The organism is Ruegeria sp. C11 (genome assembly GCF_056537725.1).
The window spans coordinates 337,611-380,087 of sequence record NZ_JBQFSB010000004.1; the positions used below are offsets into that span (position 1 = coordinate 337,611).

At 56.2% G+C, this 42,477-nt stretch carries 45 protein-coding genes, 1 tRNA gene and 1 pseudogene (1 of these 47 cut by a window edge); 29 read left to right on the forward strand and 18 right to left on the reverse strand.

From position 1 onward, the window contains the following. Nucleotides 1–139: the end of an SDR family oxidoreductase gene (locus ACR0NA_RS10340; RefSeq protein WP_480728611.1), read on the forward strand. Its footprint begins 743 nt before the window's first position; the window shows 139 of its 882 coding nt (coding positions 744–882); its start codon lies off the left edge, out of view; its stop codon occupies nucleotides 137–139. On the opposite strand, the gene ACR0NA_RS10345 is transcribed toward ACR0NA_RS10340, so the two are convergent. After that, nucleotides 136–1,038, reverse strand: coding sequence for a LysR family transcriptional regulator (locus tag ACR0NA_RS10345; RefSeq protein ID WP_480728613.1), 903 nt, complete (start codon nucleotides 1,036–1,038; stop codon nucleotides 136–138). The two genes, ACR0NA_RS10340 and ACR0NA_RS10345, sit on opposite strands and share 4 nt — an antisense overlap. A 104-nt stretch (nucleotides 1,039–1,142) precedes the next feature. On the opposite strand from ACR0NA_RS10345, the gene ACR0NA_RS10350 reads away from it, so the two are divergent. Next, entirely contained in the window at nucleotides 1,143–1,568 is a 426-nt protein-coding gene (locus ACR0NA_RS10350) for a PACE efflux transporter (protein WP_480728615.1), read from the forward strand. A 177-nt stretch (nucleotides 1,569–1,745) separates the two neighbouring features. Here the strand turns inward: ACR0NA_RS10350 and ACR0NA_RS10355 are convergent, their stop codons facing one another. Beyond that, complete coding sequence (locus ACR0NA_RS10355) at nucleotides 1,746–2,195, reverse strand: MarR family winged helix-turn-helix transcriptional regulator (protein WP_480728616.1); 450 nt, start codon at nucleotides 2,193–2,195, stop codon at nucleotides 1,746–1,748. A 103-nt stretch (nucleotides 2,196–2,298) separates the two neighbouring features. Between ACR0NA_RS10355 and ACR0NA_RS10360 the strand changes: the two genes are divergently transcribed. Both ACR0NA_RS10360 and ACR0NA_RS10365 read left to right on the forward strand, forming a co-directional pair. After that, entirely contained in the window at nucleotides 2,299–2,667 is a 369-nt protein-coding gene (locus tag ACR0NA_RS10360) for an antibiotic biosynthesis monooxygenase family protein (protein WP_480728618.1), read from the forward strand. Nucleotides 2,668–2,704: 37 nt separating this feature from the next. Further along, complete coding sequence (locus tag ACR0NA_RS10365; protein WP_480728620.1) at nucleotides 2,705–3,148, forward strand: hypothetical protein; 444 nt, start codon at nucleotides 2,705–2,707, stop codon at nucleotides 3,146–3,148. A 366-nt stretch (nucleotides 3,149–3,514) separates the two neighbouring features. Here the strand turns inward: ACR0NA_RS10365 and ACR0NA_RS10370 are convergent, their stop codons facing one another. After that, nucleotides 3,515–3,922: a MerR family transcriptional regulator gene (locus ACR0NA_RS10370; protein WP_480728622.1), complete on the reverse strand. Its 408-nt coding sequence runs from the start codon at nucleotides 3,920–3,922 to the stop codon at nucleotides 3,515–3,517. A gap of 66 nt (nucleotides 3,923–3,988) precedes the next feature. Here ACR0NA_RS10370 and ACR0NA_RS10375 point away from each other — a divergent pair, with 66 nt between their 5' ends. Then, nucleotides 3,989–4,633, forward strand: a complete 645-nt coding sequence (locus ACR0NA_RS10375) for a cation efflux transmembrane domain-containing protein (protein WP_480728624.1) — start codon at nucleotides 3,989–3,991, stop codon at nucleotides 4,631–4,633. A gap of 212 nt (nucleotides 4,634–4,845) precedes the next feature. Here the strand turns inward: ACR0NA_RS10375 and ACR0NA_RS10380 are convergent, their stop codons facing one another. Together ACR0NA_RS10380 and ACR0NA_RS10385 are read right to left on the reverse strand one after the other, a co-directional pair. After that, on the reverse strand, nucleotides 4,846–6,144 hold the full coding sequence (locus ACR0NA_RS10380; RefSeq protein WP_480728626.1) for a serine hydrolase domain-containing protein: 1,299 nt from the start codon (nucleotides 6,142–6,144) through the stop codon (nucleotides 4,846–4,848). A gap of 170 nt (nucleotides 6,145–6,314) precedes the next feature. Further along, entirely contained in the window at nucleotides 6,315–7,214 is a 900-nt protein-coding gene (locus ACR0NA_RS10385) for a LysR family transcriptional regulator (protein ID WP_480728628.1), read from the reverse strand. 156 nt (nucleotides 7,215–7,370) lie between these two features. Between ACR0NA_RS10385 and ACR0NA_RS10390 the strand changes: the two genes are divergently transcribed. Beyond that, a complete protein-coding gene (locus tag ACR0NA_RS10390; protein WP_480728630.1) occupies nucleotides 7,371–8,945 on the forward strand; it encodes an arylsulfatase in 1,575 nt (524 codons plus the stop codon). A 150-nt stretch (nucleotides 8,946–9,095) separates the two neighbouring features. Here the strand turns inward: ACR0NA_RS10390 and ACR0NA_RS10395 are convergent, their stop codons facing one another. From ACR0NA_RS10395 to ACR0NA_RS10420, 6 genes are all read right to left on the reverse strand, one after another. Then, complete coding sequence (locus tag ACR0NA_RS10395; protein ID WP_480728632.1) at nucleotides 9,096–9,821, reverse strand: hypothetical protein; 726 nt, start codon at nucleotides 9,819–9,821, stop codon at nucleotides 9,096–9,098. Between the two features lie 31 nt (nucleotides 9,822–9,852). Continuing rightward, a complete protein-coding gene (locus ACR0NA_RS10400) occupies nucleotides 9,853–10,380 on the reverse strand; it encodes a helix-turn-helix domain-containing protein (RefSeq protein ID WP_480728634.1) in 528 nt (175 codons plus the stop codon). After that, complete coding sequence (locus ACR0NA_RS10405; protein ID WP_480728636.1) at nucleotides 10,373–10,714, reverse strand: hypothetical protein; 342 nt, start codon at nucleotides 10,712–10,714, stop codon at nucleotides 10,373–10,375. The genes ACR0NA_RS10400 and ACR0NA_RS10405 overlap by 8 nt, the downstream gene beginning before the upstream one ends. Before the next feature lie 183 nt (nucleotides 10,715–10,897). Next, the gene (locus ACR0NA_RS10410; protein ID WP_480728638.1) at nucleotides 10,898–11,107 is read right to left on the reverse strand and encodes a MerR family transcriptional regulator; all 210 of its coding nucleotides are present in this window, start codon (nucleotides 11,105–11,107) and stop codon (nucleotides 10,898–10,900) included. A 212-nt stretch (nucleotides 11,108–11,319) separates the two neighbouring features. Continuing rightward, on the reverse strand, nucleotides 11,320–12,183 hold the full coding sequence (locus ACR0NA_RS10415; RefSeq protein ID WP_480728640.1) for a hypothetical protein: 864 nt from the start codon (nucleotides 12,181–12,183) through the stop codon (nucleotides 11,320–11,322). A 76-nt stretch (nucleotides 12,184–12,259) separates the two neighbouring features. Continuing rightward, nucleotides 12,260–13,219 (reverse strand): tyrosine-type recombinase/integrase, encoded by a 960-nt coding sequence (locus tag ACR0NA_RS10420; protein WP_480728642.1) that lies wholly within the window; start codon nucleotides 13,217–13,219, stop codon nucleotides 12,260–12,262. A gap of 603 nt (nucleotides 13,220–13,822) precedes the next feature. Here ACR0NA_RS10420 and ACR0NA_RS10425 point away from each other — a divergent pair. The 6 genes from ACR0NA_RS10425 to ACR0NA_RS10450 all read left to right on the forward strand — a co-directional run bounded on the left by ACR0NA_RS10425 (nucleotide 13,823) and on the right by ACR0NA_RS10450 (nucleotide 19,429). Next, entirely contained in the window at nucleotides 13,823–14,083 is a 261-nt protein-coding gene (locus ACR0NA_RS10425) for a hypothetical protein (RefSeq protein ID WP_480728645.1), read from the forward strand. A gap of 26 nt (nucleotides 14,084–14,109) precedes the next feature. Beyond that, complete coding sequence (locus tag ACR0NA_RS10430) at nucleotides 14,110–15,396, forward strand: tyrosine-type recombinase/integrase (RefSeq protein WP_480728647.1); 1,287 nt, start codon at nucleotides 14,110–14,112, stop codon at nucleotides 15,394–15,396. Between the two features lie 215 nt (nucleotides 15,397–15,611). After that, complete coding sequence (locus ACR0NA_RS10435) at nucleotides 15,612–15,827, forward strand: helix-turn-helix transcriptional regulator (RefSeq protein ID WP_480728648.1); 216 nt, start codon at nucleotides 15,612–15,614, stop codon at nucleotides 15,825–15,827. Between the two features lie 67 nt (nucleotides 15,828–15,894). After that, a complete protein-coding gene (locus ACR0NA_RS10440; protein WP_480728649.1) occupies nucleotides 15,895–16,719 on the forward strand; it encodes a hypothetical protein in 825 nt (274 codons plus the stop codon). Then, nucleotides 16,716–18,476, forward strand: coding sequence for an AAA family ATPase (locus tag ACR0NA_RS10445; protein ID WP_480728651.1), 1,761 nt, complete (start codon nucleotides 16,716–16,718; stop codon nucleotides 18,474–18,476). The genes ACR0NA_RS10440 and ACR0NA_RS10445 overlap by 4 nt, the downstream gene beginning before the upstream one ends. Before the next feature lie 452 nt (nucleotides 18,477–18,928). Continuing rightward, the gene (locus tag ACR0NA_RS10450) at nucleotides 18,929–19,429 is read left to right on the forward strand and encodes a hypothetical protein (protein WP_480728653.1); all 501 of its coding nucleotides are present in this window, start codon (nucleotides 18,929–18,931) and stop codon (nucleotides 19,427–19,429) included. A 53-nt stretch (nucleotides 19,430–19,482) separates the two neighbouring features. Here ACR0NA_RS10450 and ACR0NA_RS10455 read toward each other — a convergent pair whose 3' ends face one another. Further along, nucleotides 19,483–19,668, reverse strand: coding sequence for a hypothetical protein (locus tag ACR0NA_RS10455; protein WP_480728655.1), 186 nt, complete (start codon nucleotides 19,666–19,668; stop codon nucleotides 19,483–19,485). 834 nt (nucleotides 19,669–20,502) lie between these two features. On the opposite strand from ACR0NA_RS10455, the gene ACR0NA_RS10460 reads away from it, so the two are divergent. The 3 genes from ACR0NA_RS10460 to tcmP all read left to right on the forward strand — a co-directional run bounded on the left by ACR0NA_RS10460 (nucleotide 20,503) and on the right by tcmP (nucleotide 23,885). Continuing rightward, nucleotides 20,503–21,822, forward strand: a complete 1,320-nt coding sequence (locus ACR0NA_RS10460; protein ID WP_480728657.1) for a hypothetical protein — start codon at nucleotides 20,503–20,505, stop codon at nucleotides 21,820–21,822. A gap of 130 nt (nucleotides 21,823–21,952) precedes the next feature. Continuing rightward, nucleotides 21,953–22,711, forward strand: coding sequence for a DUF5131 family protein (locus tag ACR0NA_RS10465; RefSeq protein ID WP_480728659.1), 759 nt, complete (start codon nucleotides 21,953–21,955; stop codon nucleotides 22,709–22,711). Between the two features lie 4 nt (nucleotides 22,712–22,715). Beyond that, entirely contained in the window at nucleotides 22,716–23,885 is a 1,170-nt protein-coding gene (gene tcmP / locus ACR0NA_RS10470; RefSeq protein ID WP_480728661.1) for a three-Cys-motif partner protein TcmP, read from the forward strand. A gap of 46 nt (nucleotides 23,886–23,931) precedes the next feature. Here the strand turns inward: tcmP and ACR0NA_RS10475 are convergent, their stop codons facing one another. Next, nucleotides 23,932–26,154: a hypothetical protein gene (locus ACR0NA_RS10475; RefSeq protein WP_480728663.1), complete on the reverse strand. Its 2,223-nt coding sequence runs from the start codon at nucleotides 26,152–26,154 to the stop codon at nucleotides 23,932–23,934. Nucleotides 26,155–26,300: 146 nt separating this feature from the next. Here ACR0NA_RS10475 and ACR0NA_RS10480 point away from each other — a divergent pair, with 146 nt between their 5' ends. Further along, the gene (locus ACR0NA_RS10480) at nucleotides 26,301–26,702 is read left to right on the forward strand and encodes a hypothetical protein (protein ID WP_480728665.1); all 402 of its coding nucleotides are present in this window, start codon (nucleotides 26,301–26,303) and stop codon (nucleotides 26,700–26,702) included. 246 nt (nucleotides 26,703–26,948) lie between these two features. On the opposite strand, the gene ACR0NA_RS10485 is transcribed toward ACR0NA_RS10480, so the two are convergent. The 4 genes from ACR0NA_RS10485 to ACR0NA_RS10500 all read right to left on the reverse strand — a co-directional run bounded on the left by ACR0NA_RS10485 (nucleotide 26,949) and on the right by ACR0NA_RS10500 (nucleotide 30,644). Further along, nucleotides 26,949–27,025, reverse strand: a tRNA-Arg gene (locus ACR0NA_RS10485). A 64-nt stretch (nucleotides 27,026–27,089) separates the two neighbouring features. Then, nucleotides 27,090–28,424 carry a sensor histidine kinase gene (locus ACR0NA_RS10490; RefSeq protein ID WP_480728708.1) on the reverse strand — a complete coding sequence of 445 codons (1,335 nt, stop codon included), beginning with the start codon at nucleotides 28,422–28,424 and terminating at the stop codon, nucleotides 27,090–27,092. 66 nt (nucleotides 28,425–28,490) lie between these two features. Next, complete coding sequence (locus ACR0NA_RS10495; RefSeq protein WP_480728667.1) at nucleotides 28,491–29,909, reverse strand: dihydrolipoyl dehydrogenase family protein; 1,419 nt, start codon at nucleotides 29,907–29,909, stop codon at nucleotides 28,491–28,493. Nucleotides 29,910–29,912: 3 nt separating this feature from the next. Further along, nucleotides 29,913–30,644 (reverse strand): TVP38/TMEM64 family protein, encoded by a 732-nt coding sequence (locus ACR0NA_RS10500; RefSeq protein WP_480728669.1) that lies wholly within the window; start codon nucleotides 30,642–30,644, stop codon nucleotides 29,913–29,915. Nucleotides 30,645–30,942: 298 nt separating this feature from the next. On the opposite strand from ACR0NA_RS10500, the gene rpmH reads away from it, so the two are divergent. From rpmH to ACR0NA_RS10565, 13 genes are all read left to right on the forward strand, one after another. After that, complete coding sequence (gene rpmH / locus ACR0NA_RS10505; RefSeq protein WP_005980833.1) at nucleotides 30,943–31,077, forward strand: 50S ribosomal protein L34; 135 nt, start codon at nucleotides 30,943–30,945, stop codon at nucleotides 31,075–31,077. A gap of 28 nt (nucleotides 31,078–31,105) precedes the next feature. Next, nucleotides 31,106–31,531: a ribonuclease P protein component gene (gene rnpA, locus ACR0NA_RS10510; RefSeq protein WP_480728671.1), complete on the forward strand. Its 426-nt coding sequence runs from the start codon at nucleotides 31,106–31,108 to the stop codon at nucleotides 31,529–31,531. Continuing rightward, a complete protein-coding gene (gene yidD / locus ACR0NA_RS10515; protein WP_480728672.1) occupies nucleotides 31,528–31,782 on the forward strand; it encodes a membrane protein insertion efficiency factor YidD in 255 nt (84 codons plus the stop codon). The genes rnpA and yidD overlap by 4 nt, the downstream gene beginning before the upstream one ends. A 79-nt stretch (nucleotides 31,783–31,861) precedes the next feature. Then, nucleotides 31,862–33,481 carry an acyl-CoA dehydrogenase family protein gene (locus ACR0NA_RS10520; protein ID WP_480728674.1) on the forward strand — a complete coding sequence of 540 codons (1,620 nt, stop codon included), beginning with the start codon at nucleotides 31,862–31,864 and terminating at the stop codon, nucleotides 33,479–33,481. Between the two features lie 55 nt (nucleotides 33,482–33,536). Continuing rightward, entirely contained in the window at nucleotides 33,537–34,406 is an 870-nt protein-coding gene (gene ttcA, locus ACR0NA_RS10525; protein ID WP_480728675.1) for a tRNA 2-thiocytidine(32) synthetase TtcA, read from the forward strand. A gap of 122 nt (nucleotides 34,407–34,528) precedes the next feature. Then, nucleotides 34,529–36,019: a putative bifunctional diguanylate cyclase/phosphodiesterase gene (locus ACR0NA_RS10530; protein WP_480728679.1), complete on the forward strand. Its 1,491-nt coding sequence runs from the start codon at nucleotides 34,529–34,531 to the stop codon at nucleotides 36,017–36,019. A gap of 125 nt (nucleotides 36,020–36,144) precedes the next feature. Then, on the forward strand, nucleotides 36,145–37,974 hold the full coding sequence (yidC, locus tag ACR0NA_RS10535; RefSeq protein ID WP_480728681.1) for a membrane protein insertase YidC: 1,830 nt from the start codon (nucleotides 36,145–36,147) through the stop codon (nucleotides 37,972–37,974). Then, complete coding sequence (locus ACR0NA_RS10540; RefSeq protein ID WP_480728683.1) at nucleotides 37,971–38,708, forward strand: MOSC domain-containing protein; 738 nt, start codon at nucleotides 37,971–37,973, stop codon at nucleotides 38,706–38,708. Before yidC ends, ACR0NA_RS10540 begins: the two co-directional genes overlap by 4 nt. Beyond that, nucleotides 38,705–39,358 (forward strand): ribosome biogenesis GTP-binding protein YihA/YsxC, encoded by a 654-nt coding sequence (gene yihA, locus ACR0NA_RS10545; RefSeq protein ID WP_480728685.1) that lies wholly within the window; start codon nucleotides 38,705–38,707, stop codon nucleotides 39,356–39,358. Before ACR0NA_RS10540 ends, yihA begins: the two co-directional genes overlap by 4 nt. Nucleotides 39,359–39,450: 92 nt before the next feature. After that, on the forward strand, nucleotides 39,451–40,314 hold the full coding sequence (gene argB, locus ACR0NA_RS10550) for an acetylglutamate kinase (protein WP_170657299.1): 864 nt from the start codon (nucleotides 39,451–39,453) through the stop codon (nucleotides 40,312–40,314). Nucleotides 40,315–40,370: 56 nt separating this feature from the next. Then, a complete protein-coding gene (locus tag ACR0NA_RS10555; protein WP_480728687.1) occupies nucleotides 40,371–41,165 on the forward strand; it encodes a sterol desaturase family protein in 795 nt (264 codons plus the stop codon). Continuing rightward, nucleotides 41,162–41,815, forward strand: coding sequence for a ferredoxin (locus ACR0NA_RS10560; RefSeq protein WP_480728688.1), 654 nt, complete (start codon nucleotides 41,162–41,164; stop codon nucleotides 41,813–41,815). The genes ACR0NA_RS10555 and ACR0NA_RS10560 overlap by 4 nt, the downstream gene beginning before the upstream one ends. Beyond that, entirely contained in the window at nucleotides 41,812–42,309 is a 498-nt protein-coding gene (locus ACR0NA_RS10565) for a SixA phosphatase family protein (RefSeq protein ID WP_480728690.1), read from the forward strand. Before ACR0NA_RS10560 ends, ACR0NA_RS10565 begins: the two co-directional genes overlap by 4 nt. 65 nt (nucleotides 42,310–42,374) lie before the next feature. Here the strand turns inward: ACR0NA_RS10565 and ACR0NA_RS10570 are convergent. After that, nucleotides 42,375–42,477: pseudogene (locus tag ACR0NA_RS10570) on the reverse strand (amino acid ABC transporter ATP-binding protein); the annotation flags it as partial.

Below are 42,477 nucleotides of genomic sequence, written 5' to 3' on the forward strand. Positions count from 1 at the left end.
GGCAGCTTTCATCGGGCACGTGCTAACATTCGTGCAGCAGTTGAAAGAAGAGCGAGTTGACAATCAAACCCGTGAGGTTCTTGGTGCGCCAAAATACACCATCGCTTCATTCGCCAAGGAACTTCGCGCCGAGGCTTAGATCACGGTGGAGTTTTGGATAACAGCGTTTTCGGCCAGCAGTTCCATCAGCTTGGCGGTTGCCTGCCCCATCGGCTTTTCAAAAGACCAAACCATATCCACCGAACGTTCGGCATAGGGTTTGGTCTCGAATTGCAGGGGCAGGATTTTCAACGAGCCGGTCTGAATATAGGCGTCCACCGCGTGCAATGGCAGCGCTGACCACCCCAGGTCGGACTGCACAAGATCGATGGCCTCTGCTGCGCTGCTGACCTGCCAAATCGAAGGTGAAGCCTTGAGAATGGCACTGCTGGGGCTGTCGGCTTCTTTCAATAAGATTTGCCGATGCAGGCGTAGCTCCTCCCACGAAACCGACGGCATTTGCGCAAGCGGGCTTTCTGGGTGGCTGACACAGACCAGCCTGAGTATGCCCAATGAGCGAAAATCGAGCGATTGAGGGATTCCCTCGGGTTCCAGAATAATGCCCAGATCCACTGAGCCCTCGACGATCAATCGCTGAATCTCCTCGGCGGTGAAAGACTGAATTTCCACATCAACGGATGGGAAGTCAGCACTAAAAGTGCGAATGAGCTCTCCCAAATTTGCCAGTTTGATGTGCGGTGCCAAGGCAAGTTTAACACAGGTCTCCGGAACCATAGCCAGAGCGTCCGCGATAGCCAGAAACCGGCTGCGTCGTTCCAACAGAAGTTCAGCCGAAGAGATCAACGCTTCCCCTGCCTTGGTGAGGGTCGGATATCTCCGGCTACGGTCGAAAAGCTCGACATCCAGATCGACCTCAAGATTGGCGACCAGAGTGCTGATCACCGATTGCGCCTTGTTGCACTTTCGGGCTGCCGCGGAGAAGGACCCTTCGCTGTGAGTGGTGACGAAGGCTTCCAATTGCTCAAATGATGCGCGCATCAGGGTTGACCCACCATCTATCTGTTTTCCGGATGGTATCTGCCTTTATCGATCTCATCAATGGAATAAATGTCCCGCGACGACTTGAATTCGGGAGAATACCCATGAGCTTTGCTGGGCGGATAGTGCACGCCGCACTGTATGAGATTTTCGCACTTTTGAGCATCGCCCTCTTGTTGCCGCTGATCTCGGATTCCGATGTGCAGAAATCGCTGATCATGGGGGTCTTCCTTTCCTTGGCGGCGCTGGTGTGGAACGTAGTCTTCAACATCTCATTTGATTGGTATTTGGTAAGCATCCGAAAAAACGCGCATAAATCTGCGGCGGTCAGGGTGGCGTATGCCCTGCTATTCGAAGGCAGCTTTGTCGTCCTGACCCTGCCTGTTCTCGCCTGGGCTATGGGCCTGACTTTGTGGGGTGCGATGAAATTGGAGGCGGTGCTGATTATCTTCATCACAGTCTATACGTTTGTGTTCAATATCGTCTTCGATTGGTCTCGTTTGAAACTCGCTAATCAGACAGTGTTGTGACAGGCACGCGTGAAAGTCCGCCTTCGGTCAACAGCTTAGTACGCACCGCCAGCTTTGGTTGCTACACGCCGCTTACGCGAGTTGCGGAGAATGCCAGTAGTGAGCCCGGACTGACCGACAGTGCAATCTGTATGAGCGTCAGCTTTGGTTTGGGCTCTGAACCTCTTGCATTAACGCTTATTCGAGACGTGCCTTGAGACGGCCAACAACATTTTGCGCTGTCGCAATATCATCTGGCGACAGACCTTCCGAGAGTTCATTCACCCATGGGATTTGCTTCGCAATCGCGGCTTCGTACAACTCCTGCCCCTTTCGAGTCATGACAACCAAGTGCGCCCGCTTGTGGTGTGGGTTCGGCTGAAACTCCACCATGCCTTCTTTGCTCAATTCATTGATGATCCGTTGTACGCCCTGCCGGTGAACGCCCATCGTCCGTGCATGCCAGGCAACGGATTCCGGTCGATCAGAATAGGCGATGGCACCAAGAATCTGCCATCGGGCACTTGTTAGACCGAGCTCTGATACGAGGCGATCACCAGCAAGCTGCAATCGACCATTCAGCCGAAACACATCCAGTATCAAGGCTGTCACGGCTTCTCCTTCTTCGGTCCTTCGCGCATCCGGCATGTCGATTCCTCATTTTATTTGACAACGTGTTGTCATTGTGTTTGATGCTTCCTAAATATGACAACATGACACCAAAATGAAGCTACTTTTAAGGAGCACCGAAATGGTAAGTTTCAAACCCCTCGACCCGGAGTTTCCCATCGAACGGCAATTGGGCATCGATGCTGGACCCGCCGTTCTTGTCAATCTCTTCACAGTCGATCCCGTTGACCAAGTCGCCTTGGTAGAAGCCTGGAAGTGCGATGCCCAATGGATGAAAAAGCAGCCGGGTTACATCAGCACCCAGCTGCATAAGGCTATTGGTGACGGTAGCATGTACCTGAACTACGCGGTCTGGGAGTCTGTTGCGGACTTCCGCGCCGCGTTTTCCAACCCCGAGTTTCAGCAGCAGCTCAGCCACTATCCCTCAAGCGCTGTGACCGCACCCCACCTGTTCGAGAAGGTTGCGGTGCCGAATTGCTGCACGGCCTGACGAAATCCTTTCCAAAAGCCAATTTGAGTGAACCGCTATGAAAACAAAGATTCACGCCATCGCGGGGGGCATCGGCTTTGTGATGATCCTCCTCTTCTGGACGTCAACGGCCACCAGCGAACTCTTTGCGAGCCATGAAACAGTCGCAACAGTCAAGGCATTGATCCTAAAAGGCATGTTCATCCTCATCCCGGCAATGGGGATTGCTGGCGGATCGGGCATGGCAATGGGTCGGAAACGCAAGGACGCGCTTACGAAAGCCAAGAAAAACCGAATGCCCGTCATCGCGCTGAACGGCTTGTTGATCCTCGTACCGGCCGCTTGGTTTCTGGCTGGCAAAGCCGCTGCTGGCGAATTCGACAGCACATTTTACACGGTACAGGTGATTGAACTAATCGCCGGGGCGGCCAACCTCATGATGATGGGACTGAACATTCGTGATGGCTTGCGAATGACCGGAAAAATTCGGAGGCGTCGCTGAAGATATGGTTCCATCCCAAGCATGGCCAATTTGCCAGCCTTCGAGCAAACGCAGCGGGTTTGTGTTAGGTCCCGCAATCGGCAGTTGCTTCGCTTGGAACTCAAGTCCGCTTAGGGCTGTCTGCGGTCCTCCGGTGAAAGCGGGCCAATGGCGGCAAAGTCCGCATTGCCGACGTTGGAAGACCTAATGAGCGAGCAGACAATTTGGATTACCGCTTTGAGCCCTGAGCTGCCGTCGATCACACTTCAGTCTTTTGCAACTGCGACACGTCGAGAGTCGCGTATTCCGGACGTTTGGAACCCAGTGACAATTGGCAGGTGAGCGGACAAGGCTTCCGGTAGAAAAAGACTAGCGTCTGGATTCGACTCAGTCTGATGACATTGCATCTAGGATGCGGCACTTCGAGATAGTCCCTCCGCCACTACAGGTTTCCGAGATTTGCCGTAATTCCGCAGCCAGTGCCTGAAGGTTCGTGATCTTGCGCTCTACTTCGGCCAGATGCTTTGCCGTGATGGCATCGACTTCCCCGCAGGGACGCGCAACGTCCGATGCCAAGTCCAGAAGTTCGCGAATTTGGTCGAGCGAGAAACCGAGATCTCGACAACGGCGTATGAATCTGAGGCGATTTAGTGCTGCCGTATTGTAAGACCGATAATTACCAGGGCTGCGGTCAGGTGCCGGAAACAACCCGATCTTCTCGTAGTAGCGGATCGTGACCACCTTTGTTCCGGTCACGCGTGAGAGGTCCCCAATCTTCAAATTCTCTCGGTCCATCTATTGACCCTATAGTTGCTATAGACTGTATGTATCGCAAAAAGGCGACCGAAGACGAGACCTGCGATGCCCTGCTGTTCCAACGATACTCGCTCCTCGAACGTGGTCGCGACTGACCGCTACCGCGCCGTCCTCTGGATTGTACTCGCGATAAACGCCGCAATGTTCGCGGTTGAAATCACCGCCGGTCTTGCCGCGGGTTCGGCGGCCCTGCAGGCTGACGCGCTCGATTTCTTCGCCGATGCAGCGAATTACTGCATTAGTTTATTCGTTCTGGGTAGGAGCTTAAGGTGGCGTGCTTGCGCTGCTCTTCTCAAGGGCGGTTCTATGGGGATTTTTGGGATTTGGGTCATCGGAAGCGTTTTCTGGCATGCCTTAAACGGTACCGTTCCTGGTTGGCATACTATGGGCGTGGTAGGTATTGCGGCCCTAGCGTCCAATGGGCTCTGCCTTGCGCTCCTTTATGCCTGGCGCGACGGCGACGCGAACATACGCTCCGTCTGGATCTGCTCCCGTAATGACGTCATCGCAAACCTTGCGGTGCTTGCTGCAGCTCTTGGTGTCTTCGGTACCGGAACCGGCTGGCCCGATCTCATCGTAGCTACCGTCATGGCCGTCCTGGCGCTTCAGGGGGCGACCACGATCATTCGGCACGCCCTTTCGGAACTGCTTGAGGATACCCAGGTTGAGCCAGTTCCGCACATTCGCTGAACCTAACGTTCTAATCTACTAGGTCTCAAGCCAATATCCTGAAAGGGCTAAGTGCCTTCGTACTCTGCGGGATGCATCGCGTAGTGCTATGAGCCCTTACCGGTCACTTAGGGAGTGCGCGGATGCTGCATGCGCATCGGGCAGCTCAAGCCCAGAGCGGACGTTAGAAGTGCCTTTTTTGCCTTCAAATGGGGAATGGCCGGGTTTCCCTACTACTCCTTAAATGAGCGTGAGATCGCGTCCATAGCAACCCAGCCCAACGCGATATTCTCCTTGTCTGCACTCACTGGAAGCGATGAGAACTTAACGATTGCCGTCCGGGTTGTGGGGTTAATCCAAATGTGCTGACCGTTGACTCCGACGGCGAAGAAGGAACCGTGGTCGTCCTTGGTCACATACCACTGATTTCGGTAGAAGCCGTCGGGCCAAGTCTTAGAGTAGCTTGTCGGCTGCCATGCCGCGTTGTCCCCGTTAAAGCGGATATCGTCGATCCACCCAGACGGTATGATCTGTCGATCATTGTAGAAACCATCGTCCAGGACCATTTGCGAGAACCTGGCAAGGTCGCGCAAAGTCAGAACGAATCCGCCGTTTGCGGCGGCGGCGCCCTTGTAGTCGACCGTGATTTGGCCATCGTGGTCGGCTCCGAGCTGCGACCAGATCGCGGCGCTCATGTAGTCTGCAAACCGCTGTCCCGAAGCTCTTTCGATTAACCAGCCAAGAACGTCAGTGTTGATCGATGCATATTGAAACTGCTGACCGTGCGGTCGCGACGTGTCTTTTTCAATTGTAGTGGCAAAGGCATAGACCCCTTCCTCGGCCATGGGTGCATTTTCACCGCGCCAAGCTGTTGAGGCCTCGTGTGCGACAACCTCTGCTTCAGGGTCGGCGTAGTCTTCGCTGAAGACTATAGAGGTCGTCATATCAAGAACTTGCCGAACAGTCGCATCACCAAAACCCGGTGCGCCATCCATCTCCGGGATATAGTCCGTGACCATCGCCGTCGGGTTCAGTCGTCCGTCATTCACGAGTATACCAGCCAGAGTGCCTGTAACGGACTTCGAAACGGACATCAGAAGGTGCCTCGTGTCCGGAGTCATTCCATTGAAGTACTTTTCAAAGACGATATCGCCGTTGTGCAGGACGATGAAGCCATCGGTATACGTCCGGACCAGCATGTCCGCGACTGTCATCGGTTGACCGTCTAAGCCGTCAAACTGAAGCCTTGAGAGGTCTTGGGGCGCGAGATTGAGAGGCGCGGCCGGGCCTGAACCACGGCTGATATTTGCAACGTGAAGGAACTCGCTGATATGCTGAAACGCCCAACGATTGTCCGGGCCTTTGTCCCAAGTAGAAATATCGATGGTACGTGTTGGAGGATTCCCTTGCATGATCCCCATCTCGGCCGCGGTCATCGGCCGTCCTTCGACAAAGTTTTCTTGCGCAAACGCCGCACTGGCAAATGCTAAGGCGCAGAAATAGCATAGTGTTTTCATTGTTCCCTCCCCCATTTTCTTCGAATTTATACCGAGAACCCAAAACCACCAAATTGTGCGAATGTGACGGTCTGCTTTGCGCAACTAAGCGGAACTTCGGCAAATCTAACGGGCCTAAGAAAACGACCTACATATTGGTCAGAAAATGTTTCAGTTACAGGCCTCCCTGTGCCTCCCGCCACCGATCACGCCCGATACTTGGCAAGTTCATTCCAAACCAATTCAACCCCGGCAGACGTGTTCTGTGACTTGCGCGCTGCGCAAATGTTCCATGTAAGGTTCTGTTTCATCGACACGGGTTTTGCGGTCTTTGCACGGATCAGCTCTGCGAATGTGTCCGGCATCCCTCCAACGATAAATTCAGGCTCTGCCAGCAGTCCAGTCAGGAGGTTGTAGTCGTCGCATTCGATATGCGGCTGCGCATTGACCTTTTCGACGGCCTCGGCACCGCCACCAAGTGCTGTTGTCAAAGCGGCTTTCCAATGTTTGTGGAGATGGGGTGATGCAAAAGGAAAATCGAAAATGCCTGCCATATTTTGCGGGCCGCGCTGGTGAATCTCATGATCTCGATGAGCAACGAACTGGATGGGTTGTTTCTCCATCACCATGATCTCGACATCTTCGGCTTCAGGTGTGTAGGTCAGATCACCGAGGAACACGTCGAATTCCCCTGCCTGCAATAAATCGAGCGGGCGCGCGTAGGCACTCACCAGAATTCGGAAGCGCAGGTCAGGCATTGTTCTTCGGACGGCCCGTAAGACGGGCAGGATCAAGGTCCTCGTGGTGAGCGGCCCGCAACCGATCAGCAAAGTGCCCGGCCCGGTTTCGCGCAATCCAGAAACACGGGTCGCATAGCGGTACAGGTCTTCACGCAGTGCCTGGGCGATTGGCAAAAACTCCTGCCCCGCGCGTGTCAACGTGCTGTTATTTCGGCTGCGATGGAACAAAACAAGTCCCGTGTGGTCCTCAGCCTGCCCGACATAGCGGGACAACGACGCGTTGGAGACACCCATCGCACGAGCGGCGTATTGGAAACTGCCGGTTTCAGCCAATGCGAGAAAGGCGGTCAAAGCGTTTTCGTTCATCATACGGTCTAATTGTTTCAGGTTTTGTGTTTTAGTTTTCACAATATGAAATCATGGTAAAGCTCTGTTGCGACAAGAAACTCTCAATCGCTATCCCTGATGGACCCTTCGGTATTTCCACCATCGATATCGTCTTACACGTCCACAGAGGTAACCATGTTCATTCTTCGATCTATTGCGGTTTCCGCCACGCTGGCCGCGGCGACGGTCTCTGCCATGCCGGTTTTGGCCGAAACCGACCAGCCCAATATCCTTGTCATCATGGCCGACGATGTCGGATGGGCCAGCCTTGGCAGCTATCATCAGGGTGTGAAAAGCATCAAAACACCCAACCTTGATCAGCTGGCCGCCGATGGTATGCGTCTGACGGATTACTATGCTCAACCAAGCTGTACCGCCGGGCGGTCGGCCTTTATCACAGGGCAATTGCCGGTTCGTACGGGGATGCACACGGTCGGCCTGCCCGGAGATCCCGAAAAGGGTCTGAGCGAGGATGATCCCACCTTGGCCAATATGCTGAAATCTCTAGGCTACACCACCGGTCAATTCGGCAAGAACCATCTGGGGGATATGAACAAATTCCTGCCGACGGTGAAGGGTTTTGATGAATATTGGGGTTGGCTCTATCATCTGAACGCGATGGAGTACACATCCGACCCGGACTGGCCGAAAGATCAGAAATTCAACGACACATTTGGCCCTCGGAACATCATTCACGCGTACGCCACGGATACAGTCGATGAAACTGTGGACCCACGCTGGGGTCTGGTTGGCAAGCAACGCATCATTGACGATGGTCCGGCTCCGCCCGAGCGGCAAAAGACGCTGGACAACGAGGTGACAGCCCACACGCTGGACTTCATCAACCGCGCAGTCGACAGCGATACGCCGTTCTTTGTATGGATGGCACCGGCACGCGCGCATGTCTGGACCCATCTGAGCCCCGAATACGAGGCCATGCTGGGCGACGGGCGCGGCTTGCAGGATGTCGTGATGAAAGAGCTGGACGACAATGTGGGTAAAGTCATGGCGCGGCTGGACGAACTGGGCATCTCGGACAACACGATTGTTGTCTTTACGTCCGATAATGGCCCCGAAACCATGACCTGGCCCGATGGTGGAACAACCCCGTTCCATGGCGAAAAGGGCACGACATGGGAAGGCGGCTTCCGCGTCCCTGCCATCATTCGCTGGCCCGGCAAAGTCCCCGCCGGAACCGTGAGCAACGGTATTTTTGCGGGTCTTGACTGGATGCCCACCCTTGTTGCCGCTGCTGGTGGGCCTGACGATCTGACCGGATCATTGCTGGAGGGCTACGAAGGCTATCAGGTGCATCTGGATGGGTACAATCAACTGTCGTTCCTGACTGGTGAGAGCGAGAGCAACCGGGACGAGATCATATACTACGAAGGCCCGGACTTGCAGGCAGTACGCCACGGAGACTGGAAAGCGCATTTCACGATCCAAACCGAAGGGTGGGCTGGCCCCAAAGAGGAACTGAACGCGCCCCTGCTGTTCAACCTGCGTCGCGATCCTTATGAAAAAGCGGCCGAGGAATCGGGGATGTATACCCGCTGGATGGGCAACAAGATGTGGGCATTTGGGCCAGCGGCCAAAATCGTTCAAAACCACCTGTCTACGTTCAAGGACTATCCTCCACGGGGTTCGGATGTCACCAACCAAGGTCATGTTGAAGAACAAATCTCGACCGAAGGCGGGATGTCACAGTAGAAATCCATTTACGGGAGGCACCAACCCTTGCCTCCCGATCCTTACAAGAACTTGTGGGAAACACCTGCTGACGAAGGTCCGCTTATGCACCAAGATTGTCATTCGGACCCAGCGCAGCATCGGTCAAAGGGGCTCGAAGCGGTCATCCGGCTAGTTTGGTCGAATGACTGTTTGTGTCGGTGACCAGTCCGTGACCAATCCATGGATCAGTTTTCGCAGTTCCTTGTCGGCTCGGATCAGTTCGCTGATGGTTTTGCGAAACTGTTCAGCATTTCGCGATCTTTCACCGTGCTTCCATGACGGATGGCTTGGCCCAGCGGCGTGTCCACCGCGCGCGCCGTGAACGCGGCACACAGTCCAACCTCTGACCGATGGAGCACGACAACGCTGGCCTGTGGACTTTGCCGTTGCTGTGCATCTGGGCGCATCATTGAGTCTTTTTACGTGGTTCAGGCGCCGTGCCATCATCATTGTGGCCTGATGGATCGCACCCATTTGAATGGCCAGCATGGCTTCGATCTCGCCCTTTGGCCGAACCCCGGCAACGACAGACATTACGAAGTTTGATGCCGTCTCGGAGACAGAGCTATCCTGTTGCCCGAGTACGGCTACTTGGTCCATGACACCTTCGAAGAACCGGTAATCTACGGTGCCGAGCTCATGCATCGCCAAGGCACAGGCTGCGTTCGGGTTTTTCCCTTTGTGCCCGACGGTGAGCCGTCGCGTTTCTTCTTCGAAGTCCAACTTGATTTCCGGTGCCCGAACGCGTGATCTCTTCCGTTCCTTCAAATCAGCAATCGCATTGGTCTCTGCCTCGGTAAGCTCGGAGCTCTTTGTTTGAAGACCGTTGCCGGTGTCTTTGCGTGTCTTGCTCATGTCAGCCTCGCGTAACAGGGAGTGGTTAGTATTAGTGTTCCGTTTCAGAACCGAAGGACCGGCGAGAAATCGGTCTGACGGGTTCTGATTTGGAACCATGGGAGGTCTTTGGGTTCTCAAACGGAACCACAGAGGATGCTGACGGGTCCGTCTCAGAACCGTGTTCTGTTATTTCGGGCTGCCAGAACCGCCAATCATTGGTGGCTACTTGCTTGCCGGACCGGGTCTGCGTCGCCTTGGTCGTCAACCGCCACTCATGAGCCTGGCGATGATACCAGTCACCTTCCTGCTCGAGTACTAGGAAGCCCTTGTCCTGCAGGTCTTCGAAAGCGCGCTGAACAGTGGCTTTTCCCAATCCCAAGATCTCCGCTGCCTCGTTCATCGACAGAAACATCTTGCCGTTATTGCCGCCGTTGTAGCGCGTGTGAAGCTCAAGCCAGAGCTTCACTGCCGGACCGGACAACGCTCGCCACGCCGGAGATTTGATCATGACATAGCGCAGAGGAACATATTGGCCCTCATCTGACCGTTTGCCGTTGGGAGATCGGCGTCTACTCATCGCGACACCTCCGTTTGAAGTGCTTGAGCAAAGCATTCAGTTCGGGAATGTCACAGCCGATATGCGCCCGGACGAGCCGGTTTAGGCCGGATTTGGACACACAGTACCCGAGTGTGTCCCAGGCGGCTCCCCCAGCCGGAAATTGGGGTCTCTGACGCTGAAACAGCCATTGGATACCGTCCCGGCACACGGCGGCGCGGTAGATACCATGGCGAAAGAGCTCGCCCTGGTAGTTCTCAGCGGTTACCCGATGATCGGTCCGGAAAAGGGGGGCGTCATCCAGCCCGCTTTCATAGCTTTGATTGCGCGATTTGGAAAAGGACATATCAGCCATGCTCGATCCGTCCTTTCCGTGTGATCACCCGTTCAACCGAGTGGCTCAGAGGCGACCAATAGTACCGGCGCTCGTTTTGTCTTGTCGGCGCGGGGCAGCCTGTGGCATCAACTGGACTTGCTGGGGTGGCAGTTGATGTCACTGGAAAAGCCCCATCTCCGCGCTTGGAGTTGGGGTTTTTCATTATGCAGCCTCGTTGTTGGGATCGGTGCGCCGTGCCGCCAGCCAGGCGTTCAGATCGGCGCCGTGATAGGCGGTCCGCCGACCGATGCGGATAAAAGCCGGACCACACATGCGGTGGCGCCATTGAGCCAGCTTCTCGCGGTTTCCCAGCAATTTCATCTCAGGGTCTTCTGGGAAATAGACCCGGTCGTCATTGAAGACGTTTGCCATCGTTGAAATCCTCTTGGATCAGTTGCGATGGCTCAAGGTTGTGCAATTCTACCCGTTTGAATACTGACCTAAGTTAGGAAAACGGGAGGTCGACTTGTAAATCAGTTGATGCGGCTTCGTCGTCCATCTGGCACCAGAAACTACAAAACCTTCGCTTTAATGTTTAAATTCAATACCTTAAAAACATACCCCAAGTAAACTCAACCTGCATCCTAAAATGGGACATCGTCATCTGAACCCCCATATGGATTTGTCGATCTGACGTTGGCAGACACTTTCTTGAAGTTCTGGATTTCTGATGAGTCTTCTTCGTCGTCGCTAGGAACTTCCAAATTTGTTGGATTTGCCCCGCCGGTAATTTGCCAATTTGCGATTTTGGCAACTTCTTCCGCAACAGTTTGAGAGACGACGCCATCTTCATTACCCAACCCGAAGCGGACACCGTTGCTCACAATCCATTCCGCCAGTGAACCCTTAACGCTATTGTTTTTAACTGGTTTGGTGGTGGCTTCCCATGCAGCTATCGCCGTTGCAAGTTTTGCGGAGTAGCGAGAGTGTTGGCGATCACGGAACCCGTCTGGCATTCCCTCTGGAAAGAAAAAAGATGGAGCAACGCCTCGCGCCTTGAACCATCGTTTTAGCTCATCAACCTCAATGGTTGTGTTGGACCAATCAGGCTCCTTCAATATGTAAAGCACCCTGTCCGCAGATTTCATTGACACGTCATGGATACTGTCGGCGTTACTAAAGAGGGTTGGCACACCTCGAGATAGCGCAAACCCGTAATTTCTAGTTTCCTCATCCTTGTCTTCTGGAACTTGAAATTGGTCGCCAGCATAATATTGATAGTCTGGCACCCGAGCCCGGCTGTTTATCTTGGCGCGCATCTTGTTCGAGAGTATTGCGTTCCTAATGGCTTTGAAGACTGCTCTGAACTGCGACGGGTCGATAACGAGATTTCCATCGTCTGCTACCATTCGGTCCAACTGATCATCGGACCAATTAGCGACTTGAAATATTCGACTATCTCCCGGGACTTCCAGACTCTCTAATTTAAAATGGCCGGGATCACTCATCAGAGTTAAGAAGGATGCGTCAATAACAGATAGTTCGTCGGCCAGTTTCCAGTAATCAAGGCCGGAAAACGTGTTCTTATATGCCTTTACCTAAATCACTTTCCATTGAAATTGGCGTCACAACATAAGAACACCAATGATTTGCCAGGTCTCGCCGCCGTTCCAACATATCCGACCGGGCGTACGCCCGCACCACATCGGACCCAACCTGATGGGCCAGTGCCGCCTCCGCCAGTTCACGCGGTGCGTTTGCGGCCTCCGCCGCCCAATCCCGAAACGAGCTGCGGAAACCATGCACGGTGACGCCATCCTGCCGCATCCGGCGCAAGAGCATCAGCATGGACATGTTCGACAGGGGCTGATGCCGCTTTTGCCCCTCGAACACATAATCAGAGGCCAGTGCACGCAGCGGCTCCAGAATGGCCAGCATTTCGTCGGTGAGAGGGACGCGATGGACCTGCCCGCCTTTCATACGCTCCGCTGGTATGGTCCACAGGCGCGCATCGACGTCGACTTCGGGCCATTTCATCTCCAACACCTCAGATGTCCGGCAAGCGGTCAGAATGGTGAACTGCAACGCCTTGGCGGCCATGGCTGAGCGGGTCTGCAACTCGGCATAAAACGCGGGCACCTCCTGCCACGGCATCGCGTCATGGTGCTGCACCTTGGCTTTGACGGTAGGCAGCACCTTACCTTCGCGGATCGCGGTCACCGGGTTCTCGCCAGATCGAAAACCCTTGGACTTTGCCACGTCGAGCACCGTCTTGATCCGCTGCGACAGTCGCTTTGCGGTTTCGTGTTTCTCGGTCCAGATGGGAGAAACGCACATCAGAACTTCGGGCTGATCAATGCTGTCGACTGGCATGCGTCCGATCTTGGGGAACGCATAGTCGCGCAAGGTGTTGAGCCATTGCTGGCCGTGCTTGGCATTCTTCCATGTGGGCAGGCGGTCGATGTGGACCTGACGGCTGAGTTCTTCGAAGGTCGGGATTTCGCGTTGGGCATTGAAGCGCGGGTTCAAACCGGCCTTCGCCATTCGCCTGTATTCGAGCGCTCTTTCTCGGGCATGGTTCAGAGTGACGACATCAGCGCCGCCCAAACCGAAGTCTGTTCTCAGCGGCGCGCCCTTGCGGTTCTTCTGTCCTTTGACCGTTACGCGTACGATTCAACGCCGTGCGCCCGACGGATCGACAACAAGGTACAGGCCAGAGCCGTCGCCATGGCGACCCGGACCGAGGTTCTCTACCAGCTTCTTTGTCAGCTTTCCGCTGAGCGCAGCCATGAAAATACCCCAAAAAATACCACTCAACGAAAGTGTACTTGTGTGATCAAATAAAATCCAATGAAACCCACAAACGCGACAACAACCATAAAACGCAAAGGTTTAAACGGCCTAGTGTTGTTCAGCAAAATTCAGGGAAATCACCAAGTGGCGGACCGAGGAGCCGCCATCGTATGTCCGAGCGCGTCCGAGAGCATCCAATCTACAATATATTTTTCAATTATTTATAAGCTACACGCCTTTCTACGTCCGAGCACGTCCGAGGATTTCCGTTGACTGCCCCTAAAATTTAGGGGCACACAAGGGGCGCGAAATAGGGGCCGCAGTCAATGCCCCGGATTAGTAGAAAGAAAAGACATGCAAACTATCGAACACGCAGGCATCAACACTCACCCGGCAATGGCAGGTATGACGGACAAGCGGCTTTCAAACGCACTCGTCAACATGCACGGCTTGCCAGACCAACACTATTTCGCGTGCCCGCAGCCATGGCGCGACCTTGCGGCATCGCTGCATACGTTGATTGAGGATGAACGGATGGGCACAGAGCAAACCGCGCAGACGGTAGGTGTGCCTGCCAGTGTCGTCGCGGATTACCGAGCAGCAGTTAGCATTTAAAGGGGAGTGTAGACATGGCGCGGGGTATGCACAGACTCACAGTTAAGCAGGTTGAAAACGCCGCGCCCGGCACCGCCCTCAATGATGGGGGCGGTTTGTCTTTGCGCTGTACAGCCAACGGGACAAAACGCTGGGTGTTTCGCTTCACCCTCAAGGGACAGAAACAGCGGGAAATGGGTTTGGGTGGTTTCCCGGGCACCACGCTCGCGCAGGCACGTCAGAAGGCCACTGCCGCCCGCGATATGTTGGCAAGTGGTATTGACCCAATTGCCGAAGCTGTAAGAGAAGCCGAGGCATTGCGTGTCGCTGCAAAAGAAGCCGAAGCCGCAACGGTTACTTTCTCCGATTACGTTGAGGTTTTTTTGCCGTGGAAAACAAAGGAATTTTCCAACCCCAAGCACGTTGCTCAATGGGGCATGTCGCTGCGCAAGTATGCGGAACCGCTGGCGAACAAACCTCTGGTCGAGACAACGCGGCAAGACATATGGGATGTGCTGACACAGCCCGTCGCTGTTAAGCAAGCGGACGGAACCGAAACGCACGAACCAATGTGGGACGCTCTACACGTTTCCGCTACACGTCTGCGGGCACGGCTTGAAGCCTTGTTCTATCATGCGATCCAAAATGGTGCTTACCATCAGGACAACCCTGCCCGCTGGGAACTATTCAACGCTACCCTGTCAGCGCCCCGGAAGCTGACCGGCGGGCATCGCCCATCAATGCCGCGGAAAGACGTGGCGTCCTTCGTTCATCGACTTCGAGCCAGCAAGTCCGTCAGCGCGCTTGCGTTAGAGTTCCTAATCCTCACTGCGTCGCGCTCTGGTGAAGTTCGCTTGGCGCTGTGGAATGAAATTGACGAAGCAAACGCACTTTGGTCCATTCCGGCGGAGCGCATGAAAGCGCGCAGAAACCACGTGGTGCCGCTTTGTCCTAGGGCTATTGAAATTCTTGTGGAAGTCAAAGCGCTGCGAAACGCGGAAGTTAAATCAGACGACTATGTATTTGAAGGGGCTAAGCCCGGCAGGCCAATGTCCGACATGACCATTCGCGCTGTGATGCGCCGAATGAACTTGGGTCAGTATGTCCCGCATGGCTTTCGCAGCGCATTCAAGGATTGGGCCGCTAATGACACGGAGTTCCCGCGTGAGTTGGCCGAAGAAGCCTTGGCGCACCAATTGAACGACGTGGAAAGAGCCTACCGGCGCGAACAAGCGGTTGAGCGTCGCCGCGCCCTAATGTTGGCTTGGCAAGACTTCGTGGACGGCAAAGACCACGACGAAACGCACGTCATTCCGTTTCGTGATCGTGCGTAGCTGAGTCGAATTGCTGAACTATTGTGGCTGCCCTTTAGTGGGGCCGCCTTCGCCCAGCCCGAAGATTTGACTTGCTAGTCAACTGCGGCGACGAGTCCTGACAGGACAGTCAGAAAACCAATACTTTTCAGAGTTTTAGGTAAATTTCATCGTTGCGCACACAGGGTGCATTTGTGACTTTCCGACCATCACCGACAACAACCGAGGAAGTCCGAATGAACAATACTCCCGAAAAAGACGACCGCTTGCTTCGGCTTGGCGAAGTGGAACAGCGGACCGGACTGAAACGCTCGACTATCTACGAAAAGATGGCACGGCCCTTCGAACAAGGTGGCGGCTTTCCCCGGCCAATCAAGCTGGGCCGTATCTCTGCTTGGAGCGAAAGCGAAGTCCGGACATGGGTAAATCGCGTTATCGCGGACGCAGCCTAGCGGCCTCGAAAAGAAGAACCCCGCGCCACACAGATGCGCGACAACGGGGCTGAATAAGGAAAAAATCTTGCAGTCAAAAACTACCAAACGCGCCAGCGGCGGGCAACAATTGCATTCACCGGAAGAAACCTTGGAAGTCCTGTCTTGCGCTAAGAAGCTGGGCCTTTTGAATAGTGGCGAACCCACGCTTGAACAGTTGGCCGCGCAGTTCGCTTTCGGGTCTCTCACCTTTGAAGATGCACTTGCAGCGACACGAGACGCATTGCTGGCAAACGGAGTTGCGCAGCGCGCACTTGATGTAGTCGCCTCGCTTTTCTTGCCCGGTGATGTGATCGAACTTTGTGCCATCGGCACCGACGGCAGCGTTGTTGCCATCTGTGAAAAGCTGGATGGTGCTGACAGCCAAGCGGCTTTGCTCAAGTTCATCGAAGCTCAGTTCGGTCTTCGTAATCTTTATTTGGGTGTCTGCCCGCGCAAAGAACACATGGCCGGGCAACTGCGCAGGGCCAAGGCGCAGGACACAGCTTGCCGCCGCCATTTAGTCGCGGACTTGGATCACAAGGACGCCTCGGACGCGGACCCGGACTGGACGCAAACCGTAGAAGCGCTGAGTGCACTAAATGCCTCTTTGACAGTCCAAAGCGGCAACGGCTTCCAAGTTTGGATGCAGGTTCAAGAGCAACGGGACGAGGCATTGCAAACGTCGTCTGTGGGTCCGCTGGCTGACGCGCTTGCCGCCCTTGGTTCGGACCCCGTTTCGGACCCGGCTCGGATTATGCGGCTGCCCTACACACTCAACATTCCAAACGAGCGCAAACGGCAGAGGGGGGCCGTGCTTCGCCTTGCACTGCCGGTAGAACAACCCGCTAACCAACAGGAACTTGCCGCATGATGCACGCACCGGCACCCACCCCAGAAGAACTCCGAAACAACCTCATAGCAATTGCCGCCCGGCTTGGATTGCCCGGACGCAACCGCGCGTCCACGTCCGCAGGCGCACCGCCCAGCGCAGACGCTGTAGCGGACAAGGTGGCTTTTCTTGAGCCGTTCAAGATGCTGATGGAAGGGCTACCCCACCCTGAGCGCATCAGCCGAGAAGAACAAGTCGCTGTGGCGCACGCTGTGCGCGGAGCAGTTGATGGAACCGGCTTTGAAGCCGAAGGGCGCGCTTTGTTCCTTGATTGGTCTGCGAAGTGGCCGCTGGGCGGGGACGCCTCGCACGATGCACAGCTTTACGACACGATCCGCGAAACACGCACTGGCTGGACGTGGTTGCGTGGATTTACCGTGCGATTGGACCCGGCGCTGGGCGAACGCGTGGCCCATGCCGACGCACAAGCCGTTTTCGGTGCAAGCCCTGTCAACACGGCGGACGTGGACGCTCTTTCGGCGCAAGTCGCCACAGGCAGCGCGATAGCACGGGCCTTGGCAGCGTTTTCGCTGACGCCTGTAAAGGCACCAGTGCCGGGAAAAATCCCGCCCCGTCGTTGGCTTTATGGACGTAACATCATCGCTGGCTTTCCCTCGGTTCTTGTTGCGCCGGGCGGCACTGGCAAAAGCGCCCTCACTGCCGCTGAGACGTTGGCAATGGCGACTGGCAAAACGTTGTTCAGTGGCGACGAACCCAACCGTCCACTGAATGTGTGGAGCCACAACGCAGAAGATCCGCAGGACGAACAGTTGCGCCGTCTGGCGGCGGCACAAGCGCACTACGGTATCACGGACGCAGATATTGGCGGACGGCTGTTCATGACCTCTGGGCGCGACTTGCACCTGTGTTTGGCGCGGATGGGGCGCGACGGACCGGAAGCCGTCCCGGGGGTGGTAGATGCGTTGGTAAATATGATGCTGGGCGCGAAATTAGACGTACTGGTATTGGACCCGCTGGGCGCTATCCACAGTCTGCCAGAGAACGACAACACGGCCATCAACGTCCTAATGGGCGCACTGCGCCAAGTCGCGGACCGCACTGGCGCGGCAATTGTTCTGGTTCACCATGTCGGCAAGGCAGCGGGCGCGGACATGGGCGCGTCGGGCGCGAGTGCAGCGCGGGGGGCATCTGCCATTGTGGACGGTGCACGGGTTGTTCGTCAGTTGGTCCGCATGACAGATAAAGAAGCCCGGCAGTTTGGTATCGCTGACGATGAACGGAATCAATTCGTGCGCGTAGAAAACGGAAAGGCCAACCTCGCGCCTGCCGCGAAAGCGCGCTGGCGGCGTCTGGTGTCGGTCAAGCTGCACAATGGAACGCCAGAATATCCGGCAGGCGACACAGTTGCAGTTGTCGAGGATTGGACACCGCCCGGCCCGACAGTCGGGACACCTAGCGACCTTCATCATGTCCAAGCCGCCATTCAGTCCGCCAAAGCCAAACCTCGCGCGGACAAGCGGTCGCAATCTTGGGTGGGCTACCTGATTGCGGACGCGCTGGGCATGGACGTTGGGGCACCCGGCACCAAAACCGCTGACCGCACGCCGGAACAGGCACGGGCTTTCAGTGCGGTATCAGACATGTTGAACGGTTGGCTTGCGGACGGCGGGTTGCGCACCGTTTTGGAATTCGATCAGCGGGCAAAACGTGAAGTTGAGTGCATTGCAGCGGGTGAACCCGCAGCGGTTCGTGAAGAAACGGAAGGGGTCGGGCAATGACCGCCCGCGCCTTGACTTTGACTGTTCAGAAAGGGTCGTGCGCAGTTGCGCAGTTCAACTGCGCACAACTGCGCAGTCGGGGTGTAAAACTGCAAGACGCGCAGGGGGCGCGCTTTCAAAAGCGCCCCTGCGCAGTAGTTGTTTTACTTAAGGGCGCAACTACTGCGCGCGGAAAAATGACCCCTTCCTGCTTGCCGCCGCAGTTGCCGTGTCGGACTGCGCAAATCTGGCTGAATTAGCGCCTCACCCCGACGTACTGAGAGGAAGGAAACACAAAGGCGTCATTCATTCTGACTGCGCGCACCGCAAACAGTCAGAACGAAAATCCCAGCGATAAGCGTGCGGGTAACGCTGGCCCGCAGGAGCGACAAAACAGAAAGTGCGCGCATAGCGCACCCTCAGACGACGTTCCGGTCTGTGGACGAGGAAATGAGATATGAAAAGGAAATGCTATGTCTCAGACCCCCGCAGTGCCAAGCGCACAAAACAACGAACTGAAACCGCACGTCTTTGCCGGGCGCGTGCCGAACATGGCAAATGTATATGGCCTGAAATACCCCGGCAAAGCCCGCGTGTGCCTGTCAGACATCCGCGAATATCTGATCGCCCACCCAGAACGGCTTGCGGAACTCTTTTGCCTTGAGGACGATTTGCCAAACGGAAAGACGGCAGTTCGGTTCGTTATCGCCTACCGCGCCTTCGACACACGGTTCCCCGACCAATGGCGTCCCACCGCCTACGAACTCACACCCACAGCAAACTTGTTTGAGGACGTCACGTATGGGTGGGCGCAGGCCGAGGGCATAGCGAAACGGGAAAACACCTACTTGCTCAAGCTGCTGCGTGAAGAAGCAGAGCGCCGCCCCGAAGCCGCAAACGCGCTGCGGTCAATTTTGCTGTCCGATGTGTCGGAGTTGCCGACCAAAGCGAAACTGGAATTTATGCCGCTGTAGCGGCCTAGAATACGTCTCCAAGCCAGCGGCGCGCATCCTGCGCCGCTGGCCATTCAACGCACTTGAGTAGCTTCAACTAAGGCCAGCCAACGTCCACAAGCCGCAGTGTCTCCCGGTTGCGCAAGATAATCCTTCAACGTGCGCAGCACCGCCAGTTGCTTCGCTTCGTCCGAAATTGTCGCCATGATCGGTTCCAGCACCCCAACATTTTCACGGTATACACGCGACAGGTCTGCCAACTCGTCGGCACCGGCGGGTTGCGTCCGAGGACGTCCGGGGCGTCCATATCCCTTTCCACGTTGAACGTTGGGCGCTTTTGGTCTGTCCGGCAGTGTGCGTTTTGAAGCACACTTCGTTTGCGCTGCGTCCACAGCCCACGTCCGGGGCGCTGTATCAGGCTTTGAGTCACGTCCGGGCATTTCAACCGGACGTGGCCCCGCGTCTGTGACTCGCCCGGGTAAATCCTGCGTTAACGCATTGTGCCACGCCGTGTCGTTCCGCCGGTCGATTTGTGTTCGCCGGTACCGCCACCGAAGCCAATCCGCGACCGCAGGCGGCAGCACTTCAATATTCAATCCACCTAGCGCGTCGCGAAATGCGCTCTCATGTGCGCCCAAATCTATCGTGCTGCCCGGCAACCACGGGTTTTTCTTCCACTGGTCCCCAAGCCGATTGGCAGCGCGCCGCGCTTCGGCCCGGTTCCATTCTTCGGCGGACACTCTGCCAGTTTCGAACCGACGTTTCTGGCGCTCGCGGTAAGCGCGTGCTGCGTGCGGCCCACAATGGCTAAGACACCGGCCCTGTTTGCTTTCCTTTATTGGCGGGTTGGGACAGGCAGCGCCTGTTCGTATCCGCGCACCGCAGGTCCGTGCATCGGGATCACCTCGTTTGTGAAGCGCGCCTCGTTCGTGAAACAGATGCTCGTGTTCTGGTGAAGTGAATTTCATTACGGATGACTATTGATACCTTGGGGTTCATGGGTTGCGTTATATTATAACTTAATTCACTCATCTCACACGCCTTGTTCTAGTTGAATTGCGTTGCAACATTCGGAAACAACTTATAGCTGAAAGGTGATCTTTGTTGAGGGACGGATAGTGATTGCGAATTTGGAAGAGCTTGCTCTGCGGTGCGGTGATGAAAGTGCCCGAACCAATATCGGTGAAGCGATAAAATGTTATCAAAGCGGCGCGTACCGCGCTGCAATCGTAAACGCGTATGTAGCTGTTTGTTTTGACTTAATCGAAAAGCTGAAAATTCTTGCCGCCAACGGCGATGGCGCTGCCAAAGGTGAAGAAAAAACCTTGCAGAAATTACAAAAGCAGAATGACGAAGGAGACCCCACCGCGATTAAAGGTTTGCTGGAATTTGAACGTGGCCTTCTGGAGCTTTTCAAGAATAAGTTCGACTTCTTTGGTAAGCATGAGTTCGACGAACTGAGCAGGCTCCGAGAGGATCGAAACCGATGCGCCCACCCAACTTTTGCAAAATCGTCTGTCCCCTTTGCACCTTCGGCTGAACTGGCAAGGCTGCACATTAGGAACGCGCTTGTTCACGTACTCTTGCAGTATCCACGGCAAGGAAAGGCGGCTGTTGATAGCTTGGAAAAAGTGGTTCTATCGACCTACTTCCCCAAAAACGTATCTGATGCAGTTAAGAGGCTGCAAGGTTCCGAGTTAAAAAACGCGCGTCCAGCATTGGTCCGTGCATTTTTGGATCGCCTATGTTTCGGCGCAGCAGACAAAACTAGCCCACTATTCATGAAGCGTCCGGGGCAGGTGGCAGTGGAGGCAGCCTTGGAAATGGATCGCACAGAGGGGTTGCCTAGACTGGCCACGAACATCAACAAGCTGCTTAAGAGTACGAATGCTGATGAAGTGTACGTTGGTTGTGTATTGACCCTACGCACACCTGAAGCCGCTGAACTTGTCGATGATGCAGGAAAAACAGTTGTAAAAGAATGGGTAAAATCACCGCCGACCGGCGTTGATAAAGGGAATATGGTGTGTAGAGGCATTTCCATAGACTGGCTGCGTGATAGTGTCTTGAAAGCCCTTCCGGGCCTTGAAGCGTCTGACTTCGGAAAGATATCGTTGGAGCCGATACCAAAAGAGGTCATTTCCCAAGCTGCACAATTGTATTGCTCCGCAAGAAGTTGGACGCAAGCGAACACACTCGCAAGTGATTTCGTTATCGGCTTTGCCTCAAAATTTTCCAATGAAGACCTAGACGATATTATACAAGCCGCTGCCGAAGGAGAGGCCGACTTGCTAGGCAGTCACGGTTTCAGTCAGTTCCTAGACGTTTTATTTGAAGAAAGCGCCAGCAAGAAAGCCAAGACTTGCGACCTGTTAAAGAAACACGGGCTGGATCGCTATTTACCGAAAGATTGATGCTGCAACCACTGATCCAATGAGGCGGCAAAGTGCCCCCCCCTTGCAAAGTTTTGTTTGTTTACGAGGTGAAAAGAGTTCCCTGTTTGTACACGTTCCACTAGAGTTATCCACAAAAGGAATTTGAGGCATGGCACAGAAGTCTGAGATTGAGTGGACTGACGCAACATGGAATCCGGTAACAGGTTGCACCAAGATCGGTCCTGGATGCGACAACTGTTATGCCGAACGATTTGCAGAACGTTGGCGCGGCATTGAAGGACACCCTTACGAGCAAGGCTTTGATTTAAAGCTGTGGCCTGCGCGTCTTGAGCAACCTTCACTTTGGCGAAAGCCTCGCATGATTTTCGTCAATTCAATGAGCGATCTTTTTCACAAGGATGTGCCCAAAGAGTACATTGATCGGGTATTTGACGCGATGGAAGCGGCTAATTGGCACGTGTTTCAAGTGCTAACCAAACGTTCGTCACTGATGCGCAACTACGTCAGGAAACGTTATGGCGGCGGCAAAGTGCCGTCTCACATTTGGCTTGGCGTTTCGGTTGAAGATGCCGCACACGCCAGCCGGATAGAACACCTGAAACAGATCAATTCAGATGCCCGTTTCATTTCTTTTGAACCACTGTTGGGGCCAGTTGGCGAGGTGGATTTAGTGGGGATTGCGTGGGCGATTGTCGGTGGAGAAAGCGGACCCCGTGCCCGCCCAATGAACGGCGAGTGGGCAACGGCAATCCGACATATCTGCGAGCGAGATGGCGTAGCGTTTTTCTTCAAGCAATGGGGCGGCGCACGACCCAAATCAGGTGGCCGACTGCTGGACGGTGAAGAATGGAATGGGTTTCCTTGGCAAATTGTGCCGACAGAAATTATGGCTCAACTAAGCAGGTAATTTAATGGAAGAACTACTGGCCTACGAAGGCCGCGAACAAACATTTATCAAACATCAATTTCTTACAAAGTACCTTCAAAGCGCAGCCTATAAAACCCTGCAACGCAGGTCGCCAATCTTCAACTTTGTCGATGCTTTCGCTGGCCCTTGGCGTGTCGAGGATCGGGACGACTACTCGGATGCGTCGTTTGATCAGGCTCTTAGGACACTAGAGGCGGTTAGGGGAGACCTAGCAGGCAAAGGCTTTAACGGTTTGCGTGTTAGATTTTGTTTTTGCGAAAAGAACCCTGAGCGCGCGGCCCTATTGCGCAACTATGCGCAAAGAAAAACAGCGTTTGATATTCACGTCTTTCAGGGTGCCTTTGAAGATAACTTGGGGCCAATCTCACGTGCACTGCCAGACGGCTTTACGTTTACGTTCATAGACCCGACGGGTTGGGATATACGCCACAGCGACGTGTTTCGTTTCCTGCGGCACCAAGGCGGCGAGTTCATGCTGAATTTCATGTCGGATCATATCAACCGGCATTCAGGGTATGAGGCTGTTGCAAAGTCCTTCGGACGGTTTCTTGCGGACCCCGATTGGGCGGGAGATTTTGCCAAACTTCCGCATGATTGGAGCAATGAACGCAAGATGCTCTACCTGCTGAAAAAGAACATGAAGAACGCGGACATAGCCAAGTACCTCCCTGACTTTTCAATCATGCTACCCCGGCAGGAACGCGTTAAGATGCGTTTGCTTCTTGGCACGTTTTCCCAAGAAGGTCTGAGCTTGTTCCGCGACGTACAGGCAAATGTCGAACAGCAAGAAATGGCTATCAGGCACGATTTGAAGGAAGAAAAAACACAACAGGTCAGTCTCTTTTCAACAGCGGACCATGTTGAGTTTGAAAAAGAGCGAAAGGGTGTGGGTTGCCGTCGCTACAAACAAGAAGCCGAGAAGATGATAGCTGAAGTATTGGAGCGCCGAACGGACGCACGATACAGTAAACTTCGTGCTCATGTCATGGAGCAAATCCCCATCAAAAAATCACAGGTTAACACGCTGGCCTGCGAAATGAAAAAACGCGGACTGGTTTCGTTCGAACTTCCCAAGGGCAAAAGGGTTCCTCAACCCGAAACCCGTATCTCTATCGCTGGAGGCGCTGAACTTATTGAAGAATGGCCCGGATAATACCGGGCGATGCTTTTTGGGTTTTGAATGTTTCAGTCCCGGCAGCCTAGTGTCCGGCGCGCCCTAATTCTCTGGCGGCTCGCTTCTCGTGTCTTTCCAATGCGCTAACAATCCGCAACTCGCGGGCAATTTCGGCCTTCTGTTCGGGGCTTCCGAATGCTGGATTGATCATCCGGGCTTCAAACAACCGTCGTTGCGCCGCCAGAACGTCGAGACGAGCGGCATGCTTTTCAGCAGGGTTCGTCGCCGTAAACATTCTGTCGCTCGCGAGGTTCATTTCCAAAAGGTTTATGCGATCTTCGATCCACATGGACCAAGGTTTAATGTTTCTTAGAGATGCTTCCACCTCGTCCAAGACGCCCATTAGCCATTTTGTGCTGGTTCCTCGCTCGATGCGTTCAAACTCAGGGTGAGACGAACGCTCATTTAGGTCAGCGCGAATATCGGCGCTCCATTGGCGCAGTAGATTGCCCCGCTTGTTTTCATTGTTTGTAGCGTTGATCTGGTCACGCAAGGACAATCGTCCTTCGTACCCAAGACGTTCTGTAGTTGGCGCTGGAAGGTCAAACCCTTGCGCAACTCCATACCCAGTCATAGGTTCAGCGTGCCGGGTGGCGTCAGGAACTTCCGTTGACGCTGTAAGAGGCTGCACGTCAGACGTCCGCAGTTGCCCGGCACTTACCCGCCCTTGAACGGACAGACCTTGCCCGGTAGCCTGCACGCGCCGGGTTGTGTCAGGAATTGCCGGTGGCACACTTGCAGGCTGCACGTCCGCAGTCCCAGCCTGCCCGGCGCGATCAACGTCCAGCGTGTACCCGTGCGGTAAAGACGGAATGTTTCCGTTTTCGTAGGCTACGCCAGTTGTTTCGTGCACCGGCAGGGCTTCGGTGGGTTGGTTCCACCACTCGGAACTCGCGTGCTTGTTCAGTGGCATGAACGGGTTGCGGGAAGAACCGGGACGCATTCGCTCATTCAATTCCCGTGCAAAGGATACGCTTTTGCGCCGCGCGCTTGCTCGCTCAAGCAGTCCCGGGCCGCTATCCGATGAATTGGGGGCTGCATTCCGGCGCGACTGATAAACGGCGGGCGCAACCTCAACCGGCGCAGCCACACCTTCTGCCAGTGCTTCGGTGATAATTTCCTTGGCGGACAATTCTTGGCCGGTGGCGGCACGGGCTGTAGCTTCGCCCCCTGCGCCCGTAGCGGCTTGCACGGTGACGTTCTTGACGGCCTCTTTCGTCGGACCCTTGAATAGCTGCGTAACTGCTGCGCCTTGTCCCGCCATTTCGGCGAGGGCGATGATTACACCGCGTCCAAGACCGCGCCGGGACGCCGCTGCCATCAGTTCAGGGTCGCGGATCAGGGCCGCCGCTTCCTCGGGCGTCCGTGGCGAAACACCCTGATCCTGAAAGAACTCATTCACGCCAGAGCCGAATTCCTGCACGGCAGAACCGCCACCAAGAACTGCTGCACCTACCGCCGGGCTGCGCGTTAAAAGCGTAGTTGCCGCTGCCGTGCCCATTTGCGGCAGGCTTTCGGCTGCGGTTTCTCCAAGGAAGGCAAGGGCCGTGCCGGGGTTTGCCGCATAGGCTTTCAGCACGTCCAGCGTCGTGTCTGGCGCTGCAGCCAAGACCTGCTTGAACTGTTCTGCGGACGCGGACCCCGGAAGGGCCGCAGCCTGATCGTTCAGACTTTGCGCAGCCAGCGCGTTGCCGACGGCGCGATGCGCAACAGCCGGTTCGTTGCCCACGGCTGCTGCGGCGTCGCGGGCGCGAATGTCATATGCCTGCCGAAAGGTGTTTGCGAACTGCGCAGGGTAGCCGAGTTTTGAAATAGCGGTGGACGCCAGTTCGGGTGTGGAAATGTCCAATCCTTCGGGCACGTTCGGCAAGCGGGTCGTTTCAAGAAACGCGTGCCGGATCAGGTCTGGTTCGGAAAGCGCTGCGTCAGCAAGAACAGTCGCGCCTTTTTGCGCGGCAAACGCGGGCAGGGCCGACTTTGTGCGCAACGCCCCCCGTTTGAGCGCCCGGCCCAACGCCGTGCCTTCCGGGTTTGAGAAAGACGGGTCACTGTCCAGCGTGAAGCCATCGGGCAGCCCGGGCATCGTTGTCGGGTCGAATGCGGCAGAAGCGCTTGGTGCCGCGTTGGTTGGCTTTTGACCGGCATTGAATTCGGGTGTCGCATCCAGCGTAAACCCTTCCGGCAGGGGCGGGAGCGCCGACGGTGGATTGTTTGGTGCACCGAGTACAAGAGCGGGGAAATTTGCCAACAGATAGTTCCTTCGTGCCTGTGGCGAACTGCGCCGCCGTTGGCCCAATTTTATTTCCGGCGACTTCACCCGACAACGATTGTCTATTGGTTTCCTTGAAAGATTTTGGGTGTAGTGTGCCAACATAAAACAACTTTGAGGAAAGCATGTTTAAGGAAATTGGTTGCTATCTCACCGGGTTTGTATTGGTCGTTTTCTGCTTCGTCGGTGGGAACATAATATCCACAGTTATGTGGGGCGCTACTGCGGACTATGCAGGTTGGTTTGGCCCGCTGCGCGCTGTTATTGCTACGTTAGCAATGATCATCTTCTATTTTTCTGTCGCCCCACAAATGCGCTTTATGCAACATCGCCATGTCGCTTTGCCGCCCATACTCGCAGGGGTGGGAGGGTTGTGTCTCATTGGTGCCATCGTTGGTCTGTCTTACGTTCAAGGCTCACAAGCAGAGGCAATCTCACTCGAAATGATTTCAAGCCTTGTCCCGTTTGTTGGTTGGGCTGGGTTTGGTTTTTGGCTGATGGCGCAGCCTGCACAGAGCCAAACTTAAAGCCGTAAGGAATGCTGCGGCCCTTATCTCGTCTGACACCTTAGTCAAAAAGCCCAGAAACCCTGCGCGTGATATGCGTGGGGTATAAACTACAACGCGCCGCGCCCGGGTTAGGCCGGGGGGTGGGGTGCGACATTCAGACTCAACGGGGAGCGGACAGATAATCCGGCAAGCATTTAGATTTTAGTGGCAGATCAGGGGCAGAAAAACACTGAGTGAATTTTATCCAATGTTTTCAGTACCAAGTGGCGGACCGAGGAGGATTCGAACCCCCGACCCCTTGATTCGTAGTCAAGTACTCTATCCAGCTGAGCTATCGGTCCGCGTTGGTGAGGCGCTGTTTAGACTCAGCGTCAGTGGGGCGCAAGCCGATTCTTCAAATTTCTCTCAAAAAGTCATGTCACCCTGCGGGAGCCTTATTTCAAAGGTCGTTCCCTCGGGTCCGGTGTTCTTGAGAACCAGTTCCCCGCCGTGGCCGCGCACCAGTTCCGAGGAAATTGCCAGCCCCAGACCCGAGCCGCCCTTGCGCACGCCGCCCTGAAACGGAGTGAACAGATTCTCTTGCGCTTTGGGGGGCAGGCCGGGCCCGGTGTCACGCACCTCGATGCACCAGTCTGTCCCGTGCTCACATGCAGCAACGGTGATCTGGCCCGGCTTGCCCGCCGCCACCAGGGCCTGTCGGGCGTTTCGGACGAGGTTCATGATGATCCGGAACATCTGCTCGGGATCGGCCCGGATGATCAAGTCCTCTGGCACTTCGTTATCAATCGTCACACAGCCATCGGCCAGTGCCAGCCTCTCGCTTGCTGCGACATCTTCTGCAATAGGCCGCAACGGTACCATCGACAGGGTAGGTGCCGGTTCCTCGGCGCGACCAAATGCCAGCGTGCTTTCGCAGAGTGAGACCGCGCGGGTGATGGAGTTCACAAGTTTGGGCGCCATGCGGCGCACTAACGGGTCTTCGCTGGCTTCGATCCGGTCGGTGAAAAGCTGCGCGGATGTCAGGATGTTGCGCAGATCATGACTGACCTTGGCGACTGCGCCGCCAAGCTGAGCCAGCCGCTCGCGTTGTTTTAGGGCATGGGTGATCTGGGTCTGCAACATCTGCAGGGCTTCCTCGGCCTCGCGCAGCTCGGTCACTCCTGCCTGCGGCTGGATGATGCCGCGGACATCCTCAGGTGCACGCGCATAACGTTGCATGTACCCGACCACGCCCTTGATCGGCCGAACCAAAAAGGCCCGGACCGCAAGAAACAGGAAAAAGGCAGTGATGATCGAGATGACAAGCGACAAAAGCAAAATTCTCAGCCCGTAATCGATCATTGCCATTCGCAATGGATCGGTATCCATCGTCACTTCGATCAGCAGACCAGCGTCCCGCACGGGTTCACCGATTACGCGAATGATCTCATTCTCGGGCTTGAAGAACCGGTTGAGTGCGTCGCGGATCAGCACCCATGCACTGGCCATTCTCAGATCGTAGGTTTGTGTAATTTGATCCGGAATGGGCGAGGACAACATCAATTGGCGCACCTCGTCACGGCGCAGCACGACGTTGTAGACCCCGGCATTTTCCAGCAATTCAGCCTCAAGCTCTTCGGCGAGCATGTCGTCGGCCAGCAGCGCAAGAGACGCGATTTGCGCCCGTTCCAGACGGTTCAACAGGAAATCTTCGCGGAATCGCGCAATCGACGGGACAAAGATCAGAACTTCGGCCAACATCACGAAGACCGTTGTCAGGATCAGAAATCGTCCCGAAAGCGAGTTCAATTTACGCTCCTTTTCTGGTCAGGGAATCCAGCGCTGAACGAACCTGACCACTCGTTTAACCGTCTGATTCTCAAACAGCCTTGGCGAGAAATAAGCACCCGCCACGCGTTTGTTAAGCTCTCCGATCGTCGGGTAGGGCGAGACCATCGCCGCGATCTGGCCCATCTTCAGGTTATTGGCCAGCGCCAGCGACCACAAGTTGATCAATTCACCCGCCTGATGCCCCACGATTGTGGCACCCACCGGGCGCCCCTTGACCACCATGACCTTGATGAAGCCGGTGGTTTTACGCTCGGCCACGGCGCGATCATTGTGGTGATAGTCGAAACGGGCAACCTCAAGCTTGTCACCGTATTGCCCCTGTGCCTGATCTTCGCTCAATCCGACCTGCGCCAGTTCGGGGTCGGTATATGTAGCCCAGGGAATATGCGCCGTCTTTGCCTTTGCCGGCAGCCCGAACAGAGCAGAGCGAATTATCACCCCGGCCTGATACCCCGCGACATGCGTGAATTGCAGACCACCTGCGACGTCACCAATGGCATAGATTTTGCGGTTCGAAGTGCGCAGCGCCTCATCCGTTTTGATCCCGGTTTTTGTTCTGTCGATACCGGCCGCTTCCAGATTCAGGCGTTCGATATTTGCCTTTCGGCCTGCTGCCAGCAAAAGATGCGTACCTGCAAAGATGTCTCCGTTTTGAGTCACAACCTCGATTGCACCGGCCTCACCGCGAATCTGCGCCACCATCGACTGCTCGTGAATATCGACGCCTTCCTCGCGCAGAGCAGACAGGACGACAGAGGCAGCTTCGGGGTCATCCTTGCCCAGAGCTCGCAGCCCCTCGATAACCGTCACTTTGCATCCCAGACGAATGTGGGCCTGAGCCATCTCCATCCCGATCGGCCCGCCGCCGATGATCAGAAGATGTTCAGGCTTTTCACGCAGGCCAAAAATGGTCTCGTTTGTGAAATAGGGGACCTTGTCCAGACCGGGGATCGGCGGGACCAGCGGCGAGGAACCGGTGGCGATCACGATGCGGCGCGCCGATATTGTGTGATCTCCGGCCTGTACCTCGGTCGGAGACAGGAACGAGCCGTATTCGCGGACCACCCGAACACCGAATCCTTCAAACCTTTCCGGGCTGTCCATTGGAGCGATTTGCGCGATCACATCCTGCACATGATCCTTGGTCGCAGCATAATCGACTTTTGGCTCCGCATCCGCGATTCCGTATCTGGCTGAATGACTTTGCGCATATGCAGCCTTGCCGCTTGCGATCAGTGCCTTGGACGGAACGCAGCCAAAATTCAGGCAATCGCCACCCATTTTATGGCCTTCCAGCAGGGTCACATTCGCACCCATCTGGCTTGCACCTGCAGCCACTGACAGCCCACCGGACCCGGCCCCGATCACCAGGATGTCGGTTTTAATCTTTTTCATGGGTCAGGTTTCCTTCCGGCCGCGCAAGGTCTTGATAAGGATAGGCAGGGCGGCCAGCGCACACAGCCCCAGGATCGGCCCGATGATAAACGGTTCCCACAAAAGCGAAACATCTGGTGTCTCACCGCGATCGAAAACACCGCCAAGCCCGACGCCGATCCAAGTATAGACGATGCCTCCGGGGATGATGCCCAGCGCAGTCGTCAGCAGGAAATTGCGGAACTTCACGCCAACCAGCGCCGGAACCAGATTGGCGACAAAGAAGGGCACCACCGGAACAAGCCTCAGCAGGAACAGGACGGAGATTTCGTTCTCTCTTAGTCCATCCTTAAGCTTCTTTACCGTGCCTTCGGATGCTTCCAACCTTGCAGTCAAAGCCTCGCCCAGCCCCCAGCGCGCCGCCAGAAATATGGCAGACGCCCCGACCGTTGCGGCAAAGACGTTGAACACGGTGCCTGCGAATAATCCAAACAGAAACCCGCCGGTCATGGACGCAACCGCTGCCCCCGGCAACGAGAACGCGACGATCACGATATATACGGCAATGAAGGCGGCGGCCATCGACCAATAATTAGCGTCACGCCATGCCAGAAGCGCCTCGCGATTATCGCGCAGGGTTTCGAATGTCAGATAATCGCCAAGCGTAAAGAAGCCGATCAGGGCGGCAGCAAAAATTGCCAACAGCGGTACGTGACGGGCCAGCCTGCGGCGGGGCATGTGAGTCGTATTGCTCATCTGATCATTCGGCTTTTGTCGATTCATTCTGTTCACCAACATGCGCCCATGCTGCAGCAAGCAACAGATACTTCACGTCGCCTTGAAGTGTCCGGTCAAAAATGTGAGTGTTTGCAGCCACAAAACACGGTTTTGAAACCTTTGCCGGGCAAGCAGGTGGTTTTTGTTGCAAAAGACACCGAAAAGCGGGCTCAGAGGGTTTGACTTACTGCGCGCTTGCCAGTAGAGGACGGGCTTCGAACACCACGGGCAGGCGAATCCGCGCCGAACCCGACCGCAAGAGATTGGAGACGGAGCGATGAAACGCACCTATCAGCCTTCGAACCTGGTTCGCAAACGCCGCCACGGTTTCCGCGCGCGCATGGCCACCAAGGCTGGCCGCAAGATTCTGAACGCACGTCGCGCACGCGGCCGCAAGTCGCTGAGCGCGTAAGCCGCCACCGACTGACGTTCTGACGAAAATGACGCCGCCGGAGGCCCCTGTGGATGGTACTGACCAACCCGGGGATACGCCCCCGGCGGCGTCCATTTGCGCGCCCGAAACTCTGACCGTTCTAAAAAACCGGTCCGATTTCCTGAAGGCCGCGCGAGCACGTCGGCAGGGGACGGCCTCGATGATGGTGCAGGCCCGCAGGCGCGCGCCCGACGAGGCATCTGGCATTCGGGTTGGGTTCACCTGTTCAAAGAAGGTGGGCAATGCGGTGGCGCGCAATCGCGCCAAACGCAGGCTGCGTGAGGCTGCCCGTGCAGTCCTGCCGGTTCTGGGGCATGACGACTGGGATTACGTATTGATCGGAAAAGCCGAAGCAACCGCATCCCGACCCTATGACCAATTGCTGGACGATCTGCGATATGCGCTGCGCAAATTGCACGACAAGCGAAAATGACCCTGCTGGCACATATCCTAGCTGTTCCCGTGCGGGCCTACCGGTTACTTTTCAGCCCGTGGGTTGGATTTAATTGCCGATACCAGCCGACCTGTTCGGCCTATGCGCTGGAGGCGCTGGAAAAGCACGGCGCGTTCAAAGGGTCCTGGCTTGCGGCCAGACGCATCGGTCGCTGCCATCCTTGGGGCGGCGACGGTTATGACCCGGTACCGGGGCCAGACAACACCGACGATCTCCAAGACCGGCACTGATGCGGCGCGTGACGGACCGTCAAACTTGACCAGCGCGGCGGCCCTCTGAGAACCTGAGGCAACAATTCCCGAGGTCTCAATGAAATCAGCCGCCCGTCACAGCCTGCCAACCCATGACGTTCACAACCAGCCGCCGGAGCGAGGCAACGGTAACCTCTGGGCGTCGGACCCCGTTCTTCGAGAGAGCGTCGCGCGTACTGGGGGGCGTATCGAACCTCTGGCAAGCTACGGTCAGACACTGGGCCAGACAGAATTGCGCGAGGCTGGTCGGGACGCCAACCGGCACCCGCCGGAACTCCGGCTGTTTGACGCTGGGGGCCGCCGTCTGGATGAGGTGCGGTTTCACCCGTCGTATCACAAGGTCATGCAGACCAGCCAATCTGCCGGATATGCCTCTGTCGCATGGGACGGTCAGCCGGGCGGGCACGTGACCCATGCCGCCATGGTTTACATGGCCAGTCAGGTCGAGCCCGGACATTGCTGCCCGCTGACGATGACATACGCGTCAGTACCCGCTCTTGCCGCCAGCGATAAGGTTTCTGCGATCTGGCGACCCAAACTTACCGCACGATCTTATGACCCAGCGGTCAGACCTATAGCCGACAAATCCAGCGCCACGCTGGGCATGGCGATGACGGAAAAGCAGGGCGGCTCGGATGTGCGGGCCAACACGACCGTGGCTGCACGGGACGGTGAGCACTGGCGGCTGAAAGGGCATAAATGGTTCTGCTCGGCCCCGATGTCCGACGGGTTTCTGACACTGGCGCAGGCACCCGGCGGGTTGACCTGTTTTCTTTTGCCCCGCTGGCTGGACGGTGAACGCAACGCCATTCATCTCATGCGGCTGAAAGACAAGCTTGGGAACAAATCGAACGCCTCGTCCGAGGTTGAGTTCCACGACGCACTGGCCTTCCAGCTGGGCGATGAAGGAGCGGGCGTGCGCACCATCATCGAAATGGTGCATCATACTCGTCTCGATACAGCGATGGCCCCCGCCGGCCTGATGCGCGCCGCACTGGTCGAGGCGCATCACTGGGTCAGCCACCGCAGCGCCTTTCAACGGCGTTTGATCGATCAGCCGCTGATGCGCTCGGTCCTGGCCGACCTGGCGCTGGACTGGGAAGGTGCGTTGACTCTGGGGCTGCGTATCGCGCAGGCGTTTGACGCAAATACAGCTGAGGAAAATGCCTTTGCACGTATCGGCGTCGCGCTGGCCAAGTTCCTCGCAAACAAGCGATGTCCCGTTGTCACCGTCGAAGCGATGGAGGTGCTAGGCGGCATGGGTTACGTCGAGGATACGCCGATGCCCCTGCTTTATCGCGAGGCCCCGCTTAACGGTATCTGGGAGGGGTCGGGAAACGTGATCTGTCTGGACATACTGCGCAGCCTTGCACGCGAGCCTTTGGCCGCAGATGTGTTGCGTGCAGAACTGGCTGCCGGATTGGGCGTCGACCACCGGTTCGACGAGGCGCTGAAGGCACATCAGGCGCGCTGGCCCACCCTGCCGCCTGAAGCCGAAGCGCGGTGGTTTGCCGAACGCACGGCCCTGTTGTTGACAGGTTCGCTGCTGCTGCGCCATGCGCCCGGTGCGATAGCCGACGGCTTTATTGCAACCCGCATCGCGGGCGATAGCGGGCGGGTGCCCGGCGCAGTCTCTGGTCTGGACTCGCAGGCAATTCTTGCCCGGCTGGTGGCCTAGAAACCCCCGGCGCGGCACACTTGCCCGTTAAAGGCAACTCCTGTAGAGGCGGGCCATGTTCGACGAAGCCGACGATATCCATCCGCTCTTTGCAGGCGCGCCCTCGACAACCGAGTTCAAGAAGCTGCGCAAACGCATCGTGCGTCAGACCCGCGAAGCGATTGACCAGTATGGCATGGTTGAACGCGGTGCCAGATGGCTTGTTTGCCTGTCCGGCGGCAAGGACAGTTATACTTTGCTGGCGGTCCTACACGAGTTGCAGTGGCGTGGCCTACTGCCGGTCGAACTGCTGGCCTGTAATCTGGATCAGGGTCAGCCGGGGTTTCCCGCGACGGTTTTGCCCGAGTTTCTGAAGCGAATGAGTGTGCCGCACCGGATTGAATATCAGGATACTTATTCGGTCGTTATGGATAAGGTTCCGCAGGGGCGCACTTATTGCGCCCTGTGTTCACGGCTGCGCCGCGGCAACCTGTATCGGATCGCCCGAGAAGAAGGCTGTTCGGCAGTGGTTCTGGGACATCACCGCGACGACATCCTTGAGACGTTTTTTATGAACCTTTTCCACGGTGGCCGTCTGGCGACCATGCCGCCCAAACTGGTGAATGAAGAAGGCGACCTGTTCGTCTATCGCCCGCTGGCCCATGTTGCCGAGGCCGATTGCGAGAAATTCGCCACCTCGATGAACTACCCCATCATTCCCTGCGACTTATGCGGCAGTCAGGATGGTCTGCAGCGGCAACAGGTCAAACAGATTTTGGATCAGTGGGAAAAGAACTCTCCGGGCCGCCGCCAGGTCATGTTCCGCGCATTGACCAATGCTCGTCCGTCGCACCTGCTGGATGAGAAACTGTTCGACTTTCAGGGCCTGGCACTCAGTCCCGAAAAAATAAGCGAAAATTCGGACGAAATTCCCCGGTTGCGTTAACGACCGACTCATATTGGTTTCCTAAGGTTGACCAGTGCGTGCGATGCGCTGGCTGAGGGCCGTAGAAACCGATGTGGAAAAACTCACCGATTACCCAGATCAAGGCCCGAATTCTTTCACTTATGACCGGTCCACAAATTCTGGCATTTGTTCCCGCCTTAGCTCTGGCTTCGTTCTGGCTGGGTGGCGAACCCGTTCTTGTGATTGTTTCGCTGGGGCTGCCTTTGCTGTTTGCAGGTTCGGGCGCATTCAGAGACTGGGGCAGGCAACCACCCTCGCGGCCGGTTTCCCCGAATGGCCTTGTGCAAGCCGACGCATTTTGTTCCGCCATAGACAGCCTCAGGAAAGAGGCTGCCGGAGCAGGGGAAAGTTCCGCCTGTTTCCTTCTGGAGCTCGAAGACCTTCGAAAGATCGAAGGTCGACACGGTTTGGCGGCCGCGGACCTTGTGGCCGAACAGTGTGGTCAAAGACTTTTGTCAGTTCTGCGCAATCAGGATTTGGTCACCCGGCTTGACCGAAACAGGATCGCAATTTGCCCTGCAGCGTCGCCGAAGTTTGATCTGGAGGCTTGTATCCAACTGGCAGGCCGCATGCAAAGCGCTGTGGAAGAACCCACAAATCTGAATGGCCTGAAACTCCATGCCTCGTGTTCGGTTGGATTTTGCCTGAGCAGTGATGCCCCCGATCACACGGGAAAGGAGTGGCTGGAGGCAGCGAGACTGGCGCTGTCGGAGGCCCGCAGTCACGGACCTTCTACAATCCGGGCCTTTTCGAAGGAAACGCGCCGCCGCACTATTGTTCAGGGTGACTTGTGTAACGAAATTCAGATCGCTCTTGCCGCCGGGCAGATCCGGCCATGGTTTCAGCCGCAGGTGTCGACAGATACTGGCAAAATTACGGGTTTCGAGGCATTGGCGCGTTGGGAACACCCGACAAAAGGCGTATTGGGCCCGCAGACGTTTCTGCCGCTCATTGAGCAGGCGGGTTTGATGGGGCAACTCGGGCAGACGATGCGCCATCAGGTTTATTCGGCGCTGATATCATGGGATCAGACTGGTTTGTGCATACCTCAGGTTGGTGTGAATTTCTCAGCGGACGAATTGCGTGATCCGGGGCTGGTCGAACGTTTACAATGGGAGCTTGACCGGTTCGACTTGACGCCGGACCGACTGGCTGTCGAAATCCTTGAGACTGTGTTCTCCAATGGGCCTGACGACGTTATCTCGCGCATTGTGACAGGGCTTGCTAAAATCGGCTGCTATATCGATCTGGATGATTTTGGCACAGGACACGCTTCGATCGCATCCCTCAAGCGTTTTGATGTGTCGCGGATCAAGATCGATCGGTCCTTTGTCACCAAAGCGGATCAGGACCCCACGCAGCAACAGTTGATCAGCGCCATATTGACGATGGCCGAACAGCTGAAGCTTGAAACACTGGCGGAAGGAGTCGAAACGCCGGGCGAACACGCGTTGATGGGTCAGCTTGGGTGTCGGCACGTTCAGGGCTTTGGAATCGGCAAACCGATGCCGTTCGACCAGACAAGTGGCTGGATCGTGGCATATCAGGCAAAACTGGCCAAAACCCCTGAAATTGGGCGCAAAATGGGCTGACACATTCAAAGAAGAAACAACTGAACGCTCAGTCCGTACATTTTGGGGGCGATTCTGCTTGACCTTTGGGCCTGCACTCTGTTGAACCCACCGGTGTCTTTCAATGCTCAAGGTGGCTGTCCCAGATGGACGATCAGAACAAGAATCTCATCCTTGCAACCGTGCTCAGCTTTCTCGTGATCCTTGTTTGGTTCGTGCTGTTCCCACCGCCGGAGCAAACGACGACCCCTGAAGATAGCGTGATCAGCGCCTCGGAAGGCAACGAGGTTCAGACACCCAGTGCCACCGGCACAGACACGTTGGGCGAGGCATCCTCGGTCACGGCCGAGACGGAACCGGACGCGCAAGCGCCGCGCGTCCAGATCGACACCCCCCGCCTGACTGGCAGTCTGTCTCTGTCTGGCGGTCGGATCGATGAACTGTCGCTGAAAGACTACAAGGTCTCCTTAGCCGAGGATTCCCCGATTGTAGAGCTTCTTTCGCCGGTTGGTTCAGAATCCGCCTATTATGCCCTTTACGGCTGGGCCCCCGGAGCGGGTGTAACCGGATCGGAAGTACCCGGACCGAACACATTGTGGTCTGTGGAACAGGGCGAGACATTGGGCGTAGACAGCCCCGTGACGCTGAGCTGGGACAATGGCAAGGGTCAGCTGTTCCGCCGCACCATCTCGGTCGACGAAGATTACATGTTCACCGTCACACAGTCGGTCGAAAACACGTCTCAGGCCGAGGTTGGCATGGCCCCGTACGGCATTCTGGCCCGCCACGGCATTGGCGAAGATGCTGATCTGCCCGAGCTGAAGAACTTCTTCATTCTGCATGAGGGCGTGATCGGCATGGCTGACGGGACACTGACCGAAATCGATTATGGCGATGTGCGCGATTTCGACATTGATCCGAATGAACGGGCTCAGGCCGAAGTATTCCAGGTCAAGGAAAACGGTTGGATCGGGTTTACCGACCACTACTGGATGACCACGCTGATCCCGGAATCCGGTTCGGCATTTAAGGCGGCTGCGAAATTCGACGACCGCCGCAAGATTTATCAGACCGAAACCGTTCTGCCGACACTGACGGTAGCGCCGGGTGAGACGGCCGAGGTTACGACCCGTCTGTTTGCCGGTGCCAAGGAATGGGAAGCCATTCGCGAATATCAGGCAGACGGAGTGCAGAAATTCATCGACAGCATCGACTGGGGCTGGTTCTTTTTCCTGACCAAGCCGATCTTCTGGCTGCTGCACAACCTGAACCAGCTGATTGGCAACATGGGCTGGTCGATCATCGGCCTGACCCTGATCATCAAGGCGATCCTGTTCCCGCTGGCGTTCAAATCCTATGTCTCGATGGCCAAGATGAAGGAGTTGCAGCCGCAGATGGAGGCCCTGAAAGAGGCCGCGGGTGACGACCGCCAGAAGATGCAGCAGGGCATGATGGAGCTGTATAAAAAGGAAAAGGTGAACCCGGCCGCAGGCTGTTTGCCGATCTTGATGCAGATCCCGATCTTCTTCTCGCTGTATAAGGTGATCTTTGTCACGATCGAACTGCGTCAGGCGCCTTGGTTCGGGCCGTTCCAGGACCTCAGCGCACCGGACCCGACTTCGATCATGAACCTGTTTGGTTTGCTGCCATGGGCCGGACCACAACCGGACTCGCTGATGGCGCTGATCTTCATTGGTATCCTGCCGCTGCTGCTGGGGATTTCGATGTGGCTGCAGCAAAAGCTGAATCCGGCACCAACTGATGCAACCCAGGCGATGATCTTTGCCTGGATGCCGTGGGTGTTCATGTTCATGCTGGGCGGTTTCGCCAGCGGGCTGGTTGTCTACTGGATCGCGAACAACACCATCACGTTCACACAGCAGTATCTGATCATGCGTAGCCAGGGCTATACTCCGGACGTGTTCGGTAATATCAAGTCCGGCTTCAAGCGAACGCCCAAGACGGACGACAAATGAGCGGCACGGTCACCAGCCTCTGGCGGCACCCCATCAAAAGCCATGGCCGCGAGGCTCTGGAGGAGGTGATTGTGAACCCCGGGCAAACCATGCCCGGGGATCGCGTTTGGGCCGTGGCGCATGAGATGTCGCGGGCAGACGGAACCGAGTGGGCGAACTGCGGAAATTTCAGCCGGGTTTCCAAAGCTCCGGAACTGATGGCGGTGACCGCGCAGCTGAACGGCGGGCAAGTCACGCTGAGCCATCCAAAACGTCCCGACCTGACCTTTGATCCGGACAGGGATGTTCAGGTTTTTCTGGACTGGGTCGACCCGTTGATGCCCGCTGACAGGTCCGCATCGGCCCGGATCATTCGCGTGCCCGGGCGCGGTATGACAGACAGCGATTTTCCGTCGATTACGCTTTGCAACATGGCTTCGCACCGCGCGGTCGAGCAGAAACTGGGCCGTGATCTTTCCATTCACAGATGGCGGGGAAACATCTGGTTTGATGGTCTGCCGGTCTGGGAAGAGTTCGACTGGCTGGGCGGCGATGTGCAGATCGGCGAGGCGGTTTTTCATGTCCGCGAGCGGACGGATCGCTGTGCCGCAACTACTGCTAACCCTAATACCGGCGTGCGGGATGCTGATACGCTGGGCGCTCTGGGCACCTGGGGGCATCAGGATTTCACGGTTCGCGCCGAGGTTAAACAAGGCGGTGCAATCCGCGTTGGCGACAAGGTTACACCGCTATGACGTCATTGCCGTTTTCACTTGCTGAGGACCCTGACCAGATAGCGCTTGAAGCGGGGCGCAAGCTGTTTGCCGGGGAATCCGAATTCGTCAAAGGTGTGGTTGCGATGTCCGGTCTGCCCGCTCCTGATCGGCTGGAGGTCTGTTTTGCCGGACGATCCAATGTCGGCAAGTCCAGCCTGATCAATGCCCTGACCGGCACAAAGGGGTTGGCGCGGGCGTCGAACACGCCGGGCCGGACGCAAGAGATCAACTTTTTCACCCAAGGTCCCGAGCTGTATCTGGTGGACCTGCCGGGCTATGGCTATGCCAATGCGCCGGTCAAAGTGGTTGAGAAGTGGCAAAAACTGCTCAAGCAGTATCTCAGCGGACGCCAGACCCTGCGACGCGCTTTTGTCCTGATTGATGCGCGGCACGGGGTGAAACCCGTCGATGATGAGATCATGAAGCTTCTCGACAGCAGCGCCGTGACTTTTCAGTGTGTTTTGACCAAGGCTGATAAGGTCAAGGCGAAGGACCGGGAAATGGTCTTGGAGCAGGTGCGCGCTGCGTTGTCAAAACACCCGGCGGCCTTTCCGGAAATCGTGCTTACCTCTTCCGAAAAAGGCGACGGTATTCCCACTCTGCGTTCGATTATCGCGCATCTGGAATAGCCGGGCGTTAGCCGCCTAACCACGAAAGCGCTGTTCGCACTTGGCAGCCCCGCTCAAAGGTCCTAACACCGTTGGTCAAAGGGACCCAAGCTATGAAGACACGAGACATGAACCGGGATTGGATCGCCACCGCCGCCACCTTGAACAGCGCGCTGCCCTATCTTCAGCGATATGATGGGGCCATTGTGGTCATCAAGCTGGGCGGGCATGCCATGGGCAGCGATGAAGCGATGGAGAGCTTTGCCCGCGATGTGGTGCTGATGCGCCATGTAGGCGTGAATCCGGTGATCGTCCATGGCGGCGGCCCAATGATCAACGCGATGCTGGACAAGCTGGATATCCAGTCAGAGTTTGTGAACGGCAAGCGTGTGACCGATCAGGCGACCGTTGAAGTGGTCGAGATGGTTTTGTCCGGTCTGGTCAACAAGCGGATCGTGCAGGCCATCAACGCGCAGGGCGGCGTCGCAGTCGGACTGTCCGGCAAGGACGCAAACCTGATGACCTGCGACCAGACTGATCCTTCGCTGGGCTTTGTCGGAACACCGTCCGAAATGAACCCCAAACTGCTGAACGATCTGTTCGCGCATGACGTGATTCCGGTGATCGCTCCGCTGGGAACAGGTCGGGACGGTGAGACGTTCAACGTCAACGGCGACACAGCCGCCGGTGCAATCGCGGCCGCACTCAAGGCTGATCGCCTGCTGCTGCTGACGGACGTTTCCGGCGTCAAGAACGCTGCCGGTGAAGTCGTGACCGAACTGAAGGCCGGTCAGATCAGGGAAATGACCCGCGAGGGGACAATTGCAGGCGGCATGATCCCCAAGACCGAAACGGCACTGGATGCCTTGCACAGCGGTGTCAGAGCCGTGGTCATACTGGACGGTCGGGTTCCAAACGCCGTGCTGCTGGAACTGTATACCGAACATGGCGCGGGCTCGCTTATTCGTCCGGACTGACAGCAATCCGGCGCGCTGGGCTTGCGCTGCGACTTTACATAGTCAATCGTGAATGCATGGAGCAGGAAGCATTCATCCGCCTGGGAATTTTCCTGGGGCTTTTCGTTGCGTTTGCCATAGGCGAAGCGCTTGTTCCTCGCCGTGCCCGAAGGGTCGCGCGCTGGAACCGTTGGCTGACAAATCTGTCAATTACCCTTTTGAACACCCTGCTTTTGCGTGTCATGGCTATTGGGCTGCCCCTTTTGGCCGTCGGAGCGGCATTGGACGCCTCCCGGAACGGATGGGGGCTGTTCAACATTTTGGGCTGGCCGATCTGGATCGAGATTCTGTTGTCGGTCCTGATACTCGATTTCGCGATCTGGGCGCAGCATCTGATCACTCACAAGGTGCCGCTTCTTTGGCGGTTGCATCGAGTTCATCACGCGGACCGGGATATGGACGTGACAACAGCTGTCCGGTTCCATCCGGTCGAAATCGCGCTGTCGATGTTTTTGAAGATCGGGCTGGTTTATGCGATGGGGCCAGCCGCACTGGCTGTCGTCATCTTTGAAATTCTTCTCAATGGAACAGCTTTGTTCAATCATTCGAACATCAAAATCCCGCTGGCCCTCGACACGGTGTTACGTAGAGTTCTGGTGACGCCGGATATGCATCGGGTTCATCATTCAGTGCTGAGAAAGGAACATGACAGCAACTATGGCTTTGCATTGTCCATCTGGGACCGGATGATGGGCACATATGTAGCGCAGCCCGGTGAAGGGCACGACAAGATGACAGTGGGGTTAGAATGGCAGGACGACCGTCCAACGCGGCTGGGGTGGAGCCTCGCGCTGCCTTTTCAGCGCAAGTGACCTATGAGACCGTCGAAATGGCCGCGCGGGAATCCGGTCTGATCGTCATGGGAGCCCTGCATCCCGATCAGAGTCGTGCCAGCCAATTGAAGGGCGGTACGCTGATTTTACTGGGTGCAGGGGCAGGGTTCTGGTCAGTGCTCAATGCTTCACCTGAGTGGCTGGACGGGTCGCCGGATCCGGTCGACAGGTGGTCTTTACGTGTCATCGGCCAGATGTCTGAATCTCTGGATGCCCGGGCCTATTTCCCTTTCGGGGGCCCGCCTTATACGCCGTTTATTGACTGGGCATTGAAGTCGGGTCGGGCTTTCCAAAGTCCTGTCGGCGCGATGGTTCATGACACAGTGGGAATGCTGATTTCCTATCGTGGTGCGCTGCATTTTGAGCAGGAAATGAAAATTCCCGATGCACATGGCACTTCGCCTTGTATCAACTGCGAGGCGCCTTGCAGCACGGCCTGCCCTGTCGGCGCTTTAAGTGCCGATACATTTTACGATCTGGACGCCTGCCACAGCTTTCTGGACACGCCCGCAGGACAATCCTGCATGAGCGACGGCTGCGCCGCACGACTGGCATGCCCGGTCAGCGCTGGTGCCGCTCGTAACTCCGAACAATCGGCCCATCATATGAAGGCATTTCATCCAATATGACCCGTATCCTTGTTCTGACCCGACACGCAAAATCCAGCTGGGACAATCCCATGCTGGACGACCATGACCGACCGCTGAACAAGCGAGGGAGGGTATCTGCCAAAGCCGTCGGGACATGGCTGGCGGAAAACGGCTGGACCCCGGACGAGGTCCTAAGTTCCACATCGTTGCGTACCTACGAAACATGGCGACAGATGGAACTGGATACATCAGAGGTCACATTCACCCGCGATCTGTATCATCCTGATCCGGGACAGATTTTGCGCACTGTGACCACCGCAAAAGGCAGTGTGGTTTTGGTTTTGTCCCATAATCCCGGTATCGCCGATTTTGCAGGTCGGATCGTGCGAAAGCCACCAGATCACATGCGATTTTTTGACTACCCGACATGCGCCACAACAATCATTCAGTTCGATATTGAAGGATGGTCCGATGTGGCATGGAAAACCGGCGAAGTGCTGGATTTCGTTATCCCGCGTGAGTTGCTGAAATAAGAAAAGGCGGGGATAACCCCGCCTTTTCCTGAATATTCGAAAGCCGGAGCTCGCCCCGTCGCTGTTCAATGCCCCAAGATCTGGCTGAGGAACAGCTTGGTGCGCTCTGACTGTGGGTTGTTGAAGAACTCTTCGGGTTCGTTCTGTTCCACGATCTGACCGGCATCC

Excerpts from the sequence above, each read along its gene's own strand:
- ACR0NA_RS10345 (WP_480728613.1), bottom strand. The coding sequence starts at position 1,038 with ATGCGCGCATCATTTGAGCAATTGGAAGCCTTCGTCACCACTCACAGC.
- ACR0NA_RS10350 (WP_480728615.1), top strand. The coding sequence starts at position 1,143 with ATGAGCTTTGCTGGGCGGATAGTGCACGCCGCACTGTATGAGATTTTC.
- ACR0NA_RS10355 (WP_480728616.1), bottom strand. The coding sequence starts at position 2,195 with ATGCCGGATGCGCGAAGGACCGAAGAAGGAGAAGCCGTGACAGCCTTG.
- ACR0NA_RS10360 (WP_480728618.1), top strand. The coding sequence starts at position 2,299 with ATGGTAAGTTTCAAACCCCTCGACCCGGAGTTTCCCATCGAACGGCAA.
- ACR0NA_RS10365 (WP_480728620.1), top strand. The coding sequence starts at position 2,705 with ATGAAAACAAAGATTCACGCCATCGCGGGGGGCATCGGCTTTGTGATG.
- ACR0NA_RS10370 (WP_480728622.1), bottom strand. The coding sequence starts at position 3,922 with ATGGACCGAGAGAATTTGAAGATTGGGGACCTCTCACGCGTGACCGGA.
- ACR0NA_RS10375 (WP_480728624.1), top strand. The coding sequence starts at position 3,989 with ATGCCCTGCTGTTCCAACGATACTCGCTCCTCGAACGTGGTCGCGACT.
- ACR0NA_RS10380 (WP_480728626.1), bottom strand. The coding sequence starts at position 6,144 with ATGGGGGAGGGAACAATGAAAACACTATGCTATTTCTGCGCCTTAGCA.
- ACR0NA_RS10385 (WP_480728628.1), bottom strand. The coding sequence starts at position 7,214 with ATGAACGAAAACGCTTTGACCGCCTTTCTCGCATTGGCTGAAACCGGC.
- ACR0NA_RS10390 (WP_480728630.1), top strand. The coding sequence starts at position 7,371 with ATGTTCATTCTTCGATCTATTGCGGTTTCCGCCACGCTGGCCGCGGCG.
- ACR0NA_RS10395 (WP_480728632.1), bottom strand. The coding sequence starts at position 9,821 with ATGAGCAAGACACGCAAAGACACCGGCAACGGTCTTCAAACAAAGAGC.
- ACR0NA_RS10400 (WP_480728634.1), bottom strand. The coding sequence starts at position 10,380 with ATGAGTAGACGCCGATCTCCCAACGGCAAACGGTCAGATGAGGGCCAA.
- ACR0NA_RS10405 (WP_480728636.1), bottom strand. The coding sequence starts at position 10,714 with ATGGCTGATATGTCCTTTTCCAAATCGCGCAATCAAAGCTATGAAAGC.
- ACR0NA_RS10410 (WP_480728638.1), bottom strand. The coding sequence starts at position 11,107 with ATGGCAAACGTCTTCAATGACGACCGGGTCTATTTCCCAGAAGACCCT.
- ACR0NA_RS10415 (WP_480728640.1), bottom strand. The coding sequence starts at position 12,183 with ATGAGTGATCCCGGCCATTTTAAATTAGAGAGTCTGGAAGTCCCGGGA.
- ACR0NA_RS10420 (WP_480728642.1), bottom strand. The coding sequence starts at position 13,219 with ATGGCGAAGGCCGGTTTGAACCCGCGCTTCAATGCCCAACGCGAAATC.
- ACR0NA_RS10425 (WP_480728645.1), top strand. The coding sequence starts at position 13,823 with ATGCAAACTATCGAACACGCAGGCATCAACACTCACCCGGCAATGGCA.
- ACR0NA_RS10430 (WP_480728647.1), top strand. The coding sequence starts at position 14,110 with ATGCACAGACTCACAGTTAAGCAGGTTGAAAACGCCGCGCCCGGCACC.
- ACR0NA_RS10435 (WP_480728648.1), top strand. The coding sequence starts at position 15,612 with ATGAACAATACTCCCGAAAAAGACGACCGCTTGCTTCGGCTTGGCGAA.
- ACR0NA_RS10445 (WP_480728651.1), top strand. The coding sequence starts at position 16,716 with ATGATGCACGCACCGGCACCCACCCCAGAAGAACTCCGAAACAACCTC.
- ACR0NA_RS10450 (WP_480728653.1), top strand. The coding sequence starts at position 18,929 with ATGTCTCAGACCCCCGCAGTGCCAAGCGCACAAAACAACGAACTGAAA.
- ACR0NA_RS10465 (WP_480728659.1), top strand. The coding sequence starts at position 21,953 with ATGGCACAGAAGTCTGAGATTGAGTGGACTGACGCAACATGGAATCCG.
- tcmP (WP_480728661.1), top strand. The coding sequence starts at position 22,716 with ATGGAAGAACTACTGGCCTACGAAGGCCGCGAACAAACATTTATCAAA.
- ACR0NA_RS10480 (WP_480728665.1), top strand. The coding sequence starts at position 26,301 with ATGTTTAAGGAAATTGGTTGCTATCTCACCGGGTTTGTATTGGTCGTT.
- ACR0NA_RS10490 (WP_480728708.1), bottom strand. The coding sequence starts at position 28,424 with ATGTTGGCCGAAGTTCTGATCTTTGTCCCGTCGATTGCGCGATTCCGC.
- ACR0NA_RS10495 (WP_480728667.1), bottom strand. The coding sequence starts at position 29,909 with ATGAAAAAGATTAAAACCGACATCCTGGTGATCGGGGCCGGGTCCGGT.
- ACR0NA_RS10500 (WP_480728669.1), bottom strand. The coding sequence starts at position 30,644 with ATGAGCAATACGACTCACATGCCCCGCCGCAGGCTGGCCCGTCACGTA.
- rpmH (WP_005980833.1), top strand. The coding sequence starts at position 30,943 with ATGAAACGCACCTATCAGCCTTCGAACCTGGTTCGCAAACGCCGCCAC.
- rnpA (WP_480728671.1), top strand. The coding sequence starts at position 31,106 with ATGACGCCGCCGGAGGCCCCTGTGGATGGTACTGACCAACCCGGGGAT.
- yidD (WP_480728672.1), top strand. The coding sequence starts at position 31,528 with ATGACCCTGCTGGCACATATCCTAGCTGTTCCCGTGCGGGCCTACCGG.
- ACR0NA_RS10520 (WP_480728674.1), top strand. The coding sequence starts at position 31,862 with ATGAAATCAGCCGCCCGTCACAGCCTGCCAACCCATGACGTTCACAAC.
- ttcA (WP_480728675.1), top strand. The coding sequence starts at position 33,537 with ATGTTCGACGAAGCCGACGATATCCATCCGCTCTTTGCAGGCGCGCCC.
- ACR0NA_RS10530 (WP_480728679.1), top strand. The coding sequence starts at position 34,529 with ATGACCGGTCCACAAATTCTGGCATTTGTTCCCGCCTTAGCTCTGGCT.
- yidC (WP_480728681.1), top strand. The coding sequence starts at position 36,145 with ATGGACGATCAGAACAAGAATCTCATCCTTGCAACCGTGCTCAGCTTT.
- ACR0NA_RS10540 (WP_480728683.1), top strand. The coding sequence starts at position 37,971 with ATGAGCGGCACGGTCACCAGCCTCTGGCGGCACCCCATCAAAAGCCAT.
- yihA (WP_480728685.1), top strand. The coding sequence starts at position 38,705 with ATGACGTCATTGCCGTTTTCACTTGCTGAGGACCCTGACCAGATAGCG.
- argB (WP_170657299.1), top strand. The coding sequence starts at position 39,451 with ATGAAGACACGAGACATGAACCGGGATTGGATCGCCACCGCCGCCACC.
- ACR0NA_RS10555 (WP_480728687.1), top strand. The coding sequence starts at position 40,371 with ATGGAGCAGGAAGCATTCATCCGCCTGGGAATTTTCCTGGGGCTTTTC.
- ACR0NA_RS10565 (WP_480728690.1), top strand. The coding sequence starts at position 41,812 with ATGACCCGTATCCTTGTTCTGACCCGACACGCAAAATCCAGCTGGGAC.